This is a genomic window from Amycolatopsis palatopharyngis (assembly GCF_003385185.1).
GTDB classification, from domain to species: Bacteria; Actinomycetota; Actinomycetes; order Mycobacteriales; family Pseudonocardiaceae; genus Amycolatopsis; species Amycolatopsis palatopharyngis.
Genome location: NZ_PQHZ01000017.1, coordinates 1 through 56,985, shown reverse-complemented (window position 1 = coordinate 56,985; position 56,985 = coordinate 1). Strand labels below are relative to the sequence as shown.

Here is a 56,985-nt window from a genome sequence, read left to right as displayed (position 1 = left end):
TACGGAGCTCGTTGACCCTGCCGGGAAAGTTACCTGGAAACGTAACGCGACCATCTGGGGGCATTTACTCGACCAATCGAGGCAGTCCGCGAGTACTCCCCTGCGTTTTCCGGGGCAGTACTTCGATTTCGAATCTCAGCTGAACTACAACTACTACCGCTACTACGACGCCGAAACCGGCCGTTACGCGTCGCCTGACCCATTGGGGTTGGCGCCGACGATGAACCCCCAGTCGTATGTGCCGAATCCCACCGCCTCGACTGACCCATCCGGTCTTTCTCCGTGTCGAAACTTCTACAGTGTGCAGAACCGTGCTGACGCCGACCGTCTCATCAACAATGGTGGTGAACCGTGGCCATCGGGTATCGATGGCAACAACAGGCCTCGATCGGAGATGGGCGAAGGTCTCTACGCTTGGGAGAGTCGTGAGCAAGCGGAGCGATACCTGGATATGATTCGCAGTCGAGAGGGTGCTCCTACGGACCTGGAGATCGTACAACACAGGATCTCTGGTGACGACTTCGACAGTCTGAGATCGGCGGATATGACGACAATGGACGACGACGCGGCAACCGAACTGTGGAATGCGGGTGGAAATCACGATTACGACCATATTCGAAGAATGACAGGAAGGTTCGGCGCGGAGAGTTACTTCAGCAGCGGTGTCTATAATCTGTTTCAGAGTTGGAGGCTGTCGTGACGGGCGAGTCTTTGGTCGGAGAGTTCAAGCTGCAGCGTCAGAAAAACGGTATTGGTTACTTTGGTGCGGTCAAAGTCGAGGTGAGTCGCGCCGCTTCCGAAGAAGATGTAGTCGTCTGGTCAGTACCGAACGACGACCGGACGTCGATCCAGCCGACCATGGATTCCGAATTCGTCGATGCGGCGGTAGCGGGGGTGAAACAGGGGCGGGATATCGTCCGCAACCTGGGCGTTGACGTAAGTGATTACAGAATCGCCATCGTTCATTCCCAGCTCAACCTCACGGATATCGAGGAAACGGCAGTTCGTGCTGCCGGAGCTTTGGCGGTGGCGACCGCGTTCGGAGTCGAAGACAGGGTCGAACTCAGATTCGACGCAGGCTGGCATGTCGCCCCCGTGACCTCGGGTGCCTAGTGCCCGTCGGGAAACCTTTCTTGACGGGGCACCAGATCGTTGTCTCACTCCATCCCGTCACCCAGCGACCACAGCCTCGCGTAATGCCCGCCTGCCGCGAGCAGTTCGTCGTGTGTGCCCTGTTCGATGATCCGGCCGTGGTCAAGCACCACAATCCGGTCCGCGCGGGCGGCGGTGGCGAGGCGGTGTGCCACCACGAACGTCGTCCTGCGATGGGTGAGGCGTTCGGTGGCGCGCAGTACCGCCGACTCCGTCGACGGGTCCAGCGCCGCCGTCGCCTCGTCCAGCAACAGCACGTCCGGGTCCACGAGTTCCGCCCTGGCCAGCGCGACCAGCTGCCGTTGTCCTGCTGACAGCGCCCGGCCGCGTTCGCCGACCTCCTGCCGGAAGCCCGCGGGCAGCGCGGCGATTCCGTCGAGTACGCCTACCGCTCTGGCCGCCGCCTCCACTTCCGCGTCCGTCGCCGACGGCCTGCCGTAGCGGATGTTGTCCGCGACGGTTCCGGAGAACAGGTGGGCTTCCTGGGGCACCACGCCCAGCCTGCCCCGCAACTCCGTGAGGTCGTAGTCACGTACGTCGACCCCGTCGATCCGGACCACCCCGCGCGTCGCGTCGTAGAACCTGGCCGCCAGTTTGACCACAGTGGACTTACCGGCCCCGGTCTCGCCCACCAGGGCGACCGTCGTGCCTTCGGGGACGTGCAGGGTCAGGTCGTGCAGCGCAAGTCGCTCACTTCCCGAGTAGGCGAAATCGACCTGCTCGAAACTCACCTCGCCGCGCAACCGCTCCGGCATCTCCACCGGATTCTCCGCAGCGGGCACGGAGGTCGGCGTGCGTAGCAGATCTCCGATCCGGCGCAGTCCGACCTTCGCCTGCTGGTAGCCGTCGAACACCGTCGACAGTTGCTGGATCGGCGAGAAGAACATGCCCAGGTACAGCAGGAACGCGAGCAGCACCCCGGGGGAGAGTTCACCACGCGCCACGCGATGTGCCCCGGCCACCAGAACCACCGCTTCCGCTACCCCGGAGAGCAGCGCCACGAACGGGAAGTACGTCGCGATGTAGCGCTGTGCCCGAAGCCGCGAACGCCGGTACGCGTCGCTGCGGGACGCGAAGGTCTCCGCCGACCGCTCCTCCCGCGTGTAGGCCTGCGCGACTCGCAACCCGTTGATGTTCTCCTGCATGTCCGCGTTGACCACACTGACCCGCTCGCGGGCCTCCGTGTAGGCCGCCGACGCGAGGCGCCGGAACACAACCGTTGCCACGACCAGAATGGGCAGTACCGCCAGTGCGTACAACGCCAGCGACGCATCGGTGATCAGTAGCGCGCCGCCGATTCCCACGAGCGTCAGCACGCTGACCACGGCTGTGGCCAGCCCGGTCTGCAGGAACGTGGACAACGCGTCCACGTCCGTCGTCATCCGGGTCATGATCTTGCCGGCCAGTTCACGTTCGTAGTAGTCGAGCCCGAGGCGTTGCAGGTGCGCATAGCTGCGCACCCGGAGCAGGTACAGCACCGACTCACCAGCCCGAGCGGTGACGCGTGTCTGTGCCGCGATGACGAACCAGTCCACCGCGATCACGACGGCGCCGACGGCGGCGGCCAGCAGCACCGCGGACTCGACCCCGACCGCGACGCCCTCGTCCACTCCGTACCGGTACAGCGCGGGCACGCTGAGCGTCGCCAGCGCGTTCAGCCCGACCAGCCCCACCACCGCGGCGAGCAGCCAGCGGACCGGCCGCAACAGCCTGCGCAGGCTGAACGCCGGATCCGGGGCGGTGGCGTCGATTCCGTCGAGCCGGGGCGCGTCGACGGCAGGTGGCAGCCGCCGCACACCCTCCAGCAACTCCTCGGTGGGCGGAGTGTTGGCCGCGCGCCCGGCAGCTGCTGCCGGCCTGGCCGTGCCCGGAGCGGGCGGCGCTGCCGCGCTGGACCGGCCCGGATCGCTCGGAGCAGGCAGATCGTGTTCCGCGTGCTCCGGCCACAATCGTGGTGTGACGCCGGATTCGTCGAGCTCGATGGGGCCGATGGGGCACTTCTGGTCCAGCCCGTCGCCGGGCCCCGAGATCAGCTCCCGGAACAGCGCGCAGCGACCTTCCAGTTCCGTGGCCGTGCCGACGTCGACCAGCCGGCCCGCATCGATCACCGCGATCCGGTCGGCCAGCGCCAGAGTGGACCGCCGGTGCGCGATCAGCAATGTCGTGCGGGTCGAGGTGATCTCGCGCAACGTGTTGTGGATGGCCGCCTCGGTCACCGTGTCCACCGCTGAGGTCGCGTCGTCCAGAACGAGCACCCTCGGATCGGTGATCAGCGCCCTGGCCAGGCCGAGGCGCTGCCGCTGCCCGCCGGACAGCGTCAGGCCACGCTCGCCGACCAGCGTGTCGTAGCCCTCGGGAAGTTCCTCGATGAACTCGTGTGCCTCCGCCGCCCTCGCCGCGGCGACGACCTCCTCGTCGCTCGCGTCCGGACGGCCATAGGCGATGTTGTCGCGGACCGAGGTCGAGAAGAGGAACGCCTCCTCGAACACCACCCCGATACTGCTGCGCAGATCGGCCAGCCGGACGTCGCGGACGTCCATGGTGGTTCCGGCCGCTCCGATCCGCACCGAGCCTTCGTGCGGGTCGTAGAACCGCGGCAGCAGCAGCGAGACCGTCGACTTACCCGACCCGGCCGTACCGACCAGCGCGAGCGTCTCACCCGCACGGGCGTGCAGCGAAAGACCGTCCAGCACCGGTTCGGACCGGGTGTAGCCGAAGCGGACTCCGTCGAGACGCACCTCCAGCGGCCCCTCCGGCAGCGGGCGGGCGTCCGCGCCGTCCCGCACCTCCGGCTGCGCATCGATCAGCTCGTACACCCGCTCGGCCCCGGCCCTCGTGAGCTGCGCCTGCACCACGAGGCTGGACAGCATCCTGGCCGGTCCGATCAGCGCCGTGACGTAGGTGGCGAAGGCGAGGAACGTGCCGAGACTGATCTCGCCCCTCAGCGCGAGCAGGCCGCCGACGCCCAGCACGGCGACCTGTCCCGCTGCGGGCAGAGCGGAGGTGGTCGCGGTCGGCACCGCCGACATCCGCGCCGATCGGAGCCGTTCGGCGAACAGCTTGCGTGCCGTCCCGGAGAGGCGTGCGGTCTCCCTGGACTCCTGCCCGAAACCCTTCACCACCCGCACACCGGTGACCGTCTCCTCGACGTGCTGGGCGAGATCGGCCGCTCGTTGCTGGGCCGACCAGGTCGCGGGGAACAGGCGCTTCCGGCTGACCGCGACCACGATGGCCACCGCTGGTGCCACCACCAGTGCGATGAGGGTCAGCGTGGGGGAGAGCAGCAACATCGCCCCGATGGCCAGGACCGCGAAGATCACCGAGCCCACGGAAAGGGGGACCTGCATGAGAATCCCGGTGACCAGTTGCAGGTCGGTGATCGCCCGCGAGGCGATCTGGCCGGTCCGCATCGAGTCCTGCTTGCCACCGTCGAGTCGCGATACCGCGCCGAACACCGAGCGCCGCAGATCGTGCTGCACGTCGAGCGCCAGCCTGCCGCCCAGGTAGCGACGGGCGAACGCACCACCGAACGTGAGTAGCTGGAGCCCGACCAGCGCGGCCGCGAGCCAGCCGAGGTTCCCGGTCCGGCCCGCGACGGCGTCGTCCACCGCGACCTTTACCAGCAGTGGGCTCCCGGCCTGCATCCCCACACCCAGCATCGCCGCGCACAGCGACAGCACCACCAGCGCGGGATGCCGCCAGCACGCCGCCGCGAGCCTGCGGATCCATCCGGCGGACGCGGCCGCGGGCCGCTGATCAGTGGTGCTGGCGGGAGCCTCGTCGCGGGTCGGCGAGGCGGTGGTGCTGGCCTTGGTCACCACGCCAGGCTATGCGCGGTCACTGACAGGACGTCGGAGAGCCGGAAAACGCCACTACCGCATCAGGTGATGTCCCTGCGCTGGTTCGCCGCCCAGCCACCGACGAAGAACAACAGCGTCCAGGCCAGGAAGATCAGCGTGGAAGCCCACCAGGACAGCACTCCCGGCGCTCCGGCCGCGAGTTGCAATCCGTACTGCGTCCAGACGTCCACCGTGCCCGGCAGGTTCAGGGTGTCGATGCCGAAAGCGTCCGCGGCGATACCGCCCACTATGCCGTTTGCCGTGCCGTTGGGCAGGACCCCGCCGAGTACGTCGGTGACGTTCCACAGCGCGAACACCAGGACGTTCTCCACCACCAGGAAGTAGGTGATCAACAGCACCACCGCCAGGGTGACCTTGTTCAGCACCGCACCGAAGCCGATTCCGAACAACATCACCAGCACCGAGACCAGGATCGTGCCGCCCAGGGCGCCGAGCCACTGCTCGCCGCTGGGCAACCCCGGCGGGTCGACCGCGATGAGGGTCGCGATCGCCGCGACGGCGAAGCTGATCAGGCCGTACACGACGCCCCACACCACGTAGGCGATCATTTTCGCGGTGAGCGCGAGGCCCCGGTTCGGTGCGGTCAGGAAAGTCGTCGTGATGGTGCGGTTGTTGTACTCCCCGGCCAGCGCGAACACGCCGAAGATCGCCGGAATCAGGGTGGCGATGTTGACTCCGTGAGCGATCGACAGCAGACCCACGGGAAAGGCGTTCGGGTCGATCCCGAACGAGCTCGCCAGCTCGCCCGCCGTCCCACTGCCGATGTATCCGACGAAGTCGTTGGTGATCCATCCCCAGACGAACGAGAACCCGAAGGACAGGACGACCAGCGGGATCAGCAGGACCCACCAGGTGTTCAGGCTCAGAGTCTTGCGGAACTCGGCCTTGATCAGGTTGCCCATCAGGCGTTTCCTCCCCATCCCTGGTGGCCGGGCTGCCCTGGGGGCTGCTGCCCGGGATGTCCCTGTGGCGGGCCCCATCCCTGCTGCGGTTGCTGTTGTGGCGCCCACCCCGGCGGCGGCCCCTGCTGGGGTGCGGGTCCGCCGGCGTACTGACCGCTGGTGAGCTGGAAGAACATCTTCTCCAGGTCCGCTGTGTCCTCGTGCAGGCCGTAGATCGCGATTCCCGCCCGGAGTGCGATGTCACCGACCTGTCTCGCCGTGCCGCCCAGTACCGCGAGGCCGCCTTCCGGCGTCGGATGCACCTCGCCGGCGCCGTTCTCCTTCAGCGCCGCCGCCAGCGCGGCGGCGTCCGAGGGCAGCACGATCACCCTCGACTGCTGCGAGCTGCGCAGTTGGTCGACACGACCCTGGTACATGGTCTGGCCACGGCTGATGATGACGACCTGGTCGATGGTCTGCTCGACCTCGGCGAGCAGGTGGCTCGACACCAGCACGGTTCGCCCCTGTGCGGCGAAGGAGCGCAGGAACGCGCGCAGCCAGGCGATTCCCTCGGGGTCGAGGCCGTTCGCGGGCTCGTCGAGGACGAGTACCTGTGGGTCGCCCAGCAGGGCGGTCGCCAGCGCCAGCCGCTGGCGCATGCCGAGGGAGAAATCGCCCGCCTTCCGGTGCGCCGCCGACGCGAGGCCGACCAGACCGAGAGTCTCCTCGGCGCGCCGGTCCGGTACGCCGATGGCGGCCGCGTACACCCGCAGGTGGTTGTATGCCGTGCGTTTGGGGTGGAACCCTTCGTTCTCCAGCACGGAGCCGACCACCCGTGCGGGGTTACCGAGGCGGTTGTGCGGCTGCCCGTTGATCGTGGCGCTGCCCGTACTGGGAGTGACCAGGCCGAGCAGCATCCGCAGGGTGGTCGTCTTACCCGCGCCGTTCGGGCCGAGGAAGCCGGTGACCGAGCCGGGCTCCACCGCGAAGCTGAGATCCTGTACCGCCGTCACAGGCCCGAATTGCTTGCTGAGGTTCTGCACCGCGATCCGGCCGCTGCCGTCGTGCATACCGCCCCCTTGTTCGTCGTCGATGGTCGCCGGGGAGCCGTCCGGTCACCCACGGCCGTCCAGGCCGTGTCGCGCGACATCCTGCCGTACCGGTACTCCGAGGCGGTGGGCCCTCCGATGGTTCCCGGCGTGTCGCAAGATTGGCGTGTTACTCCTCACGGACCGGAATTCTCGCGGCGGGCGGGGCTGTTCACCGGCTGATCTGCGCCAGAACCATGGAGGAAACTGTGAGAGTTCCGGCGAGCGTGTCCGCCCCGACACTGCCGGGAGAACGATTCGCACAAGTTTGCCTACCCCGGCGAGCAATCTCCGGAGTTATTACCTAAGCTGGTAGGCGGCGGCCCGCTCCCAGTGACCCCCAGGCTGGTTGAGCGGGCCGCCCCTATTCGCGTACGGCGTGGCCCGCCAGATGATCAGGTAGTCGGCACCGGCCTGCGGTGTGCCCAGTCGGCACGGCGAGCAGGCTCCGCGGCGCCCGGCCGGCGAAGTATCGGACGGCCTCCGGCCATCGCTCCCGCTGGGTGCCGACCAGGACGAACGGCGAGCGAGGATTCGGCCGACGTTCCACATGCGACTCATTGCTCGACCGGCGGGCCGGCCACCCAGCTCAGCTGGTGGCGTCCCCGCGGCGAAGGCGCGGCTGTGGGATGTCCCCAATGTGGCATTGGGGTACTTAGACGTCCCGAATGCCACATTGGGGAACACCCACGAACGGAAAATGCGGTGGGCATCCGGAGACGCCCACCGCATTTTGGCCAAGCGGAGTGGGGTTACAGGTCGACGGGACGGTGCTCCAGGCCGTGGGCGACCGCAACCGGCTCGTTGGTCAGCGCACCGGCGTGGGTGTTGAGGCCCTTCGCGAGGCTCGGGTTCGCCTTCAGCGCCTGCTCCCAGCCGTGCTCCGCCAGCTGGATCGCGTAGGGCAGCGTCACGTTGGTCAGACCGTACGTCGAGGTCCTCGGCACCGCGCCGGGCATGTTCGCCACGCAGTAGAACACCGAGTTGTGCACCTGGTAGGTCGGCTCGTCGTGGGTCGTCGGCCGCGAGTCCGCGAAGCAGCCGCCCTGGTCGATCGAGATGTCCACCAGCACGCTGCCGGGCTTCATCCGGGAAACCAGCTCGTTGGACACCAGTTTCGGCGCCTTCGCGCCAGGAACCAGGACCGCGCCGATGACGAGGTCTGCCTCCAGGACGGCGTTCTCCAGGGAGAAAGCGTTGGACGCGACGGTGCGGATCTGGCCTGCGAAGTCGTGGTCGATCTGCCGGAGCCGGTCCACGTTGGTGTCCAGGATCTCGACATCGGCGCCGAGTCCGAGTGCCACCCGGGCCGCGCTCAGCCCGGCGACCCCGCCGCCGATGACCACGACCCGCGCGGGGTGCACCCCCGGAATGCCGCCGGGCAGCACCCCCCGGCCACCGCTGGGCTTCATCATCGCGAACGCCCCGACCTGCGGCGCGAGCCTGCCAGCCACCTCGGACATCGGCGCCAGCAGCGGCAGAGCGCCGTTGTCGGTCTGCACGGTCTCGTAGGCGATCGCGGTGGTGCCCGCTCCCAGCAGCGCGTCGGTGAGCGCGCGGTCGGCTGCGAGGTGCAGGTAGGTGAACAGCACCTGGTTGTTCCGCAGCAACGGGTACTCGGCCTCGACGGGCTCCTTCACCTTGAGTACCAGTTCACCTTCGGCCCAGGTGTCCTCAGCCGTGGCCAGGACCTTGGCCCCTGCGGCCAGGTACTCCTCGTCGGTGATGGCCGAGCCTGCGCCCGCGTCGGTCTCGACGAAGACCTGGTGGCCGCGCTGGGTCAGCTCGTGCACTCCGGCCGGCGTCAGCGCGACCCGGTATTCGTGCTTCTTGATCTCACGGGGGACGGCGATACGCACGGTTTTCTCCTGGTGGTTGCGACAGTGTCGGTCACCACGGTGAACCACACGGACGGCGGTGTCATCGTGCTGTCAGGACAATCTTGCGCGCCAGCGATGGTTCCCTCAACACAGAGCCCGGTGCGCCGATCCAGCCGAGCCGGAGCCGGTGTCAGGACCAGCGCAACACCACGAGCTGAGTCGTCAGCGCCAGACGCACCTGCGGATCGTCCAGATCCACCCGCACCAGCTCCAGCAGCTTGCGCATTCGATACCGCAGGGTGTTCGGATGAATGCGCAGGGCGTGCGCCGCCGCACGAGGATCTCCGGGGCTGCGCAGCCACTGGTACAGCGTGTCCACGTAGTCGGTGCCGTTCGCCTCGTCGTGGGCGCGGATCGCCGCCAGCGGGCCGAGAGCGGTGAGCCCGCTGTTGCCCGCCGCCGTCGCCGCGCGATGCAGGGCCAGCGCGGTCCACACCTCGTCGAATCCGACCACTCGCTGCGGCACAAGTCCGGCTCTGAGTAGGCCCAGCGCCTCTTCCGCCTCGGCTCGGGAGCGGGCCAGGTCACCGATCGGCGCGGCGGTTCCGGCGGCCACCCGCAGATCGCTGTCTCCGCCCACTGCGTCCAAAGCGGCACGAAGTTCGGTCCACGCTCCTGGCCCGTCCGCATCCGGTACGACGGCATAGAGCAGTCCACCGAGTTCCGTCGCGGGAGGACGCCTTCCGATTCCATGCGAAATGCGCTCCAGCAGCGCCAGCCGGAGCCCTTCCGCGTCCGGGTTGCCGTCACTGCTGGTATCAATGGCCACCACTCGGTGCGGACCTTCCGAAAGGTCCAGTTCGGCGATCGCTGCCCGCGGGCTGGCCGTGCCCTGGAGCACCGCCCTGAGCAGTTCAGCGGTCGCCCTGCGCTGCGCGTCGTCGTGCGCCCGCCTGCGCAACAGATGCAATGCCACCACCGGTGCCGAGTCGGCGAACGCGGCGGCCCGTTCGTCGGACACCGGTCCCTCGACGACCGCCCACATGGATCCGAGTAGCTCGCCGCCCATCCGGATCGGCACGATCAGGCGGGGCAGGGTTCCGTCCTGCTGCGCCGGAACGAAGACGGTCTGCCTGCCCCGCGACAGTTCCCGGAACACTCCTCTGGACCGGAAACGTGCGAGGACGTCGTCCGGAATCCGCCTGCCCATGATCGTCGACACGCGAGCGGGGTCGGTGAGGTCCTGCCGGGCGGAGTACGCCAGCACCCTGGAGTTCGTGTCCTCGATCGTCACGGGTGCGTCCACCACCGACGCCACGGCATCGGCGAGGCGGAACAGGTCCGCCGCACCCGGTTCGCCGCCGTTCTCCAGCGTCTCCGACTCATCCGAGATCGCGTCCAGCACGGTCCGCAGCAGCCACACCAGTTGTGCCCAGGAGGCGGCGGCGCGCACCTCGACCAGCCCGATCCCCGCCGTCTTCGCGGCCCGCCGGACGGCAGACCGTTCGGACAGTGGCGGTTTGACCAGCACGGCGGCGGCGCCCTGGTCTGCGCTGTGCCGGATCAGGGCGATGGCTTCCGCGGTCTCGGACGCAGCCACCGCGAGTACGAGGTCGCCCGCGGACAGGTGACCGGGTGCTCCCGGCTCCGCGATCACGACGTCGGCGACGGCGACGGCGGGGCAGCTGTCCGGGAGATGGACCATATGCAGCAGGGTCGGGCCGACTCGGTCGACCACTGCTCGAACGGAACCCATACGGTCACACGTCCGGAGTGCGTGCGTCGATCTCTTCCGGGGTGAACTGCTCCCGCTTCGTCGTCAGTGCCCACCTATGACCGTGGGGATCGACCACCCGGCCGTAGCGCTCCCCGAAGAACATCTCGGTCACCGGTGCCTCCACCGTCGCGCCCGCGAACACCGCCCGCCGGAGCAGATCATCCGGATCGGCCGTCTCCAGAACCAGCAGCGTCGGTGTTCCGCCCAGCGTCGTCGGCGCCAACGCGTCGAGTCGGGGGATCTCCTCGCTTACCAGTAGACGTGCCTCACCAAGTGCGAGTTCGACGAACAGCACCGTGCCGTCGGGCAGCAGATTGCGAAAGAGTTCGGTGGCACCGAACGCTGTGCGGTAGAAGGTCAGCGCGGAGTCGACGTCCTTCACGAAGACGTGCGGTACGAGGCCGAGTGCACGGCTGGGCCGGGTTGCGCTCATGTTCGTTGCCTCACTCGCTGGCGGGCTGCACATCGCTCGGTGCCGTGCCCGATTCGCTTGCGGTGCCGGTCGCGCGGTGTCTGCTGCCTCACTCGCCGGCGGGCTGCACATCGCTCGGTGCCGTGCCCGGCTTGGTCGCGGTGCCGGTCGCTCATGACGCGTCGGCCCTCCGGAGATCGCCCAGCAAGCCGGCTGCTGCCGCCGCGGAGGTGAGCCGATCGAGCAGTTCCGCCTCGCGCCGCGCCACGTCCCAGCCCAGCCGGGTGAGCCGGTAGTACCTGCGGCGGGCGTCGTGCGGCTCGCCCTCGTGACTTTCCCGTGTCTCCTCGACGAGCCCGTCGGCCGCGAGCCGGGCGAGGGTGCGGTACAGCGTGCCAGGTCCCAGTTGCACCGAGCCATCGGTGACCTCACCGATGAAGCCCATGATCCCGTAACCGTGCGTCCTGCCCCGCGCGAGCGCGAGCAGTACCTGGAACGCCGCCGGGGTCAGCGGTGGGGGATTGCCGTCCGCCATGGAAGGAGCATACACTCCGACTTCGTTGTATCCGTTCTGGATATATCGACACCGGAGGGAGTGACATGCCGATCCGTGGAGTCAGCAAAGTGGTGATCGGAGTTCGGGATCAGGAACGGGCACGGCGGTTCTGGGCGGAGACCGTCGGCTTCGAGGTCACCACCGACATGCCCTACGGCGACGCCGGTCGCTGGATCGAACTGACATCGGCCGACGGGCACACGGTGCTGGTGCTCAGCGCCGACCCAGACGATCAGCCGCGGTTCCCTGTGCGCGACGGTGTGCCGACCGCCAACTTCTTCCTCTACACCGATGACGTGGTCGCCACCCATGCCGAACTGTCGGCGGAGGGGGTCAAATTCCCTTCGCCGCCGACGCGGCAGCCCTGGGGATGGTGGGCGATGTTCGAAGACCCGGAGGGCAACCGCTTCGCACTGCAACAGCGGGAACAGCACCAGCCCGGATGATCAGTCGGACAGCGCTTCGTTGATCCAGTCCGCGACCGGAAGACCGCGTTCGAGGCATTCGACGGACAGCCGGGCCGTCCATCGCAGTGCTTGCAGTACGAGGCTGTCGACCTCCTCGGGTGCGGCGCTGGCCAGTGCGATCTCCACCTGCTCCTGTGCGGCCTCGGTGTTGCCGTGCACCTCGGCAAGCAGTGTGCGGACGGCAGTACGAACAGGCGGGTCGGCCTGATCGATCGAGACTTCTTCGCCTTCCTCGTCGAACACCTGGACCTTCACCGGCGCGTTGCCGCCGTCGCCGAGTGTCGCCACCATCGCGCTGCACTCGCTGAACAGGAGCAGCATCAGTCCGAGTGTCTCTTCGGCGCCACCTGCCTGTGGAGCGTTCGTGGGCGCGATCTGGTCCAGCGCGTCCTCGTCCTGCCCGAGGTGAATGGCGACGAGGGCGCGCTGCGCCTTCTCGACGAGCCCGTGCTCGTCCTCGTTCCTGGGGTGCTGCACGTGCCTATCAAACACCAGGGGGCCGAGAAGTGTGCTGTGGCCGAGCGTGCGCCGGGGCACCACGGTGCTCACCTGGCGGCATGCAGTGCACCCAGCGCGAGATGACCGAGCAGTTCGGCGAGTTCACTGTCAGGCAGGTAGCGGTTGTGCGGTGTCGAATTGATCAAACCGAACACGGCGTGTGCCGAGGAGCGGGCATGGCTCTCGCCCACCTGGGGGACAGCCGCGCGAATCGCGGTGACCCACACCTCCACATAGCGCCGCTGCAGCGCTCGCACCTGGCGACGATCCGCGTCGGTGAGGTTGGCGAGATTGCGTTCCTGCACGGTGATCAGGGCCGGGTGCTGGAGGGCGAAGTCGACGTGGAACCGGACCAGTTCCGCCAGTACCTCCTGCGGGTCGGTCGCCGCGTCGGCGAGTTCGGTGCCGCCGTCCAGCAGGAACTGGCTGATGGAGCTCAGCATCTCGCCGAGCATCGCGTCCTTGCTGCGGAAGTGCCGGTACAGCGCAGGCCCGGAGATGCCGACCGCCGCGCCGATGTCGTCGATCCCGACCCCGTGGAAGCCGTGCCGGGCGAACAATTCGGCGGCCGCGGCCAGAATCTGCTCGCGTCGGCTGGCCTTCTCGCCGTTCACCAGGGGCGTGGGAGTGGGGGACATTCCCGCAGTCTAGTCGGCCCAGTTAGCGAGCACTAACCTTTCCTGCTTCTGTGTGCGGGGTCCTATCCGTCGGGCGGCGTGTACACACCCCTCCGGTACGACTTACCGCGTAATCCATGTGGGTTGCCTGTGGTGTGAGTTCTTCGTGAGTCAGCACGACACCTGCTATGTCTTCTCGTGGTCAATGACTGACGAAAGGATCGGAAACGTGTCTTTCGCGAAGAAGACCACCCTCCCTGCAACCCGATTCCTGACTCTCTTCCTGCTTACCGCTCTGGCGATGCTCGGACTGACGGTCCCCGCGAGCGCCGCTGGACCGAACTATGTCGCGCTTGGTGACTCCTATTCCTCGGGAGTCGGCGCCGGTGACTACGGCAGCTCGGGCGACTGCAGACGCAGCGCCAATTCCTACCCCCGGCTATGGGCGGACTCGCACAGTGTGTCCAGCTTCGACTTCGTCGCCTGCTCGGGCGCGAGGACGGGGGACGTGCTGCGCGATCAGGTCGGTGCGCTCAGTGCGAGTACCACGGTGGCGACGATCTCGATCGGCGGTAACGACGCCGGCTTCGCCGACGTGATGACCGACTGCACCTTCGGGTCCGACCAGACCTGTGTGGACCGGGTCGAGGTCGCCAAGGCGTATGCGCGTGACACCCTGCCCGGCCTGCTCGACAACGTCTACTCGCAGATGCGCGACCGCGCGCCGAACGCGGAGATCATCGTGCTGGGCTATCCGAAGTTCTACAAGCTGAACGGCTCCTGCTCGGTGGGACTCAGTGAGACCAAGCGTGCCGCGATCAACTCGGGTTCCGACACTCTCGCCGAGGTCACGGCCAAGCGTGCCGCCGACGCCGGGTTCACGTTCGTCGACATGCGCGGCCCGTTCACCGGGCACGAGATCTGCTCGGGTGACCGCTGGCTGCACAGCCTCGTCTGGCCGATCATCGAGTCCTACCACCCCACGAAGGCAGGGCAGGCGCTCGGATACCTGCCCGCGCTCAACGCGATCACCGGCTGACGACCTCGCCCTCCGGCGGCACTGGACAGTCAGGTTAGCGGTCGATAACCTCCCCTATAGGGTTAACGCCTGCTAACCTGGCAGTTCATGCATGTTCCATGCTGTGCCGACGACGAGGGAGGCCGTGGGTTGTCACCCGGAGCAACGTCCGACATCCCGGTGCTCACCAGTACCGCGGATCCGCGGGACGAGACGTATACGCGAAGCGCCATCGCGCATGCCGAACTGGTCGAGGACCTGCGTAAACGCTTGTCCGTCGCCCGCGAGGGCGGCTCGGAGAAGGCGCGAAACCGGCATGTGGAACGCGGCAAGCTGCTTCCCAGGGACCGGGTCGACGCGCTGCTCGACCCCGGTTCGCCGTTCCTCGAACTCTCCCCGCTCGCCGCGAACGGCCTGTACGACGACGAGGCGCCATCGGCCGGGATCATCACCGGCATCGGCCGGGTGTCCGGGCGCGAGTGTGTCGTCGTGGCCAACGACGCCACTGTGAAGGGCGGCACGTACTACCCGCTCACTGTGAAGAAGCACCTGCGTGCGCAGGAAGTGGCGCTGCACAACAACCTGCCGTGCATCTACCTGGTGGACTCCGGTGGGGCCTTCCTGCCACGGCAGGACGAGGTCTTTCCCGACCGGGAGCACTTCGGCCGGATCTTCTACAACCAGGCCACCATGTCCGCGAAAGGGATACCGCAGGTCGCCGCGGTACTCGGCTCCTGCACGGCCGGTGGCGCCTACGTGCCAGCGATGAGCGACGAAGCCGTGATCGTGCGCAACCAGGGGACGATCTTCCTCGGCGGGCCACCGCTGGTGAAGGCCGCGACCGGCGAGGTCGTGACCGCGGAGGAACTCGGCGGTGGCGATGTCCACGCCCGCTCGTCCGGTGTGACCGACCATCTCGCGACCGACGACGCCCATGCGCTGCGCATCGTCCGCTCGATCGTCGCGACCCTGGGTCCACGCGCCCCCCGGCCGTGGGATCTCCTGCCTGCCGAGGAGCCGGCCGTCGACCCGGAACAGCTCTACGGCGTCGTGCCAACGGACTCCAGAACGCCGTACGACGTCCGCGAGGTGATCGCCCGGATCACCGACGGCAGCCGGTTCGCGGAGTTCAAGAAGGAGTACGGCGCCACACTGGTCACCGGTTTCGCCAGGATTCACGGCCACCCGGTCGGCATCATCGCCAACAACGGCGTCCTGTTCGCCGAGTCGGCGATGAAGGGTGCGCACTTCATCGAACTGTGCGACAAGCGCTCGATCCCGCTGCTGTTCCTGCAGAACATCAGTGGGTTCATGGTCGGCAGGGACTACGAGGCGGGCGGTATCGCCAAGCACGGAGCAAAGATGGTGACCGCGGTGGCCTGTGCGCGGGTGCCGAAGCTGACAGTCATCATCGGTGGCTCGTTCGGTGCGGGGAACTACTCGATGTGTGGCAGGGCGTACTCGCCCCGGTTCCTCTGGATGTGGCCGAACGCGCGGATCTCGGTGATGGGCGGGGAACAGGCGGCCTCGGTGCTGTCCACCGTGCGGCGCGACGCCATCGAGGCCAGGGGCGAGCAGTGGTCCGCCGAGGCGGAGGACGCCTTCAAGGACCCGATCCGGGAGCAGTACGAGCAGCAGGGCAGCCCCTACTACTCGACGGCCCGGCTCTGGGACGACGGCGTGATCGACCCGGCGGACACTCGCACCGTGGTCGGGCTGGCCCTGTCGGCCGCGGCCAACGCGCCACTGGATCCGGTCTCCTACGGCGTCTTCAGGATGTGAGCGGAATTATGTTCGACACCGTACTGATCGCCAACCGCGGCGAGATCGCCGTACGAGTCATCCGCACCCTGCGCGGCATGGGGATTCGCTCCGTCGCCGTGTACAGCGACGCCGACATCGACGCCGCGCACGTGCACGAGGCCGATACCGCCGTCCACATCGGACCTGCTGACGCCGGTCACAGTTATCTGTCGATCCCGGCGATCCTGAACGCGGTGCGCGAGACCGGTGCGCAGGCTGTGCATCCCGGATACGGGTTCCTCTCGGAGAACGTCGAGTTCGCCAGGGCCTGCGCCGAGGCGGGCGTGGCGTTCATCGGACCGCCGGTCGGGGCCATCGACGCGATGGGCGACAAGATCCGCGCGAAGGCCACCGTGTCCTCCGCGGGCGTCCCGGTCGTCCCGGGCACCACCGGCGGGGATCTCGGTGATACCGACATCGTCGAAGCCGCCGCCCAGGTCGGCTACCCGGTGCTGCTCAAGCCATCGGCGGGTGGCGGCGGCAAGGGGATGCGGCTGGTCGAGTCATCCGAGGGGCTGGCGGACGCGGTGGAGTCCGCGCGCAGGGAGGCCAGGGCGGCCTTCGGTGACGACACCTTGCTGCTGGAGCGCTTCGTCACGACGCCGCGACACATCGAGATCCAGGTACTCGCCGACTCCCACGGCCACGTGATTCATCTCGGTGAACGTGAATGCAGCCTGCAACGGCGCCACCAGAAGATCATCGAGGAGGCGCCCTCGGTGCTGCTCGACGAGGAGACCAGGGCCAGGATGGGCTCCGCGGCCGTGGAAGCGGCACGCGCTGTCGGTTACGTCGGAGCCGGCACCGTCGAGTTCATCGTGTCGTCGAAGGATCCCGGCGAGTTCTTCTTCATGGAGATGAACACCCGGCTGCAGGTCGAGCACCCGGTCACCGAGTTGGTCACCGGCCTCGACCTGGTCGAGTGGCAGGTCCGGGTCGCTGCCGGTGAACGGCTGACGCTGGCCCAGGAGGACGTGCGCCTCGACGGACACGCGGTCGAGGCGCGCGTTTACGCCGAGGAGCCTGCCAGGGGTTTCGTGCCCACCGGGGGTACCGTCCTCGCGATCGCCGAACCGGCAGGCCCTGGCGTCCGGGTCGACTCCTGGATGCGTCCGGGCGCGGTGATCGGATCGCACTACGACCCGATGCTGGCAAAGGTCATCGCATGGGGGCCGGATCGGGCGGCCGCACTGCACCGGCTGGACCGGGCGCTCGCGGACACCGCCGTACTCGGGGTCACCACCAACGTCGCGTTCCTGCGCGCGCTGCTCGCCGACGAGGAGGTACGGGCGGGGCGACTGGACACCGAACTCGTCGACCGCAGGCTGGCGTCGCTGACCGAGAGCACTGTGCCAGCCGACTTCTTCGTCGCGGCCGCACTCGATCGGCTACTCGGCCTGCAACCGACTGGTCCCTTTGTGGACCCGTGGGACGTACCGGACGGTTGGCGCCTCGGTGGGCGAGGCGGGGTGACCTTCCGGCTGCGGGCGGGGGGCGTCGAGGCCGTGGTGCGGGTCGAAGGCACCCCGGCGCGGGCCGTCGTGAGCGTCGACGAAAGTGAGCCGGAGCCGGTGTCCGCCAAGTGGAGTGGCGCGCGGCCCCGTGAGCTCGAGCTGCGCTACCGCGGTGAACTACGGCGGTACCGGCGCGCCGAGGCGGGTGACGGCGACCTGTGGCTCGCCCGCGGTGGGCGTTGTCTCGCCGTCGGCGAGCGGCCGAACCTGCTGGCGACGCACGCCGACTCCGCCGAGGCCGGGCCGGTGACGAGTCCGATGCCGGGCACCGTGCTGGTCGTCAAGGCGGCCGAGGGTGACGTGGTCGCCGCGGGTACCCCCCTGCTGGTGGTCGAGGCGATGAAGATGGAGCACACCATCACCGCACCGGTCGCCGGCGTTGTCAGTGAACTCCGTGTCCAGGTGGGCCAACAGGTCGCACTGGACGAACCGCTTGCCGTGGTAACCCCCGAGGAGCAGACCGAATGATCGACTTCAGGCTGGACAACGAGTACGAGGCGCTGCGCAAGACCGTCCAGGACTTCGCGCAGAACGAGGTGGCCCCGGTCATCGGCGACCTCTACGAGCGCGAGGAGTTCCCGTACGCCCTGGTGGCGAAGATGGGCGAGATGGGCCTGTTCGGCCTTCCGTTCGCCGAGGAGTTCGGTGGGATGGGCGGCGACTACTTCGCGCTGTGCCTCGCGCTGGAGGAACTCGCCAGGGTGGACTCGTCCGTCGCCATCACTCTGGAGGCCGGGGTCTCGCTCGGCGCCATGCCGATCTACCGGTTCGGTACCGAGGAGCAGAAGCGCCGGTGGCTTCCCGCGTTGTGCTCGGGCGAGGCGCTCGGCGCGTTCGGCCTGACCGAGCCCGGCGGCGGTTCCGACGCGGGTGCCACCCGTACGAACGCGAAGCTGGCGGACCGCGAGTGGGTGATCAACGGCAGCAAGTCGTTCATCACGAACTCCGGTACCGACATCACCCAGTTGGTCACCGTCACCGCGGTGACGGGTGCGAAGCCGGATGGCCGCAAGGAGATCTCGGCGATAATTCTTCCTTCCGGTACCGAGGGTTTCGCCGTGGCACCCAAGTACTCGAAGGTCGGCTGGAATGCCTCCGACACCCACGAGCTGTCGTTCTCGGACTGCCGTGTCCCGGAGGAGAACCTGCTTGGCGAGCGCGGGCGAGGATACGCCCAGTTCCTGTCCATTTTGGATGAAGGCAGGGTCGCCATCGCCGCGTTGAGCGTCGGCCTCGCACAGGGCTGCGTGGACGAGTGCCTGCGGTATGTCGGCGAGCGAGAGGCGTTCGGTCACAAGATCGGGGCCTACCAGGCGATCCAGTTCAAGATCGCCGACATGGAGATGCGCACGCATACGGCAAGGTTGGCGTACTACGCCGCCGCCTCGAAGATGCTACGTGGTGAGCCGTTCAAGAAGGAGGCGGCGATCGCCAAGCTCACGGCCTCCAACGCGGCCATGGACAACTCCCGCGAGGCCACCCAGATCTTCGGTGGCTATGGCTTCATGAACGAGTTCCCGGTCGGGCGTTTCTACCGTGACGCGAAGATCCTCGAGATCGGTGAGGGCACCAGCGAGGTCCAGCGCATGCTCGTCGCAAGGGAACTCGGTCTCCGGTAGCGAGAGTCCCGTTCGCGCCCGCGGTGGTCGCCCGGGTTTGTTCCCCAATGTGGCATTGGGGAACTTCAACGTCCCTAATGCCACATTGGGGAACTCCAAAACCCGCGCCGGCGTCACCGGGTGGCGGCCACGATCTGCGTGACCCCGGCATAGTTCTCGGTGATCTCGGAGAAGCCGAGCGACCGTAGTTTTGCCGCGACCTCGCCGCGGTCGAACATCTGTTGCCCACTCGCGGTGCCGATCACGGTCTCCGCCAGGCGCGCCGGTTGCCAGCCGCGCCTTGCGCTGGTGAGCAGCGCAAGGCGCCCGCCGGGGACGATCGTGGCGGCGAACGACTCGAGTGCCGCGTCGGGATCGGCGAACATATGCAGCGCGGCGAAGCAGCACAACGCGTCCACACTCGCCGGTGCGAGCGGCAGCGACACGGCGTCGGCGCGCAGGTAGGCGACGGTGTCCGGCTGCGGCTCGGCGGCGACCGCCCTGGCGAGCATCTGGCGAGCTCCGTCCAGGCCGACCGCCAGTCCGCCGGGCGCGACGGCACGGCCGAAGGCTCTGGTGAACCGTCCGGTCCCGCACGCGACATCGAGCACGGTGTGACCGGGGCGCAGGCGTAGAAGCTCCAGCGCCATGGTGAGTTCACCGTCCATACTGGGCCCGAACGGCCCCTTGGCGATTCTGCCCAGCGCGGGCCGCCAGTACCGTTCGTAGATCATCGGCACGGCGGTTGTCCGCATGAGCCGCTGCGCGAGTCCGGTGGGTGGGCCCGCCTGGTCAGCGCCGCCGAGCAGGTCCACAACCGGATCGTCGTGACCGTCCGGCCCCGCTGGCGGTTCGGTGAGCAACTCGAGAAGCCGGGACCGCGCCTTTGCGTTGATCGTCACCGTCTGCTCCCACACTTTCAGTCGCCGGGCGTGTCGAAGGCCACACGCTATCGCCTTCGCCGCTTGCGTGGTTGTCCCCGTCGTCCCTTTCCGTCCGTGGTGATCACGGCGGGCAGCCGCGGCCACTGCAGACCGCGTTCCCGTGCCAGCAGGCGGGCGATATCCGACCAGGCGCGGGCGGGAACAGCGCGCGCGTGGACCGAAGGATCGACCGCGCAGGCAGAGAACGCCGCGCGCGTGCGACGTCCGCCGACCGCGCCCGCGAGCGCCTTGTGTGCCGGCACGTCGCCTGCCGAGTAGGCGGTGTTCAGCAGCGTCCACAGCACGGTCTCGACGTGCGGGGTCATCCCGGGAATCCGGCGAATGGACAGGTGCGCCGAGTCCACGGTGGGTTCCGGCCGGAATGCGGCAGCCGGGACACGGGTGGTCAGCGCCATCTCGAAACGTGCCGCCCACCACGCGGCTTCCCGATCACGCGGAGTTCCTGCGGTGAGCCGCCGGGCGAAGCCCCACTCGACGACGAGCGCGGCCCGGTGCAGGCTCGTGCGCTGTGGTGTCAGGAGGCGGCGCAACAGTGCGGTGGAGATGGCATAGGGAATGCTCGACACCACGGAGAACGTCCGGCGTGGCAACGGAACGGTTCGGGCGTCGGCGGGTACGACAAGCACGTTCTCCCGGCGAGCGAGCCGTTTTCGCAGCTGTCGTACGAACTCGGGGTCGCGCTCGACCGCGATCACCCTGGCCCCGGTACCCGCGAGTCGCGCGGTGACGGCGCCCTGTCCGGCGCCGAGATCCAGCACCACGTCGCGGGGACCGATATCGCAGTCCCGGATCAATCGGTCGATAACCGGTTCGTCCGCGAGGAAGTGGACGCCTGAAGGATTGGGCTGTGCGTTGTTGTGCCCGGATCTGGGCATGGCTGAGCTCCACGTCATGTACGAGGTGAGCGCACGAAAGGCGTGCGAGGGCGTCATGACGCAGCGACCATGGCCACGATCCGGAGGAGAACGCGCCGTTGCCGCTGATGGGCTACGGCGGGTCAGGGACGAGCTCTTGTGCTTCGGGCGAGCGGGAGATGTCCGCTATGGACAGGACAGCTCCACGCGCTTCCTGCACAGAGGTAAGAAAGCTCGGTTCAACGAGGTTCCGCGATCGCTGCGTTCAGGCGGTACGCAAACGCGCGAACACGGCGCAGAAGGCGAACATGGCTCCCATGCGGCGCAACCTAGCACTACCCGCGAACCGATGTCACCTCGAATATTCACCACTGTTCCGTTCGATCCCTCACCGGGCGCGAACGGTCCCCTCGTGCAAGCAACCTGGTGAAAACCCTGGTTTCGCTGCTTAACGTCGGAGTTGTCGCCGCTTCAACGAACAACTACACCGAGGGGGAGCAACTATGACTCCGACGCCGGCATCGATCACGACCTTGTGCCCGCCGCACGTCACCGATCTGGACGTTCGTGGTCCACTCGACCTCGCCGCCGTGCCGGCTTGCGTCCGGGAGTTCATCCCGACTTCCCGGCCGGAGGCACGTGCCGCGCGGGCGATCCTGCCAATGGCGTTCACCGTGGAGGGCGAATGGCAGACGGCGGGAGTTCTGGTCCGTCCCGTGGCCAAACGCACCATCCGGATCGAGACCGAAGCTCCGCCCACCGTCGTGGCTGCGGCGACCGCGCAGGCTCGCAGGATTCTGTCGCTGGACACCGATGCCCGGGGATTCGCCGCTATCGGCCGAAGAGACCCGGTGGTCGGGCAACTGCAGTCCTGGTTCAGAGGGGTGCGGCCGGTGCTGTTCCACTCACCGTACGAAGCGGCCTGCTGGGCGATCATCGGTAACCGGATAGGCAGCAGGCAGGCCACTTCGATCATGCGGCATATCGCGGGGGAGCACGGTCGCCGCGTCGTCGTCGGTGACACCGTCCTGTCGTCCTTTCCCGCGCCGGCGGAACTGCACGCCCTCAGTGGTTCGCTCCGGCTACCGGAACGAAAGGTCTCTCGACTGCGGGCCGTCGCGGAAATCGCTCACGACGGTGAACTGACCGCCTCGATGTTGCTGGCGATGGAAGCAGAGGACGCCTTGCGGTCTCTGCGCAGGCTTCCCGGGATCGGGCCGTTCTCGGCCGAGCTGATACTCACCCGGGGTGCCGGCCACCCGGACGTCTTTCCGCGAGGGGAACACGGTGTGCTCGAGGAGATGGCCCTCGCGTACGGCGCGGATCCTGATGACGTCTCCTCGCTGGAGCGGATCGCCGAGTCCTGGCAGCCATTCCGCAGTTGGGCTGCGCTGCTGTTCCGGTTGTCGAGGGAGCAGCGCGCGCCGGGGGAGCGAGCCGGGCCACGCCCGGTCAAGGCCGTGGACCGGGGCTCACGCGGGCCACAGGAGGCGTTGTGGTGAGCTGATCGGGTGGAACTGAACGAGGGCATCGGATTCTGGCGGATCTTCGAAACACAGCCGCCGCCACCGGAGGCTGTGGTGTTGATCACCGGAGCCGCGGCACTCGTGCTGGTTCTGTCCCGGACCCCGTGGCGGCTCGCGCGCAACGTCGTCACGATCGTGCACGAGGCAGGGCACGCTCTCGTCGCGGTGCTGGTCGGACGCCGGCTTCGCGGCATCCGGCTGCATTCGGACACCTCGGGTGTGACGGTCTCGCGGGGGAAGCCGAGCGGACCGGGCATGGTGCTCACCACCCTCGCCGGATATCCCGCGCCCGCGTTGCTCGGGTTGGCGTTCGCCGCGCTCCTGTCCGGTGACCGGATGGCCGCCGTGCTGGCCATTGTGGCCGTGCTCCTGCTGGGTGTTCTCGTGATGGTGCGTAATGCCTACGGCGTGTTCGCGGTGGTGGCCTCGGCCGTGGTGCTCGCAGCGGTCGCTCTCCTTGCGCCTTCGGAGGTGCAGGCCGCCTTCGTCTATCTGATGACCTGGTTCCTGGTGCTCGGTGGGATGCGGCCCGTGTTCGAGCTGCAGCGGAAACGGCGCAGGGGTGCCGCGCGGGACTCCGATGCCGACCAACTGGCCAGGCTCACCGGCCTGCCCGCCGCGTTGTGGCTGTTGGTCCTCGGCGTGATCGCGCTGAGCTGCCTCGTGCTCGGCGGAGCGCTGCTGCTCGAACCCGCTCTCCGCTGAGGTCAGGCCGGTGCGGCACACTGGTGCCCTGGTGACAGGCTCGACGGAAGGCACAGTGGTGACGGACGAGGTGGCCAAGACGGTCGAAGAGTGTGCGCGCGCGGCGAAGCAGGCGGCACCGTCTCTCGCGGCGGCGAGTGATGCGGCCATCGACACCGCTCTGGGCGCCATGGCCGACCGGATGCTGACGGCCAGGGACTCGGTGCTCGAGGCCAACCGGGCGGATCTGGAGAAGGCCCGCGCCGACGGGATGAGCGCGGGGCTGCTGGACCGGCTCACCATCACCGAGGACCGGCTCGTCGGCATGGCCGAGCAGCTGCGACTGCTTGCTGCCGCGCCACACCAGGAGCGCAGTGTGCCGATCTCCACCCTGGACGGTGGACTCCGGCTGGTGGAGCGCAGGCGCCCCGTCGGGGTGATCGGCGCGAACTACGAGGCCAGGCCGAACGTCACGGTCGACGTCGCCTCGCAGCTGGTCAAGTCCCGCAACGGTGGTGTGCTGCGCACCGGGTCGGCCGCCCTGGGATCGGCGCAGCGGCTGCTCGACGAGGTGATCGCGCCCGCACTGAGCGCGGGCGGCATCGCCCCCGAGGTCGTTCAGTTGGTTCCCCGGGCCGAGCGGGAGGCTGCCGCCGCGCTGGTCAGCCTGCCCGGCCTGGTTCCGCTGGTGATCCTGCGCGGCAGCGGCGACAGCACGCGCGCACTCGCGACCGAGGCCGCGACTCACGGGGTGCGCACACTGGCCCATGCCGACGGTGGTGGCGTGTTGTTCGTGGACGAGGCGGCCGACGCCGAATCGGTGCGCGAACTCGTCGCGGGCAGCCTGGACCGCCTCGGTGTTTGCAACCGGCTGAATCTGCTGTTGATCCACACCGCGGTCTACGAGGAGCTGTGGCCGACGATCTCCAGCGCGCTCGAGGAGCGCTCGGTGCGTCCGTCCCTGCCGCCGCATGAGCACGCCATCGGCTACGAGTGGGCGCTCGACTCGGACCGCGAGGCGACCGTGACCGTCGCGCGGGTGGCTGATCTGACCGAGGCGGTCACCATCGCCAACGAGCAGACGTCGGGGCTCGCAGCGGGGATCGCCACAGAGGACGCGGCGACGGCGGAGGCCTTCTTCGACGCCTACCAGGGCACCGGCGTCTTCTGGAACGCACCGACCCGGCTGCTCGACGGGTTCAAGCTGATGGGTGTCCCAGAAACCGGCATCAACCTGGACCGGGTCCCCGGCCCGCGTGGCCCGGTGACCTACACCGACCTCTACGTCCGCCAGTACGCGGTGCTGCCCGCCGGACGGTGACCGCCCGGCGAGCAGCGTCGCAGTCGCTATGCCTGCCCGCTGAACACGGCCTTGTCGCCACCGAAGTTCGGCTGCAGCGCGAGCTGCATCTCGCCGGGCTGCTCGCCGACGGAGTACGCGGCTTCGTAGGTGAAGGTCTTTCCGGGCATCACCGTCGCCGCTTCCATTCCGCCGTCGCCGCATTCGCCGTTCGAGTCGAAGATCGCTTCGGCGGTTGAGCCGTTGAACTGCGCGTCTCCGCCCACACTGAGCATCATCGCATCGAACGCTTCCTCCGTGCCGTTGACCACGGTGACGGTAAATTTCACCGCACGCACGACGTCTTGCGGCATCGCGTACTCGCTCGGCGTGCAAGCTGTGGGTGCGGAGATTTCCACGGCCAATCCGTTGTCCCATGTGTAGCGCTTGCCCCAAGTCAGCGCTCCGGCAGAGGCTTGTTGCTGCTCTGCCTCAGGCTCACTGGACGCGTCACTGACTTTCCCTTGGTTCGTCTCACCGTTCAGAATGCCGTCCAACTCCTCGACAGCTTGCTGTTGAACCACGACAGTGATCGCGATTCCAGCGACGCACAGGGCTGTACCGATGATGGCCAGAACGCGCTTCGACCCGAAGATCGCGATGATGCCGAGCACCGCGCCGACGCCCGCCACGATTGCCGTCAGGTTGTTGAGGATCAGGACGGGCGAGCCCACCACTCCGACGATGCCGAGAATTAAGGAAGTCCACGCGAGCGCGCCGAACTTCGCGGGCTTCGGCTGCCGCTCAGGTGCCGAGGGCGGAGGAGCGTAGGGGGCCTGACTCATTAATTGTCCTTTCAACTGATTACGACAGTTGAAAGTCGGACTTGTCTGGCCCGGCGTTAGCGTCTGGTGGTGCGGCTGTTCGTTTTGTGTCCCGGCCGCGTCCCGATGGTGATGGAGCGAGCGCGGTCAGCGGCGCTTTCGGCGTCCTCTGGTGCGGGGCCCGGGTTCGTCGCTCGGGGCGGCGCTGTCGCCCTCGGCTCGCTCCTCGTCCCGGGGCTCCGGCTTCGCCTTGGATTTCTCCGAAGTCTGTGGTGTGAGCCCGAGTAGTTCCGCCGCGAGCTGCTGCCCGCTCTCGAACCGGCCAGCGGAGCCGGGCTGTTGCTTCGCCCGGCGCAGGGCCGAGGGCCGGAGCCGGGCATAGCCACGGACCGACACCGGCCGTCGCATGCGCAGCTCGAAAGCGGGTTCGTCAGCGAGCTGGCTTGCCGTCTCCTTGTCCACCAGGATCGTGTCCGGCCGGGCCAGGGAGGTCAGCCGGGCGGCGAGATTCACCACCGAGCCGTAGACGTCCCCGAAACGGTTCAGCACGCGCCCGGTGGCCAGTCCGGCCCGTACCGCAGGCAGGCCCTCGTCCGCTCGCGTCCGCTCCGTGAGGGTCAGCGCGATCTCGGCGCCGTCGAAGGGGGAGTCGGCGACGAAGAGCACCTCGTCGCCGATCATCTTGACCACGCGTCCACGGTGCTCGGCGATCACCTCGCTCGCGATCGCCTCGAAACGTTCCAGCACCTCGTTCAGCTCGGACTCGTCGATTCGCCGGGTCAGGCGCGTGTAGCCGACCATGTCCACGAATCCGACGGCTTCGGTGCGGGCCTGCAGATCCTCGTCCGGGCTGGCCAGCGCCCGGCCCGCGTAGGCCGCGAGGTGCCTGCGCCAGACGTAGCTCTGAACTTTCTCCAGCTCGGGCAGCAACTGGTCGACCAGCCGGGCGATCTGCCGCTCGTTCCGGCCGAGCTCCTGGTTCTCGGTGATCAGCGTCCACAGCAGGTGGACCTGCCACTCCGCCAGCCGCGAGAGGTGCTGACCCAGTGCCCTGGTAACCGAGGTCTCCAGGGTGGGGTCCACGAGACCGGCCTGAACCAGGCCATCCGCGATGCGCACCGCTTCGGCGTCGGCATCGGTGAACACGACCTCGTCGTCGTTCACCGTGGCGAACCCCAGAGCCCGCCACAGCCTGCGCGTGCGCTCCTCGGGGACTCCGGTCTTCGCGGCCACCTGCAAACGCGTGTACTTGCGCCGGCCGCCGAGCAGGATCCGTTCCAGCCGTTGCTGCAGTTCACCGATAGCAAGGGAGTCGACGGGACGAGTGCTTCTGGGCGCACCCCCCGGCCGGTCGTGCGATCCCTGCTCCTCGGTCACGGCTCAGGTGGTGTGCACGATGAGGACATCCACGCCGGACTTGCGGGCAACCTCCGACGGCACCGAGCCGAGAATGCGCCCGGCGAGAGTGTTGAGCCCTCGGTTGCCGACCACCAGCAGGTCGGCCGAACGCTCGGAAACGGTCTTGCGCAGTGCTTCGACGGGCTCGCCGACCACCGGAATGGTCTCCACCTTGGTGGCTCCGGCCCTTGCCGCCCTGTCCCTGGCGCTGATCAGCGTGTCCTCGGCAGGAGCGGAGCCGACAACCTGGTATGCCTCGTCACCGAGAACGTCCTGGGCCTTCTCCACGTCGTGCTTGCTGGCGGGGTAGTAGGCGCAGACGATGACCAGTTGCGCGCCGGAGTCGGCGGCCACTCCGGCCGCTCGGTCGACTGCGGCAAAAGACGATTTCGAACCGTCGGTACCCACCACCACGGTCTGATAGGCGGCCATCGAAGTCCTCCACGAAAGGTCGGCGTACTCGGCAGTAGGTCGAGCAACAGTCGGTGTAGACGCAGACCATAGCGGCCCCGGCTGCCAAGCGCAGCCCTGACCTACTCGCGAGTTGGTTTCGATGCGGACTGGTTGTTTCCCCCGTGCGCCTGCACCTTGCTCGCACCGGTCGCCGGAGCGGGCTTCGGAGTCGGCGACGGCGTTGTCTGCACAGTCGGGTAGTCGTCGTCCGGCAATGCCTGCGCCGCGGCGTTGGTCAACGCCGTGTCCGCCTCGGCGAGCATCGCGCGTGCCCCGCGGACCTGCTCGGCGATCGTCGCGCGCAGCGAACGCAAAGCCTGCACCCGCTCCGCCGCATGCGCGATCCGCCGGTTCGCCTGGTCGGTCGCCTCGCGAACCCGCCTTCGCGCCTCGTCGGAAGCCTCGGCCACCCTCGCGTTGGCCTCGCTGATCGAGTTCTGCTTGCGCTGGTTCGCGTCCGCGACGGACTCGCGCTGCCGCCGATCGATATCGGCCTTGGCCGCGGCCTCCTCCTCGGCGACCTTCGTCCTGATGCCCGCGGCCTCCTCGGTGGCTTCCCGGACCCGCCGTTCGGCCTCGGCCTTGCTGGCGGCCTCCTGCTCGGCCAGCACCCGCATGGCTTCCGTGCGGCGCCCGGCCATGGCGATCTCGAAGTCGTCCTCGACCTGAGTACGGCGCTGCTCGGCTTCGGAGTCCAGCCGGTCCCGTTCGGCGGCGGCCTCCGACGTGATGGTGGCCGCCTCCGCGCGGGCGGTTTCGAGCACCGACCGGTGCTCTGCCTCCATCTCCTTACGCCGCTCGGCCAGCTCGGTGAGCAGTTCCTCGTACCTGGCGCGCATCGCGCTCGCGTCGCTCTCGGCCTTGGCCCGGATGTGCCCGGCCTCCGCCTCGGCCCTCGCCCTGGTGTCGGCCGCCTCGTCCTGCGCCAGCCGCAGCATTCGCTGCAACCGTTCGGACAGGCCCTCGAGTGTCGTCGGCGGCTGCGCCAGTCGCTCCACCTGACCGCGCAGGTCGTCGATCTCGCCGCGGGCGATCTCCAGCTGCCTGGCCAGATCGCCCGCCTGCGAGATCGCGGCATCGCGGTCCGAGGTGAGCATCTTCAGGTCGGCGTCCAGCCGCTCCAAATGCTCGTCCACCTGTACCCGGTCGTAGCCGCGCTTCTCAAGATCGAAGCCGGCCCCCAGCGGTACGAGCTCCCGTTCATCGCCAAGGCTCATGGCCCCACCCTATCGGCAGGTGTCCTGAGGTGGCCGGGCAACGCCAGGGCGTGGCGCGGTGCGGCTACGCACCGCGGAACGCGTTGATCGCGTCGAGGTGTCGTTCCCGCAGCTCGTGGTCGCGAACGCCGAGCCCCTCCTCCGGAGCGAGGCAGAGCACGCCGACCTTGCCCTGGTGGGCGTTGCGGTGCACGTCCAGCGCCGCCTGCCCCGTCTCCTCCAGCGGATACACCTTCGACAGCGTCGGGTGGATCAGCCCCTTCTCGATCAGCCGGTTGGCCTCCCAGGACTCCCGGTAGTTCGCGAAATGCGAGCCGATGATCCGCTTCAGGTTCATCCACAGGTAGCGGTTGTCGAACTGGTGCAGGTAGCCGGAGGTGGAGGCACAGGTGACGATCGTGCCGCCCTTACGGGCCGCGTAGACCGAGGCGCCGAAGGTCTCCCGGCCCGGGTGCTCGAACACGATGTCCGGGTCCTCACCGCCGGTCAGCTCCCGGATCTTCGCGCCGAAGCGCTGCCATTCCTTCGGGTCCTGGGTGTGCTCGTCCTTCCAGAACTTGTAGCCCTCGGCGTTGCGGTCGATCACCAGCTCCGCGCCCATTCGGCGGCAGATCTCGGCCTTCTCCGGGCTGGACACCACACACACCGGGATGGCTCCGCCGTTGAGTGCGAACTGGGTCGCATACGAACCGAGACCACCGGAAGCGCCCCAGATGAGCACCACGTCACCCTGCTTCATGTCGGCGCCGTTGCGCGACACCAGCTGCCGGTAGGCGGTGGAGTTGACCAGCCCGGGCGCGGCTGCCTCCTCCCAGGTGAGGTGCTTCGGCTTCGGCATGAGCTGATTTGCCTTGACCAGAGCCACCTGCGCGAGGCCACCGAAGTTCGTCTCGAAACCCCAGATCCGCTGCTCGGTGTCGAGCATCGTGTCGTTGTGCCCGTCGGGGCCCTCGAGCTCGACGTTGAGGCAGTGCGCGACCACTTCCTGACCGGGCTCCCAGCGGTGCACGCCGGGACCGGTGCGCAGAACCACGCCGGACAGGTCCGAGCCCACCACGTGATACGGCAGGTCGTGGCGCTTGGTCAGCGGCGAGATCCGGCCGTAGCGCTGCAGGAACTTGAACGTCGACAGTGGCTCGAAGATCGAGGTCCACACCGTGTTGTAGTTGATCGCCGAGGCCATCACCGCGACCAGCGCCTCGCCCGGCCCCAGCTCCGGCACCGGCACCTCGTCCAGATGCAGGGACTTGCGCGGGTCCTTGTCCCTGCTGTCCAGGCCGGCGAACATCTCGGACTCGTCGGCGTGCACCGTGATGCCCCGGTAGCTCTCCGGCATCGTCAGTGAGGAGATCGCGGACAAGTTGTCAGTGAGGACAGCGTCGGTGATCTCACTGAGCGCGTTCTGCGACATCGGGGCCTCCGGTGAAGTGGTTGCGGTCTCGCCGAGATGAAACTACTGGCGGGTAACGAGACGGCACAACTGTACGAGAGCAGGCGCACGTCGGCATTTCCCGAGCTACGCGAAAGTGTGACCGAACTCTTGACCGGCTGGCCAACCAAGGAGCAAAATCGCAGGTGAAGCCGTGAGTTGCTAGCGGAGTTCGATGGACTTTTCGGAGGTGATCAGGATGCGCGAAACTTCGGCACGTCCCTGGACGAGGCCGCACGACTGGGCGGAAGTAGTCCTGGGCGTCGTGGCGGTGCTGTCACCGCTGTGGCTGGAAACGAGTACGGCGGCCATGTGGACGCTGATCGTGATGGGCGGTCTGGTCGCGCTGGACGGGCTCGCGTCGCTGGCGATGCCCGGCATGGTCTATGGCGAGGCCATCCAGATCGTTCTCGGCGCCCTGCTCGTACTATCGCCGTGGGTGATCGGCTACACCGAACTCTCGGGTGCGGCCTGGATGTCGTGGGTCATCGGTGCCCTGACCATCGTGGTCGGCGCCGCGGCACTGCCCGTTGCCAACGCCGCGCACACGCGCATGGCGGGACAGCACTGACAGAGTCGCTGCCAGCCGGGCGTGATTGGTCGCGGAGTGGCCGAACGTGCCTGCGAAGTCCACATTCGAGACAGCCGACGGCACGAAACGGCCGCGGGCCCACGACGGCGTAGATGCCGGCGTGGGCCCGACTGCGTGAAAGGACGACGAGTGGCGCGAGTACGGCCTGCCGACGAGTCGGCGCGGGAGCGAATCCTCGTCGCCGCGGAGGAACTCTTCGCCGCGAGCGGTTTCGAAGCGACCCCCACCTCCCGGATCGCTGAGCGGGCCGGCGTGCCCAAGGGGTTGGTGCACTACTACTTCCGGCGCAAGGCGGACCTGCTGACCGCGCTGGTGGAGCGGCTACCGGATGAGCGGATCGAGACCGCGAAGGTGGTCGTTCCCGGTGATATCGCGCAGAGTCTGCGCAGGCTGGTCGCTGAACTCGATCGGCGCCTTTCCTCCTCGATGATGCTCTCGCATCTGTTGTGGCGAGAGGCGGACACCCACACCGGCGTCCGCGACGCGCTACAGGACCGGTACCAGCAGCTGGTGTCCCAGGTGCGAGCCGTCATCCTGGCCGCGGGTATGGGCGGCCTCGCGGTCGCCGACATCGACAGCGCGTCGGGATTGCTGGCGCTCGCCGTCAGTTACCGGCATTCCGTGGCGCGCCACTCGGCGGACGAGGGACCCGACGAGATGGAACGCGAACTCGAGTTCATCGCCAGTGCCCTCACAGCGCGTGCGGGCGTGCGCCAAGCCGACTAGTGAGCCGGACCCGGCTCGACGAGTTCGACCAGAACCCCGCCAGCGTCCTTCGGATGCACGAAGTTCACCCTGCTGCCCGCCGTGCCGCGTTTGGCCTCCGGGTAGAGCAGTCGTAGCCCCTTCGCCCGTAATGCCTCGGCCGCGGCGTCCACATCGGTGACCCGGTAGGCCAGTTGCTGCAGGCCGGGTCCCTTGGTGTCGAGGAACTTCCCGATGGTGGAGTCCGGGCGCAGCGGTGCGAGCAGTTGCACGGCGGGTCCCTTCTCATCCCCCGGGGCATGCAACATGGCTTCCCGCACGCCCTGCTCCTCGTTGACCTCGGTGTGCGTGGCCTGCAGCCCGAAGTTGTCCGCGTAGAAGGAGATCGCGGTGTCGAGGTCGGCGACGGCGATGCCGACGTGATCGATTGTGGTGACGAACGGCTTCAGCGCGTCTTTCATGGGAGGGAGGATATGTGCTGAACCGCCGTCTCCGCCGTGCGTCGGCTCACAGGACGGTGTCCGCCGGCGGGTGCGTACCCCGGGTGCCGCAGCGGGCGAGTATTGAATCGGACACAGTGAGCGATTCAGCAACTGACCCGAACCGGTATCGTTTTTCAGGTTGGTCCTGCGACGAGGCTTGGAGGCTGCCGTGTCCGGTTCTGTGATCCTGGGTGCTGCCCGTACCCCGATCGGTCGATTGCTCGGCTCCCTGAAGGACTTCTCCGGGGCCCAGCTCGGTGGCTTTGCCATCAAGGCGGCACTGGAACGGGCGGGAGTCTCCCCGGACGCGGTGCAGTACACGATCATGGGGCAGGTCCTCACCGCGGGCGCGGGCCAGATCCCGGCACGTCAGGCCGCCGTCGCCGCGGGCATCCCGATGGACGTCCCCGCGCTGACCATCAACAAGGTTTGCCTCTCCGGCCTCGACGCCATCGCGCTCGCCGACCAGCTCATCCGTGCCGGGGAGTTCGACCTCGTGGTCGCCGGTGGGCAGGAGTCGATGACCCAGGCCCCGCACCTGCTGCCCAAGTCGCGCTCCGGGTTCAAATACGGCGACACCACTCTCGTCGACCATATGGCCCACGATGGCCTGTTCTGTGCGTTCGACCAGGTCGCGATGGGCGCCTCCACGGAGAAGCACAACGCGCGCTACGAACTGACCAGGGCCGAGCAGGACGAGTTCTCCGCGCGGTCGCACCAGCGGGCGGCGGCGGCCATCGAAGCCGGTCACTTCGCCGACGAGATCGTCGACGTGGAGATCCCGCAGCGCAAGAAGGATCCGATCGTGTTCTCCACCGACGAGGGTGTGCGCGCGGACACCACGGCGGACGGGCTCGGCAAGCTGCGTCCGGCGTTCGCCGCCGACGGCACGATCACCGCCGGTTCCGCCTCGCAGATCTCCGACGGTGCCGCGGCCGTGGTGGTCGCCAGTAAGGAGAAGGCCGAGGAACTCGGCATCGCCCCGCTGGCCGAGATCGGCGCGCACGGCGTGGTGGCCGGTCCCGACGCGAGCCTGCACGAGCAGCCGGCGAACGCCATCAAGGCCGCGCTGGCGAAGGCGAAACTGGATGTGGGTGCACTGGACCTCGTCGAGATCAACGAGGCCTTCGCCGCCGTGGGTCTCGTCTCCACCAGGCAGCTGGGTATCGATCCGGAGAAGGTCAACGTCAACGGCGGTGCGATCGCCCTCGGCCACCCGATCGGTGCCTCCGGTGCCCGGCTGGCCGTGCACCTCGCCTACGAGCTGCGCAGGCGTGGCGGGGGCGTCGGTGCCGCGGCGCTCTGCGGTGGCGGCGGTCAGGGTGACGCGCTGCTGATCACCGTGCCGAAGGGCTGACCGGATGGCGGTCGCGGTTGACGTCGCCGACCTGGTGGAGCGGGCGCGCGACGGTCAGCAGCGGGCCGTCGCGCGGTTGATCTCGCTGGTCGAGGACGCACATCCGCAGTTGCGTGAGGTGGCGGCCGCACTGACGCCGCATACCGGCAACGCCCAGGTCGTCGGGCTGACCGGACCTCCTGGAGTCGGTAAGTCGACATCGACCTCGATGCTGATCTCGGCGCTGCGTGCCGAGGGCAAACGGGTTGGAGTGCTGGCGATCGACCCGTCCTCACCGTTCTCCGGGGGCGCCCTGCTCGGGGATCGGATCCGGATGACCGAGCATGCCGTGGACCCGGGGGTCTTCATCCGCTCGATGGCCACGCGCGGTCATCTCGGCGGACTCGCCTGGGCCACCCCGCAGGCGCTGCGGGTCCTCGACGCGGCCGGGTTCGACGTCGTGCTCGTCGAGACAGTCGGTGTAGGACAGTCCGAAGTGGACGTGGTACGCCTCGCCGACACGACTGTGGTGCTGCTGGCGCCAGGTATGGGCGACGGGATACAGGCCGCCAAGGCAGGCGTACTGGAGATCGCCGATGTGTTCGTGGTGAACAAGGCCGACCGGGACGGCGCCGACACCACGGTGCGTGAGCTGAAGCAGATGATCTCGTTGGCGCGCAGGGAAGTACGCGGCCATTCCTGGCGCCAGCCGATCGTGCGCACCGTCGCGGCCAAGGGTGAGGGCGGCGGCCAGGTGATCGAGGCGCTGGCCGAGCACCACCGCTGGCTGGAGGCCAACGGCGAGCTGCGCAGGCGACGAGCGGCCCGAGCCGCGGGCGAGGTTGAGGCCATCGCGATGCAGTCCCTGCGTGCCGAGTTGGTGGACCTGCGGGGCGGGCAGCGGCTCGCGGAACTGGCCGAGGGAGTGGTCGATCGCCGGGTGGACCCGTTCGCGGCCGCCGGCCAACTGATCGAGAGCCTGCGTTCCTGACCGCCCGCCCCGTCTCAAAAACCCCGCACTTTCCCGGGAAAGCGCGATACCCCGCGTGTGCAGCTACCGCGCTTTCCCGGGAAAGTGCGATATCTGGCCCAGGCCGACGTCGGCCAGGGTGGCCAGCAGGGCGTCGACCGCCGACGAGAACCCATGTTCGGCGGGTGCTGCGTAACCCACGATGATCCCCTGCGGGTGCGGGCCCTCGCTCATCCGGTGGCTGCCGAGCACGTGCAGGTCCAGCCGCCGCCGTGCCGCCGCGGCCAGGACTTCGTCCTCCGTGGGACCGGAGCGAGGCAGCATCAGCACGAGGTGCAGCCCAGCCGAGATGCCGAGGGGACACAGGCCGCCGGGCAGAGCGTCGAGCAGCCGATCCCTCCGGTTGCGATAGGCGAGCCTGCGGCGGCGGACATGCCGGTCGTAGTCGCCGGAGTCCAGCAGATCGGCGAAGATCAGCTGCTCCAGGCCGGGCGTGCGCCAGCCGGAGGCCAGCAAGGCCGCGCGCACCGGCTCCACCAGTGACCTCGGCAGCACCAGCCAGGACAGCCGCAGTGCGGGCGCGAGCGTCTTGCTCGCGGTGCCCGCGTAGATCACCCGCTCCGGTGCCAGCGCCTGGATCGCGCCGATCGGCTGGCGGTCGAACCGGAACTCCCCGTCATAGTCGTCCTCCACCACGAATGCGCCCGAGGTATCCGCCCACCGGGCGAGTGCGGCCCGGCGGGCTGCCGCCAGGGTGACTCCCAGCGGATACTGGTGTGCCGGGGTCACCACCGCGACAGGGCTGTCCAGTTCGGCGACCTGGACGCCTTCGTCGTCAACCGGCACGCCGACCACAGAGACTCCCGCCGACGCCGCGACATCGCGGAAATAGGGCAGTGATGGGTCCTCGAAGGCGATCTCCGAGATACCGAGTCCCCGCAGTGCCGTCGCCAGCAGGTGAACCGCGTGCGCGTGGCCACCGAAGACGACGATGCGGTCCGGATCCGCGAGCACCCCACGGCTGCGAGCGAGGTAACGGGCGAGGGCGGCGCGCAGTTCCGGAACACCAAGCTCCTGGGTGTACCCGAACGAACTGGACGAGGCCTCCCGCAGCACTCTCCTGGTGGCCGATGTCCACAATGTTCTCGGAAAGGAAGACACGTCCGGGCGTCCGGGAAGCAGGCTCCAGCGTGGCGCCGACGGGCCGGTGCCGTGCGGGGGAGGCGAGCTGGGCGGAGTGCCCACGGTGGCCACCCTGGTCGGCGCACCCTGCTGGATGTGCAGATAGCCCTCGGCCGCGAGGTCCGCGTACAGCCTGGTGATCGTGCCCCTTGCCACGCCGAGGTCGAGCGCCAGCGTCCTGGTGGACGGCAGCACTGATCCCGGTGGGAGCCGGCCCGCGCGCAGGGCCGCCCGCAGGGCCTGTGCCAGTCCTTCCCGGCCGGAGCCCGGACTCCAGTCCAGATGGAGATCGGTGGAACTGGACCACGAAACCTGCATGAAACTGGACCATACCTGTAAGCCAGTCGTCGGTACCGTGAAGTCGTGACCAAGCGAATTCAGATCACCTCCGCCCTCCCCGAGGCGTACAAGTCCGTGGCGTCCCTGCACAAACTCGTCCAGCAGGCCGCAGCCGACGCCGGTCTCGCGCCTGCACTGCTCGAGCTGATCAGGATCAGGGCATCCCAGCTGAACGGCTGTTCCTACTGCGTCGACGTGCACAGCCGGGACGCACTGAAACTGGGCGAGTCGCAGCGCAGGCTTCTCGTACTGTCCGTGTGGCGCGAGAGCGGGCTGTTCACCGAGGCCGAACGAGTCGCACTGGCGCTGACCGAGGAGGTGACCAGGCTGTCGGAGTCGAGGGATCTGCCGGACGCGCTTTACGAGGAGGCGACGCAGGTGTTCAGCGAAGAGCAGTACGTCGCGGTGATGTGGACGATCGGCATCATCAACATGCTGAACCGGTTCGGCGTGTCCAGTCACAAGCCCCTGTCCGAGCAGGTTTCGTGACCGCCGCAGAGCTGCGGGACCTACATGTTCCCGGCAAGCCGCTCGTTCTGCCGAACGCCTGGGACGCCGACAGCGCGCGCCTCCTTGTCGAGGCCGGGTTTCCCGTGGTGGCGACCAGTTCCGCGGCGGTCGCCGCCGTGCTCGGCCACGATGACGGCGAGCAGGCACCCGTTGACGAGATGTTCGCCGCGGCTGCCCGGATCGCCCGCGTTGTCGACGTTCCCGTGACCGTCGACGCCGAGGCCGGATACGGCTTGGCTCCCGCCGAACTGGTGGCACGGCTGGGAGAGGCCAGCGCTGTCGGCTGCAACCTGGAGGACAGCGATCTCCGTGCGGGCGGACTTCGCGGCGCAACGGAGCAGGCGGACTTCCTCGCGGCGGTGCGGCAAGCCGCCGGTGACGCGTTGGTGATCAACGCCAGGATCGACTGCTTCCTCGATACACGAGGCGGTGCCGAGGAGGCGGCCGTGTTGCCGGACGCGATCGAAAGGGCGCGGCGGTATCTCGACGCCGGGGTGGACTGCGTCTATCCGATCCACGTCACCTCGGAGCCGGTGCTGCGCTCGTTCACCGAGGCCATCGCTCCGGCAGCGGTCAACGCCACATACCTGCCCTCCGGGCCGGCCCTGGCTGGGCTGGCGAGCTGCGGGGTGTCCCGGATCTCGCTCGGCGCCGGACTCTGGCGCGCCGGTCGGGCGTGGCTGATCGGGACACTGCGTGAGCTGGCGGCGGGCACCGCGCCGTACTGATCGTCGCGGTACGCCAGGTCAGCACTGTTGGTTGTAGAAGTACCGCTCGTTCTCGTCCATGTTGTCCTGCGAGGAGTCGTTGTGTGTCATGGCTTCGGCCGCTTCTCCGGTGCGGGCGGGCGGCACCGGATCGCGGTCAGCCCGCCCGTCAGTTCGAGTTCACCTGCCCCGTGGGGGATGACGAGCGTGTCTCCCTTGGCGACCGCGATCTCCCCGCCGTGTTCCCAGCGCAGGAATCCTGTTCCGTCGAGCAGGACGAGCACCGCGAAGGAGGGGTGCAGCGTGACGACAGGATCGGGACACAGCCGGTCGGCCCGGAAGAAACCTGCCGATCCCGGCGCGAGCAGGTCCACAGTGGATCCCCGATCGGCACCGGTGCGGCGGACGATCGAAGCCAGTCGTTCCGTGTCCCAGCCCGTGGTGTCCAGCGCCCGCAACGCGGTGTCGAAACCGAGTCCGAGATGGCCCTTCTCCGGCGACGCGAGGAAGTCCCGCCATTCCAGGGTCAGGGAGAAATCCGTCGGCTGCTGCAGCTCCACGACGAACACTCCGGCACCGATGGCGTGTGGCAGACCGGCCGGGATGTAAACGGTGTCACCAGGTTCCACCCGCAGGGCGTTCAGTGCGTCGAGCATCGCGGGCGCGTTCTGCTCCCGCACCCATTCGCCCACCACGTTCGCGTTCGTCGTCTCCCGGAAACCGGCGTGGACGGTCGGTGATTCGCCAGAGGTGCCGACCACGATCCACGCCTCGGACTTGCCGAAGTGCGAGTCGAAGTTCCGAGCGGCGAACGAGTCCGACGGATGGAAGTGCACAGGCAACCGTTGCCCGGCGTCGAGCAGCTTCACGAGCAGTCCGGTCGAGTGAGCGAACTCGGATACGTGTGCGGCCCCGAGCCAGCCCTGAGGGTCGTCGTGGACGGCGTCACGCAGCCATCGCCCGTCCGGCAGCCTGCTGAGGCCGGTGTGTTCCTTGCCGAACATCGTTGTCGTCGACGCGACCCAGTCCTCGGGGCCGAACTCGCCGTGGCTGCCGCCCGCGCCGCGCAGGGCGGCTATCGCTTCGCCACCGCGGTAGAACTGCGGCGGCTGGTTCGCCGGAAGCCTGATCGGGTCGAGGCGCTGGTTCATTCCGGGGGCACCTCGCCGGAACCGCGGGGTACGAGTCGCACGGGAAGCACGACCTTTCTCGGCGTCGACTGGTCTCCGTGCACGCGCGCGAAGAGCAGTTCTGCCGCCGCCTCGCCGAGTGCGCTCACGTTGTGGGCGATGACGGTGACCGGTGGATCGAGAAGATCGGCCAGTTCGAAGTCGTCGAAGCCGACCACCGCGGGACGCGTGTCCGTGTGCGCCAGCGCGCGCAGCAGGTGCACGGTGACTCGGTTGTTGCCCGCGACCACCGCCGTGGCCGCACCGGGGCCTTGGAGCAGGTGACGAACGGCTGCGCCGACGTTCTCCTCACTGGGCGTCTGCATGACCACAAATCGCTCGTCATAAGGGATTCCGGCCCGAGCGCAGCCTTCACGGAAGCCCTTGAGCCGCTCGCCCGCGGTGAAGATGTCCGGGCTGTCGGCGAGGAAGGCGATTCGCCGGTGGCCGTGGTTCGCGAGGTGAGTGACCGCTTCGACGGTTCCGCCGATGTTGTCGACCAGCACCGTGTCGGCCACGATGTCGCCCGCGGGCCGGTCCAGGAACACCACCGGTGTGCCGGCGCGCATCTCGGGCACGAGGTATCCGTGCTGCATTCCGGCGGGCACGATCAGCATCCCGTCGACCCTGCGGGCGCAGAACTCCAGCGCCAGTTCGCGCTCGCGGTCCCGGTTCTCGTCCGAGGAGCCGGTCAGGACCTGCCTGCCGTAGGAGGTCGCCACCCGCTCCACAGCCCGGCTCAGTTCGGAGTAGAACGGGTTGCCGACGTCTTCGACGATCAGTCCCAGCGTTCCGGAGCTGGAGCCCCTGCGCAGGTTTCGCGCCCCGAGGTTGCGCCGGAACCCGAGTTGTTCGATGGCGGCGATCACGCGGTCCGCGGTCTCCGGATGGACGGCCGGCTCGTCGTTGACCACACGGGACACCGTCTTGATGCTCACCCCGGCCAGCCGGGCGACATCGCTCATGGTGGCTCGGCGGGATCCGCCCCGCCCAGGCGACGACAACGTTGTCATAATGGCGTAGAGTGCACACCACGATCGAGTGAAATGTCAATGGACGCCGGGCGCATTGCGGTGGAATCGAAGCCATTCCGTTACGAAGATGCCCGCACGGCGCGAGTTGCGACAAGGTTGTCAGTCGCTCATTGGCGCCTTCGTACCGCCGCGAGTAGCGCGCTTCCCGTTCCGAGCAGGATCAGCCCGGCGAACGCGGGAGCCTGCGCATCGAATCCGGTTCGCGCCAGCGTCGGTTCGCTCTCCGGAGCGAACGCCGGAACGTCGGTGACGCCGAGTTGGCTTGAGTCGGAGGTCGTGCTGGCTGGGGTTGGCGGCTCGGCCTGCGGCGGTGTCGCTGCCGGAGGGATTTGTGGCGGGGATTCCGGTCCAGGCCCGGGCGGTGTGGCCGGGGTCGTCGGCGGGGGAGTGCCGGGATCGCTCGTGCAGGAGGTGTGTGCGGGATTGCCTCTGCCGACCCCGCTGTTGGCGTCGCACTCGTAGCCGCGGTTGGTGTCGGAACCACCGGGCAACTGGCCGGGCGGGTTCTTGTTGTCGGCCTTGCCGACGCATCCGGCACACGGCTTGCCGGTGGCCTTCCCGTTCCCGTTGCCGTTGGCCGAGGCGGAACCGTCCCGGGTGGAGTCGTACGGACCGTGGTTGTTGGCGCCGTTGCCGGAGAAGTCAGCGTTGGACGGTGGCTGGGGGCTGTCGGTGGCGGAGCCGGACTGCTTCTGCTTCGCCTGTGCCGCCTTGCCGGACTGAACCTGACCGGATCGATCGGGCCCGTTGCCCTTCCCGTTTCCTCCCTGCTCGGCGACCGCCGCCCCGGCGCCGAAGGCAACCGTGAGTACCGCGGCGCCGAGAATGCCCAATACTCCACGGGTCGCTGCCTGCATCGCGATTCTCCGATCCGTTAGTCCGTTCGGACTATTCTCTTAGGCTAATCGGCCTGCTGTGATCGGCGTTACATATCCGCCCCGATGTGCTGGTGAGGGCCGTCACGCTGCACACTGGAACCGCAACGTCCGACAGTGTGGTTGACGTCGATGGCGCCCTGCTGGGGCAGTCATGGGCGGATCACGTGGTCGGGCGATTTTTGTGCGCGAGTATGAGGAGGATGTGTGTCCACCAAGGCCGCAGTTCTGTTCCGGGTCGTCGCCGTCGCCGAGGCCTTCTCCTGGGCGGGACTGCTGATCGGGATGTTCTTCAAGTACGTCCTGGAGCAGGGTGACGGCGGTGTGCCCGTGCTCGGCATGGTGCACGGCATCGTCTTCATGCTCTACGTCGTCGTGACCCTCGCCGTGTTCAAGCCGCTGGCCTGGGGGCCGAAGACGGTGGTGCTCGCACTGCTGTCGAGTGTCCCGCCGCTGTTCACCTGGGCATTCGAGAAGTGGGCGCTGCGCGCGGGCAAGCTCGACGGACCCCAGCGGAACGTGCACGGTGGCACCGGCCTCTTCGTGTCGAAGTCCGCGGAGCCGGCCGGCGCCTGAGCCCGCCACACCACCTCGCACTTTCCCGGGAAAGTGCGAGGGGTTTTATTCGCTGAAGTCGCCGGTGGCCTTGCGGATCCGGGTCAGCAGGTCGGTCAGCTGAGCTGTCTGCTTCGACGTGAGACCCCGCATGCCGAAATCGATCTCCGTCACGGCCGCCGTCGCCGCTTCCCTGCGCGTCCGGCCGTCGTCGGTGATCTCGACCAGCGTCGTGCGCCGGTCCGTCGGATGCGGAACGCGCTTGACCAGACCGTCCTTCTCCAGCCGGTCGACGATGTTGGTGACGCTCGTTGGGTGCAACTGCAGGCGTTCACCCATCACTCGCATCGGCAGGCTCGCGCTTCGGGCGAACGTGAGCAGGACCAGTGCCTCGTAGCGGGCGAACGTCAGCCCGTGGGGCTTCAGCGCGTTGTCCACTGCGGACTGGATGATCTGCTGGACGCGCATCAGCCCGGTTACCGCGGCCATGGTGTCGGAGGGGCCGATACGGTCCTCCCACAGCTGTGCCGCGCGGGCGATCGGGTCGAACGGCAGCGGACGGTTCATGGGGGTCGAAGTTACCAGCGGGTACCGCTGAGCTGGGCAAGGGCGTCGATTCTGGCGTCCCAGCGCCCCCCACAGGCCTCGCACTTTCCCGGGAAAGTGCGGTTGGGGGTAGTTGGCGACGGCGTTGATCTTGCTTGGGGGTACTTGCAGGCGCACCATCCCTGGGGCCGGGGTGCGCTCGCTGAACCGCTGCTACCGTCTCGTCCGTGGCGGCGCGTGTCCCTTCCCTGGTGCCCGGCGTCTTCGACGGCCAGGTACTGCGGGTCCTGCAGCCACGGTGGGCCAAGGCGCGGGGCTACCTGTTGCTGGCACTGGCCGGTTGCCCGTCGCTCATCGCGCTGTCGAGCGCGCTGATGGTGACGATGGCGGGTGCCCACGAGTTCGCCTGGTGGTTGGTGCTGCCCCTGCTCGGTTCGGCGCTGCCCGCTGTGGTGCTGGCCGTACGGCTGTCCGCATTGACACGCGAACCGCACCTCTGGCTCAAGGCGGCGTTTCTCACCATGGCCTGCCAGCAGCTGCTCGGTGGGATCCCGGCGGTCGGCATGGCCGTCAGCGCGGGTTCGGCAGGCGCCTCCACGGTCGCCACGGTTGCCTTCCTCGCGCAGTGGGGCCTGCTGGTTCTCGGCTGCGTGTTCGCCTACCTGGCGAGTAGAGCGCTGCTCCTGCCCGTCTGTCCCGAACTCGCCGCGACGCCGTTCACCGTGGCCTTCCGAGCCCGGCTGCCGATCACCGGCGACGGGCTGCTCTCCGGCTCCGCCCGAGTCGTCCGGGACCGGGTCGAGTGGTCCACCCGGCGGCACCGGGGTCGTGGCGGGCCGACCGCGGCGGGACAGCTCACCTTCGACCGTATCCGCGCTGTCCGGATAGCCGAACTACCGCCCGCGACACCGCGAATCCCCTGGCTGCGGCTGTCCGACGGGTCCACGATGTACACCTCACCTGGGCCGGCGGTGATCCTGGCGACCGACCTGGGGGAGTGGATGTTCCCCATCACCGACGCCGGTCTGTTCGCGGACCTGCTGAATCGGCGAATTGCGGCATGGCGAGGCGGGGTCGGTCGCTAGGGTGACCCTCAAACGCGGCGCGCACCCGGAGGGACCAGCGGTAATGGCCAGTTCGAATCCCCTTGAGGCAGGCGAGAAGCTCGAGCAGTGGGCCGAAGGCCTGCAACGGAAGGCCCAGCGCTACAACCAGCTGCACGAGCGGCTCAACTCCACCAGCGTCACGGAGACCTCCAAAGGTGGCGAGGTGACCATCACCGTCGACGCCAACGGGGTGCCTACCGCACTGAACCTCGGGGAACGGACGCGTGGCATGGACCCGCCCGCGGTGGCGGCCCAGGTACTGGCGACGATGCGGCGGGCGCAGGCAAAGCTGCGCGACCAGGTCACCGGCCTCGTACACGAGACCGTGGGTGACGACGCGCCGGGCAACAACCTCATCGGTCAGTACGCCGAACGCTTTCCGGATCAGCAGGAGGCGGGGGCCGACGAGGGGCCGACCGAGATGGCGATCGGCGAACTCGAGGATGAACAGCGCGAGCCCCGGCACCCGGAACAACAGCAGCCGGAGCAGTCGCAACAGGAACCGCAGCGCCCCGCGCAGCGTCCACGTTCTGACGATGACGACGACTGGGGCGGCCAGTCGATCCTGCGCCGAGGGGAGTTCTGACCGGTGAGCGAGGGATACGAGGTCGAACCGGAACGGGTCCGGGCACACGCGGAAACGGTTCGCGACTATCAGGACAGGGCGGCGAAGGCCGCGGCGGCGGGTAGTCACCTGAGCGGTCTGGACGACGCGTACGGCGTGCTCTGCCAGCCGTTCGGCTCGATGCTCAAGCAACCCCAGGCCCGGGGAACGGAAACGCTGACCAAGACCGCTGATGTCACCGGGAACCTCGCGGAGGGCCTCACCGCGGCCGCCGAGGCCTACGAGCAGCTCGAGGAACGGATCGCGGACCTGATGGTGCAGCTGGCGCGCTCGGTCACCGAAGCCGGCGCCGGCGTGCCGAAGGTGGACGCCTGATGACCACAGCCGGAACCGAAGAGCCGCTGGTCGATCCGAACACCGACCCCGACAACTACTACGCCGAGGACCGCCAGGACGGCGACCCGTTCGCGAACATGGGTGCGCCGGACGCTGAGTCCGGCACCGGCTTCATGACCGGGGTCACCGCCTTCGAGGCAGGCTGGGCGATCGCCGACGGTATCGACAGCGGCGACTGGAAGGTCGCGGTCAGCGGCCTCATCGCGGGCGGCCTCGACGTCGCGGGCGCGGTCACCGACCCGATCGGTTACGTCGCGGGTCAGGTGATCTCCTGGATGCTCGAGCACATCGAGCCCGCACGCGAAGCCCTCAACGAACTCGCGGGCAATCCCGACATGGTCAAGGCGTACGCCCAGTCCTGGACCAACATCGAGGAGGAGATGACCGCCGTCGGGTCGGAGCTGCGGTCCGAGGCGCCGCGCGGGACCGTCACCTGGCAGGGCGATGCGGGCGACGCGTACCGCAAGAAGGCCGAGGCGCTGTCGGGGCTCTACGGCGGCACCGCCGGTGTGGCGCATGGCATCGCCACGCTCACGATGAGCATGGCCGAGGTCGTCAACGGTGTACGGACGGCCGTGCGTGACCTGATAGCGAGCATCGCGGGTTCGTTGGTCAGCTGGACCATCGAGCTACTGGCCTCGCTCGGGACCGCGACGCCGCTGGTGGTGGCGCAGGCGACCTCCGCGATCGCGCGGGTGGTGACCAAGGTGGGCCTGCTGCTCAAGTCCCTCGGGAAGGCGCTGTTCAGCGCGCTGGATCTGCTCGTGGTGCTGCGGGACCTGCTGGACGGCTTCATCCGGGCGCTGAACGCGCTGGAAGAGGGAAAGCAGACGGCCCCCGCCGGAGCGGGTGGGGGTTCGTGGTGAAGGGCAACAGAAGCTGATCGGAGGAATCGCCCGTGATCGTCGCATTCAGCGTCAGCCCGTCCGGCGGGGAACCGGACGGCGGTGTCAGTGAGGCCGTGTCGAGGGCGGTAAGCGTGGTCCGCGAGTCCGGGCTGCCCAACTCGACCAACGCTATGTTCACCAACGTCGAGGGCTCGTGGGACGAGGTGATGGACGTCGTGAAGCGGGCGGTGGAGGCCGCAGGCGAGGGTGCGTCCAGGGTCGGGCTGGTGCTCAAGGCCGACATCCGTCCCGGCTATGACGAGGGACAACTCGAGGCCAAGGTCGAACGTGTCGAGAAACACCTCGGCTGACCGTCGGAGGATTACCCACGGGGTCGGTGAGTGAGGTCCGGGCACGGGGCACGCCGGCAGTGAACAATCCGACTCTCGAACAGCACACGGATATGTTCGACCTGCGGTGAAGCCTCGGCCGAGTCATGCCAGGATGGAGTCGTGACACACCCACGCGGATCAGCACAGTCAGCAGCCATGTCCGCCGCGCTGTCCGGCGCGGTCGATCTGTCCGGTCTCAAGGCACGCGCGGAGGCGGCCCAGCAGCAACCGGCGGGTGCGCCTGCCGGAACCGCTGCCACCCCGGCCGCCGGTGGGGCCGCGGTGATCGATGTCAGTGAGGCAACGTTCCAGGCCGAGGTCGTCGATCGGTCGATGCACACCCTCGTCGTCGTCGACCTGTGGGCGGAGTGGTGCGGGCCGTGCAAGCAACTCAGCCCGTTGCTGGAGAAGCTCGCGGCTGAGGCGAATGGTGCCTGGGTTCTCGCGAAGATCGACGTCGACGCGAACCCGCGCATCTCGCAGTTGTTCGGGGTCCAGTCGATCCCGACGGTTGTCGCGATCGCGGGTGGGCAGCCGGTGCACGCCTTCTCCGGCGCGCAGCCCGAACCGCAGATCCGGCAATGGCTCGACTCCCTGCTCGACGAACTGCGCGACAAGCTGCCCGGCATCAGTGCCGCTGAGCAGGCGGGCGCGGCTGACGTGGAGGAGGAGCAGGAGGACCCGCGGTTCACCGAGGCGGAGGACGCGCTGGAGCGCGGGGACTACGCCGCCGCCGAGGCGGCCTACGAGCGGATCCTCGACGCCGAACCGGTCAATGAGCAGGCCAAGGCAGCCCTCGTGCAGGTCAGGTTCGCGGCCCGGGCGAGCAAGGCGGACCCGTCGGCCGTTTCCCGTGCCGAGGCCGCCCCGGAGGATCTGGACGCCCAGCTCGCGGCAGCCGACGTCGAGGTCGCGCAGCAGCGGGTCGAGGACGCGTTCGCGCGCCTGGTCGCCGCGGTGCGCCGGACGTCGGGTGAGGACCGTAACCGCGTACGCGAGCACCTGGTCGGCCTCTTCGACCTGTTCGATCCGGCCGATGAACGTGTCCTGAAGGCCCGCAGGGACCTGGCCAGCGCACTGTTCTGACAGGGGTGTCAAGCAGCAGAACTGGACGGTTGCTAGGAGTCAGCGACCTCGATCGCGGCCCCGAGTTCTCCGGCCGGCTCCCGATGACACGAACTCAGCCGTAGTTCGTGCTGCAGGGAACGGATCCCTCCAGGTAGCCGGTGCGCAGGGCCGCGACCCTGGCGAACCCGCTGGCGACGGGGATGCCGTTGACATCCGCGGCGATGAGGCTCTTCGGCTGCAGCAACTCGGCGATCGCCTCGTCGAGGTCGCCGGGTGAGAGCCGGAGATTGTTGCCATCGGTGTTCGTCGCGCCGGCCCAGGCCCCGACCAGGCAGGCGGTGCGCAGGCCCGCGTTCGCGTTGTCCAGCTCCGCGCCGACACCGTGCTGGATGCCCTGTGTATAGCGGGAGGCGATCTCGGCGAAGGCGGCGAAGTCGCCGATGCCGGTCGTCTCCCTGCCGCGGAACTCCGCCTCGCGGTCCACCGGTTGTCCGAGCTCGGCCAGTGCGGCGAGGTCGATGCTCACCGTATTGGTGTCCACGCAGTACGACGCCGGTGGCGTGCTCGGCCCGTTCGGGCAGCTGCCACCGTCGTCGGCGATCCGCGGTGCCAGCACACCCGCTTCCGAGAACGCCTGATCCAGGCTCTGCTGCAGATGACCGATCGCCTTCGCGTCGATCCGGGTGTCGCCCTCGCCCTTGTCCCCGGAGTGGAACGGTTGTTCGGTGATCCGCGAGTCCACCTCAGCCTGGTCGATCTTCGCGCAGGCCGCGGGGCCGTCCTCGAAGCCGAGCTGGAAGGCGAACGTCCGGTCGAACGCGGTTCCGTGCGCGCCCGGATCCCGTGCCGACTGCCCTGCCTGGTCCCGGATGAAGAACATCGACGCGAGGACCTGGTTGAGTCCTTCGGAGGTGGACACGGTGAAGTACTGGCTACGGTCTTCGGCCATCCAGCGGAAGTAGCCGCCGGTGAAACAGTCCGCCTGTTGTTCCTTCACGATCGTGGTGGTGGACTTGTCGATTCCCGCCTTGGCCCCGAGCCGGTACTGGATGGCGTGGCCGTACTCGTGACCGAGCACCGTCACGATGGCCATCGGTCCGAAGCGTTCCCGCAGCAGTGGCAGCAACTGTCCCCTGTCCCAGGCCACCAGGTCCTCGGGCGGACAGTAGAAAGCGTTCATCATCGCGTCCCGGGTGGAGGCTCCGCATACGTCGATGGCCTTGCCACTGGGATCGTAGGACAGCAGCGACTTGACCGGCTCGAACTGCTGCCCGAAAACCGAGGGCAGGTGTTCGGACCAGTAGGCGCTGACGTCCGCGATCGCGGCGGTCGCGATCGTGTCCTCTTCGGACTCCGTCACGCCCCGCACCTCGATACCGGGATCCGGGGCGGTCGGTTTGAGGCCACTCTCGAAATGCGTGACCGGCAGCCCGGCCACATCTCCTACGGTGCGCGGCTGCCCTGCCGTCTTCTCGGTGCCACAGGCGGCCGTGCCGCCGAGCGCCGCGACGGCCAGTATCGCGACCAGGGCCGCTCGTCCGCCGTGTCGCCGTCGAAAGCCCATGCTCGCCCGTTCCCCGTCCTCTGTGCACCAACCCCGGCCGGGGGAACCTTACCCAGGGGCCGCCCGTGTCGTCCCGGGATCAGGTCAGACCGCAGTCGGCCGCTCCCGCCGTCACGCCTCCCCGAAACGCCTCGACGCGTTCGTAGCCGGAGCCGAGCGCGCCACCGGCCACGTCCCTGGCCGGGTACTCGTAGCCGAGCAGCACCTGCACGGCTTCGTCGAGGTCGCCCGGCGACACCGTGAAATCCCGCTCCGGCCGCAGCAGGGAACCGGTGTAGGCCCCGGTGAGGCACAGCACGGCACGCTGGGCCCGCGCTCCCTCGAGCGGTCGCCCTGCCGCGTGCAGTGCGGCCAACGCGTACCTGGAGGCCAGCAGAGTTCCGGTGCCGTAGTCCCCGATCGCGGTGTGCAGCTCGTTCACCCTGCCATCCGGCCATACCCGCACCGACCGCTCCCGCGGGCAGTAGGCGGCGGCGCCTTGCGCGCCACCGGAACAGGCGGGTGCGCTGTCGACGGTTTCCAGCGGGGGCGGCTTCCACTGGTGGCCCGCTTGCTCGACGACGCCGGTGAAGTATGGGCCGAGGTCCGCGGACATCGCGCGCACGAGATCCGGCAACGGCAGGTTCCCGCCCCGTTCCAGGTCGGCCGCGCTGGTGAACTCCCGCTGGGTGAATTCACGGTTTCGTGCCGTCATCGTCGAGCAGGGCCGCGCCCCTTCGGCGTAGCCGTCCTGGAACGCCGAAACGCGGTCGAAGGCGTCGCCGTGGGCGCCCTGTTCGTGGTTACTCGTCCCCACCGGATCCCGGAAGGTGATCAGCGCGCGCAGGGCCGGGTCGAGGTCGCGTGCCGTGAGCCGGAGGTGGGTGGCCTTGCCGTCGACGACCCAGCGCAGGAAGGCGCCGGCGTAGCAGTCCGCCATGGCCTCGGTGACGATCGTCGGGTACAGCCCGTCCCCTTCTGCCCTGCCACCGGTAACGCCTGCCCGCGCCTGCACGGCGTGCCCGGTCTCGTGCGCCAGCACCAGCATCACCGCGCCGGCGCCGTAGCGTTCGACCAGTACCGGTAGCAGGGCCGACCTGTCCCACACGATGACGTCCTCGCTGGAGCAGTAGTAGGCGTTGCCCGCGATATTCGCCGCGTCGCCCGTGCATGGCGGAGACGCGGCGCGGGAATCGGCGGTGTCGGACGAATGGAAGCCGCCTTCCAGTTCGCGCCACGGATCACCGAAGACCTCGGGATACCGCTGTCGCCAGAAGTCCTGCACGTCGGTGAGCACGGTCGCGGCCAGCCGGTCGATCTCGCCCCCGTCGGTGCCCTGGACGAAGCCGGGGTCCACAAGGGAGGTTGTACTCCGTTCGATCGTGTCCGCGACGATCGTCGAGCTGGGGTGCGCCGTGCCCACTGTCGTACATCCCGTGCCGAGCAGGGCAAACAGGGCGAGTATCGGTACCAGCCTGTCTGCCGCGCGGTGAGTCACGTCCCCATTCTGCGCGAGCCCCCGTCCGGCGCCACCTGGCCGGGGTGCCCGCTCGGTGCGGCACCGGCCGCGGCGGGTTGCCCGGCGGGCTAGGGTCGCGACCATGAGAGCAGTCCGCCGGTTCACCGTGCACCCCAGCCTGCCGGAGCCGTTGTCGGGACTGGGCGAATTGGCCACGAACCTTCGCTGGACGTGGCACCCGCCGACCCGGGACCTGTTCGCCTCCATCGACGACGACCTGTTCCGCAGCCTCAAGGACCCGTTGCGGATGCTGACTACCGTCGACCCGGCGCGGCTCGAGGAACTCGCGGGTGATGCGGACTTCCTGCATCGAACCAGGGCCGCGACCGAGGATCTGCAGCGCTATCTGACCGAACCACGCTGGTACCAGCGTGGTTCGGCGGATAACGGCGACGGCAGCAGATTGCCCGCGGCGATCGCCTACTTCTCGATGGAGTTCGGGGTCACCGAGGCATTGCCGAACTACTCCGGCGGCCTGGGTGTACTCGCCGCGGACCACCTGAAGGCGGCTTCGGACCTCGGTGCCCCGTTGATCGGTGTCGGCCCGCTCTACCGCGCCGGTTACTTCCGGCAGGCGCTTTCGCTGGACGGGTGGCAGGTCGAGCACTACCCGGTGATCGATCCCAGCGGGCTGCCGCTGGAACTGCTCACCGAACCAACCGGCGAGCCCGTGCTGGTGTGCGTGGAGATGCCGGGCGGTCGCGATCTGCGGGCGCAGATCTGGATGGCGAGGGTCGGCCGGATCCCACTGCTGCTACTCGACACCGACGTCGATGCCAATGACGAGGACCTGCGCCGAGTCACCGACCGGCTCTACGGCGGGGACGCCGATCACCGCATCCGGCAGGAGATCCTGGCGGGTATCGGCGGGGTCCGGGCAGTCCGGCGCTACTGCGAACTGACCGGGCACCCGCAGCCGGAGGTCTTTCACACCAACGAGGGCCACGCCGGTTTCCTCGGCCTCGAGCGGGCCCGCGAGATCCTGGGTAGCGAATCCCTCGAGTTCGAGGAGGCGTTGTCCGCGGTTCGGGCGGGCACCGTGTTCACCACGCATACGCCGGTGCCCGCCGGTATCGATCGCTTCCCGGTCGACCTCGTGCAGCACTACTTCGGGGACGGCAGGTTGCTGCCCGGGATCGAGGTCCGGCGGGTGCTCGCGCTCGGCGCCGAGGACAACCCCGGGATGTTCAACATGGCGCATATGGGGTTGCGGCTCGCGCAGCGTGCGAACGGGGTCTCGGCCTTGCACGGCCGCGTATCGCGGCGGATGTTCGCCCGGTTGTGGACGGGCTTCGACGAGGACGAGGTACCGATCTCGTCGGTCACCAACGGAGTGCACGGCCCGACCTGGGTTGCGCGGGAGATGACGGCACTACTGGGCGGGAACGACGAGGAATGGGGGCACGACGGCGATTCCGGCTCGTCGAATGCGGTTACCGACGAGCAGTTGTGGGACCTGCGCCGGGATCTGCGCGGCAAGCTGGTGGCCGAGGTGCGCAGGCGCCTGCGAGTCTCGTGGCTACAGCGGGGCGCCTCGGCCCTGGAGCTGGGCTGGACCGACTCCGTGTTCGATCCGGACGTGCTCACCGTCGGCTTCGCGCGGCGGGTGCCGACGTACAAGCGGCTCACGTTGATGCTGCGCGACCCCGACCGGCTACGCGCCCTGCTACTCGACGAGCAGCGCCCGATCCAGGTCGTCGTCGCGGGCAAGTCGCACCCCGCTGACGAGGGTGGCAAGGCGTTGATCCAGCAGATCGTCCGGTTCGTCGACGATCCCGCCGTCCGCCACCGGATCGTGTTCCTGCCCGACTACGACATGTCGATGGCGCGCTATCTCTACCGCGGCTGCGACGTCTGGCTCAACAACCCGACCCGGCCGCTGGAGGCATGCGGAACTTCGGGGATGAAGTCGGCGCTCAACGGCGGGCTGAACCTCTCCATCCGTGATGGCTGGTGGGACGAGTGCTACGACGGCAGCAACGGCTGGGCGATCCCTACGGCGGACGGAGTCACCGACCCGCTGCGGCGGGACGACCTGGAAGCGGCCGCGCTGTACGAGCTACTTGGCCAGCAGATCGCGCCGCTGTTCTACGACAGGGACGCGGGTGGGGTGCCCGGCGGCTGGTTGTCGATGGTGTGGCACACCCTGCGCACGCTGGGCCCCAGGGTGCAGGCGTCGCGGATGGTGCGGGAATACGTCGAGTCCTACTACCGCCCCGCCGCGACCATGGCGGCCGCCGCGACGGGCGGTGGCTACAACGGCGCACGCTCGCTCGCCGGCTATCGGGTGCGGCTCGGGATGTCCTGGGGACGGGTGCGGATTCTCGACACCGAACTCCAGGTGGATTCCGCGGAGAACCACCAGGACAACTCGGACCACTCGGCGCTGGTCGTCGGGAACCGGATCAGGGTGCGCGCGAGTGTCGACCTCGCCGGTCTCGATCCGTCCGACGTACACGTCCAGGCGGTCGTGGGCAAGGTCGGGGACACCGACGACCTGCTGCAACCGGTCACCGTGCCGATGGTTAACACCGGGATCGGCGAGTTCGGCACCACCCTTCGCCTGCCGCACGCCGGTGCCCTCGGCTACACCGTGCGGGTGCTGCCCCGCCACGACCTGCTGGCCAGTCCGGCCGAACTCGGCAAGGTCATCCTGCCCTGATCGACACGTCCGAAACTTAGTGCCGATGGTCACACCCATAGAAAGTAGAATCTTGTACTATCTACGCTAGTAGCGGCGCGGGCCCACGGCTCGCGGCACTACCGCCGAAGATCGGTAACCGCCTCCCCCCTCGGTTGCCGTCTTCGTGTCGATGCCGGGTAGGGCCTGACCCCCAGGGGCCCTACCCGGCGCTCGGCAACAGCGGGCAGGCGAGCACGCTCACCGCACTCAGCAGTACGAACGCGGCGATCGCCGGCAGGGCAACCGCGAGTACGGCCATGAAGCCCGCGACCACGCGACGGAGTGCGCGCGGCCCTGCGGCGGTCCGGCCGAGATTGCGCAACCGAACCGCGATGTCTCCGCTCGCCATCGCGAGCGCGCCAGGGGGACTGGGCTGTGCGGTCAGCGCGAGCAATGCGGAGCGTACGGCGTCGAGCCCGCACTCCTGTACCGCTGCACGGTCGGCGGCCAGTTCGACCTGCAGGCGGAGAACGCCGGGGGCGTGCCGCATCAGCGGTATGAACCCCAGTGCCTTCGCGATCGTGTCGGCGACCGCGACCAGTTGGTGATGGTGTCCGCGCAGATGGGCGCGTTCATGGGCGAGGACTGCCCGTAGTTGCTCGGGGGACAACCGGTCGACGAGGCTTCGGGTCGCCACGATCAGCCTGTCGCGCCCGCCGAGGCTGTAGGCCATCGGTCGCTCGTGGTCGATCCAGAGCGTCGGGATCGTGCCGTTGCTCGCCGGTCGCAGGATGCGCAGAGCCGTCAGGTGAGGACGGCGCATCGCGTCCTGGCGCCGGGCGGTCCTTGCCGCGGACGCCGCGATGCGGACCAGCACGGTCGCCGCGACGGCGAGGCTGAGCGCCGCGACCGCGGGATCGAGCTCGGGCAGGTTGGTGTGGCCCACCGTGGACACACAGTGGTGCAGCACATGGGTGATCGCGCCTGCTGGACCGTGTCCGGGCAGTACCAGCAGCAGGACACCGGCCAGCGCGCTCACCGTGATGCCTGCCATCGCGGCTGGCCAGCAGACGATGGCGGTCGTCGGGCCGAGCCCGCCGATAACACGAGGTCCCCACCAGCCCACCACGACGGCTCCGAGTAGCAGAGCGGTCGCGAGGATCATCGTGCCTCCGGTCTCCCGTGCAACGCCCTGCGCAGGACTTCCGACTCCTGCGGGGAGACGGATCTGGCGAAGTGCAGCAGGACCGACTCGGGATCGCCGGTCGAATCGAGGACCGCACGCAGGGCGAGTGCCGCGGCCTCTTCGCGGCTACTGGCGGCGCGGTAGGAGTAGGCACGCCCGTCCAGCTCGCGGACCACCAGTTCCTTGCGGTGCAGGTTGTCCAGAACGGTCAGGACGGTGGTGTAGGCGAGGGTGCGCCGCCGGTTCAGCTCGTCGAGTACCTGCCGGACCCGCAGCGGCTCGGTCGCGGCCCACAGTACGTCCATCACCGAAGCTTCCAGCTTGCCAAGTCGCACCGTGGTCACCTCCTCGCGAGGTCTCAGGTTACTGCCTCCTGTGGTCCGAGAACGCATGTCGCGGGAAAGCACTTGGCAAGTACCCCCTAGGGGTATATGGTTCTCCGCGAGGCCCCGAGGGGGCGACGGAATCGGGAGAAGGGTGCACACCGTGTCTGTGCAGCATCATCACGAGCACCACCACCACGCGGCGGCGGAGCATGCCGAGCACGGTCACGCCGAGCACGGGACGCACAGTGCCACCTGGGGCAGTGCCGCTTCCGCGACCTTGCACTGCCTCACCGGATGTGCCATCGGTGAGGTGCTCGGCATGGTCATCGGCACCTGGCTCGGGCTGCACCCGGTAGCCACCATCGCGCTGGCGGTCGGGCTCGCGTTCATCTTCGGCTACGCGCTGAGCATGCGTGGAGTGCTCCGGGCGGGTGTCGGGTTCAAGCAGGCTCTCAAGGTGGCGCTCGCCGCGGACACGATCTCCATCACCGTGATGGAGATCGTCGACAACGGCGTGATGGTGGTCGTCCCCGGCGCGATGTCCGCCGGACTGGCCAGTGTGTTGTTCTGGGCGGCGCTGGCGTTCGCGTTCCTCGTCGCGTTCATCGTGACCGTGCCGGTCAACAAGTGGCTGATCGGAAGGGGACGTGGGCACGCCATCGCCCACGCCTACCACCACTGACCGGCGGCCCAGGGCGGGCGCTCGTCTCGGAGCCTGTGGCGACCCGGGTCGCCACAGGCTCCGACGTACGGGGCCCTCTCGGCTGCTGGCGGCGGGTGGAGGTGGGTCGTCGTCAGCCCTGTCGCCCGTGTCGGTGACAATGGGGGCCGTGAGCGAGCCGACCCAGCACAGTGAACTTGCTGATCTTGACGACCTCGTGGTGCGGATGGCCGGCGTCGGCGTGCGACGCGGGGGCAACACACTGCTCGCCGACCTCGACTGGTCGGTGGAACTCGACGAACGCTGGGTGGTGCTCGGGCCCAACGGCGCGGGTAAGACCACCCTGCTCCGGCTCGCGGCCGCCGAGCTGCACCCGACCTCGGGCACGGTGCACGTTCTCGGCGAGCGGCTCGGGCGGGTGGACGTATTCGAGCTGCGACCGCGGATCGGTTTCACCTCAGCGGCGCTGGCGAACCGGGTCCCCGGTGACGAGATCGTGCGGGACGTCGTGGTGAGTGCGGGCTACGCCGTGCTCGGGCGCTGGCGCGAGGCTTACGACTCGCTCGACACCGAACGCGCGGAGGAACTGCTGACCGCGCTCGGGATCAAGCACCTGGCGACACGGTCCTTCGGCACCCTGTCCGAGGGGGAGCGCAAGCGCACGCTGATCGCCAGATCGCTGATGACCGATCCGGAGATGCTGCTGCTCGACGAGCCCGCCGCAGGACTCGACCTCGGTGGCAGGGAGGACCTCGTGTCCCGGCTGTCCACGTTCGCGATGGACCCGGACGCGCCTGCCATGGTGCTGGTGACCCACCACGTGGAGGAGATCCCGCCCGGTTTCACCCACGCATTGCTGCTCGGGGACGGTCGGACCGTGGCCTCCGGACTCATCGACGATGTGCTGACCAGCGAGAACCTCTCCACTACCTTTGGGCAGGACCTGTTGTTGCAGCGCTCGGGTGATCGCTTCTTCGCCCGGCGCCGGTAACCTGCATTTACCGACCGGTAGCCTGCACGGATACCCGAGCTGTGAGGGTTGTTCACATGCATGACTGCACGTCGGCGGCGAATGACCCGGCTTTTTGAGTAAGACATGAGGAGGATGGGCGTGGGCGAGTTCGTACGTCTCGAGGTCGAGGCCGGTGTGGGCACGATCCGGTTGGAGCGTCCGCCGGTCAACGCCCTGAACGACCAGGTACAACGGGAGCTGGCCGCGGTCGCGCGGGAGGCGACCGAGCGCGACGACGTGCGCGCGGTGATCCTGTACGGCGGCGAGAAGACCTTCGCGGGGGGCGCTGACATCAAGGAGATGGCCGCACGCTCCTACGTCGAGATGTCGTCGTTCGGCGCGGACCTCTCCAACTCCCTGACGGCACTGGCCGAGATCCCGAAGCCCACGGTCGCGGCGATCACCGGATACGCGCTCGGTGGCGGGCTCGAGCTCGCACTCACCGCCGACCGCAGGGTCGCGGGCGACAACGTCAAGGTCGGGCAGCCGGAGATCCAGCTCGGCATCATCCCCGGCGCGGGTGGCACGCAGCGGCTGGCCAGGCTGATCGGGCCGAGCAAGGCGAAGGACCTCGTCTACACCGGACGGTTCGTCAAGGCCGAGGAGGCGCTCGCCATCGGCCTGGTCGACGAGGTCGTGGCCCCGGACGACGTGTACACCGCCGCGCACAAATGGGCCGCGCAGTTCGCGAAGGGCCCCGCCGTGGCGCTCAAGGCGGCGAAGGCCGCGATCGACGGTGGGCTCGACATGGACCTGCGAAACGGCCTCAAGCTCGAGACGAACCTGTTCGTCGCGCTGTGGGCCACAGAGGACCAGGGGGTCGGCATGCAGTCGTTCATCGAGAACGGGCCCGGCAAGGCCACCTTCGAGGGCAGGTGAGCCGGGCATGACTGATGTGACGGACCCGGCTCCCAACCCACACGCGACGGCGGAGCAGGTGCAGGCGGCCTACGCCGATCCCAAGCTGGCCAACGTGCTCTATCACGACTGGGAGGCGGGCACGTACGACGAGAAGTGGTCGATCTCCTACGACGAACGCTGCATCACGTACGCGACGGATGTCTTCACCGCGGTCGCGGGAGAGCAGGACCAGCCCTATCCCACCGCGATGGAACTCGGCAGCGGAACCGGCTTCTTTCTGCTCAACCTGATGCAGGGTGGGTTGATCAAGCGTGGGTCCGTCACCGACCTCTCGCCCGGAATGGTCCAGGTGGCCCTGCGCAACGCGGAGAAGCTCGGCCTCGACGTGGACGGCAGGGTCGCCGACGCCGAGCGCATCCCGTACCCGGACGACAGTTTCGACCTGGTCATCGGGCACGCTGTGTTGCACCACATCCCGGATGTGCAGGCCGCGGTGCGGGAGGTCCTGCGGGTACTCAAGCCGGGCGGGCGCTTCGTGTTCTGCGGTGAGCCGACCAAGATCGGTGACACCTACGCCCGCAAGCTCGGCCAGCTCACCTGGTGGCTCACCACGAAGGTGACGAAGTTGCCCGCGTTGAGCGCATGGCGCAGGCCGCAGGAAGAGCTGGACGAGTCTTCCAGGGCCGCGGCCCTGGAAGCCGTGGTCGACCTGCACACCTTCGACCCGGCCGAACTGGAACGCACCGCGCTCGGCGCGGGAGCGATCGATGTCCGTGCGGTCACCGAGGAGTTCGCGGCGGCCCTTGTCGGCTGGCCGATCCGCACGTTCGAGGCCGCGGTGCCGCAGGAGAAGCTCACCTTGCGGTGGCGGCTCTTCGCGTACATGGTGTGGCTACGGCTGTCCGCTGTGGACAAGAAGCTGCTGGCGAAGGTGTTGCCGAAGAAGTTGTTCTACAACGTCATGATCACCGGTGTGAAGCCGCCAGCGGCGACGGAACTGTAACCATTGGCCTACGCCTTCTCCCCGGAGGACATCGTCTTCCTGAGATCGCGCACCGGCGAGGCCGCACTGGCCGCGTGCGCGGGCCTGCCGCTGACCGCTGACACTCGGATCGCCGATGTCGCGGCCGCGCGCGAGATCTGCGGGGCGGACCGTGCGGCCGCCGTGCTGGAAACGGTGATGCTGCGCCGGAAGGCGGAGGCCAAACTGTCCGGCGCGGGCGAATGGCTGTTCACCGGTGACGCTTTGCAACAGGCGAGCGCTTCCGCGGTCGCGGCGCATCGCGCTCGCCGGCTCGCCGGCCGGGACGTGCACGACGTCACCTGCTCGATCGGTGCCGACCTCGTGGAGTTGGCGGGCGTCGCGAACCGCTGTATCGGGTCCGATTTGGACCCGATACGACTGTCGATGGCCCGGCACAACTGTGCGGAGGCCGGGGTGGCACCGTCGCTGGCGCGGGCGAACGCTCTGCACCCGACGTCGCGGGACACGGTGATCGTCGCGGATCCAGCCCGCCGCGACTCCGCGGGCAGGCGTACCTGGCGGCCCGGTGATTTCACTCCACCGCTGGACGAACTAGCCGACGCCTACCCTGGCCGGGACCTGGTGGTGAAATGCGCGCCGGGCATCGACCCGGCGGTCGCGCCATGGGCCGGAGAGGTGGAGTTGGTGTCGCTCGACGGCCAGGTGCGCGAAGCCTGTCTGTACGGGGGCGGCCTGGCCACCGTGGCCAGGAGGGCGAGCGTCCTGCGATCGGACGGAACACAGTGGACGGTGACCGACCGGGAGCCGGATTCGATCGGCGTCGGCGAGCCGGGTGAGTGGATCGTCGACCCCGACGGAGCTGTGGTGCGGGCAGGACTGGTTCGGCATTACGGGGCGCGGTACGGTCTGTGGCAGCTCGACGAGCGGATCGCCTATCTCACCGGTGACGCGCCGCCGCCCGGGGTTCGCGCCTTCCGGGTGCTCGATGACGGTCCGTACAACGAGAAGAGTCTTCGGGCCACCCTGCGGCGGTTCGACGTCGGCAGGCTGGAGATTCTCGTCCGCGGACTCGACATCGACCCGAACGCGTTGCGCAGGCGCCTGAAGCCGAGCGGCCGCTCGGAGGCGAGCGTCGTGCTCACCCGCATAGGCCGCTCCCCCCGCGCCTTCCTCTGCCAAGCCGATCGCATCCCAATCTAAGACCCTCCCCACCCCCCCCCTCCCCACCCCCACCCCCACCCCCC

At 68.4% G+C, this 56,985-nt stretch carries 55 protein-coding genes (1 of these 55 only partly in view); 29 read left to right on the top strand and 26 right to left on the bottom strand.

Annotated features, from left to right (window positions below):
* Positions 1-700, top strand: the final stretch of a protein-coding gene (locus D0C15_RS34130) for a DUF6531 domain-containing protein (protein WP_162830089.1). It extends 3,884 nt beyond the left edge of the window; the window shows 700 of its 4,584 coding nt (coding positions 3,885-4,584); its start codon lies off the left edge, out of view; the stop codon is at positions 698-700.
* Positions 697-1,113 (top strand): hypothetical protein, encoded by a 417-nt coding sequence (locus D0C15_RS15345; protein WP_116045710.1) that lies wholly within the window; start codon positions 697-699, stop codon positions 1,111-1,113. The genes D0C15_RS34130 and D0C15_RS15345 overlap by 4 nt, the downstream gene beginning before the upstream one ends.
* 44 nt (positions 1,114-1,157) lie before the next feature.
* Here the strand turns inward: D0C15_RS15345 and D0C15_RS15340 are convergent, their stop codons facing one another.
* The 7 genes from D0C15_RS15340 to D0C15_RS15310 form a co-directional block, all read right to left on the bottom strand.
* The gene (locus tag D0C15_RS15340; protein WP_245975840.1) at positions 1,158-4,877 is read right to left on the bottom strand and encodes an ABC transporter ATP-binding protein; all 3,720 of its coding nucleotides are present in this window, start codon (positions 4,875-4,877) and stop codon (positions 1,158-1,160) included.
* 155 nt (positions 4,878-5,032) lie between these two features.
* Positions 5,033-5,914, bottom strand: a complete 882-nt coding sequence (locus D0C15_RS15335) for an ABC transporter permease (RefSeq protein WP_116045708.1) — start codon at positions 5,912-5,914, stop codon at positions 5,033-5,035.
* On the bottom strand, positions 5,914-6,963 hold the full coding sequence (locus D0C15_RS15330; protein WP_116045706.1) for an ABC transporter ATP-binding protein: 1,050 nt from the start codon (positions 6,961-6,963) through the stop codon (positions 5,914-5,916). The genes D0C15_RS15335 and D0C15_RS15330 overlap by 1 nt, the downstream gene beginning before the upstream one ends.
* 770 nt (positions 6,964-7,733) lie before the next feature.
* The gene (gene ald / locus D0C15_RS15325; protein ID WP_116045704.1) at positions 7,734-8,840 is read right to left on the bottom strand and encodes an alanine dehydrogenase; all 1,107 of its coding nucleotides are present in this window, start codon (positions 8,838-8,840) and stop codon (positions 7,734-7,736) included.
* Between the two features lie 151 nt (positions 8,841-8,991).
* A complete protein-coding gene (locus tag D0C15_RS15320; RefSeq protein ID WP_116045702.1) occupies positions 8,992-10,557 on the bottom strand; it encodes a PucR family transcriptional regulator in 1,566 nt (521 codons plus the stop codon).
* A gap of 4 nt (positions 10,558-10,561) precedes the next feature.
* Positions 10,562-11,011, bottom strand: coding sequence for a VOC family protein (locus D0C15_RS15315; RefSeq protein WP_116045700.1), 450 nt, complete (start codon positions 11,009-11,011; stop codon positions 10,562-10,564).
* Positions 11,012-11,162: 151 nt separating this feature from the next.
* The gene (locus D0C15_RS15310) at positions 11,163-11,525 is read right to left on the bottom strand and encodes a PadR family transcriptional regulator (protein ID WP_116045698.1); all 363 of its coding nucleotides are present in this window, start codon (positions 11,523-11,525) and stop codon (positions 11,163-11,165) included.
* A gap of 65 nt (positions 11,526-11,590) precedes the next feature.
* Here D0C15_RS15310 and D0C15_RS15305 point away from each other — a divergent pair, with 65 nt between their 5' ends.
* The gene (locus D0C15_RS15305) at positions 11,591-11,992 is read left to right on the top strand and encodes a VOC family protein (RefSeq protein ID WP_116045696.1); all 402 of its coding nucleotides are present in this window, start codon (positions 11,591-11,593) and stop codon (positions 11,990-11,992) included.
* Here the strand turns inward: D0C15_RS15305 and D0C15_RS15300 are convergent, their stop codons facing one another.
* Both D0C15_RS15300 and D0C15_RS15295 read right to left on the bottom strand, forming a co-directional pair.
* Positions 11,993-12,490: a hypothetical protein gene (locus D0C15_RS15300; protein WP_116045828.1), complete on the bottom strand. Its 498-nt coding sequence runs from the start codon at positions 12,488-12,490 to the stop codon at positions 11,993-11,995.
* A 68-nt stretch (positions 12,491-12,558) separates the two neighbouring features.
* The gene (locus D0C15_RS15295; protein ID WP_116045693.1) at positions 12,559-13,149 is read right to left on the bottom strand and encodes an SACE_7040 family transcriptional regulator; all 591 of its coding nucleotides are present in this window, start codon (positions 13,147-13,149) and stop codon (positions 12,559-12,561) included.
* Positions 13,150-13,429: 280 nt separating this feature from the next.
* Between D0C15_RS15295 and D0C15_RS15290 the strand changes: the two genes are divergently transcribed.
* From D0C15_RS15290 to D0C15_RS15275, 4 genes are all read left to right on the top strand, one after another.
* On the top strand, positions 13,430-14,167 hold the full coding sequence (locus tag D0C15_RS15290) for an SGNH/GDSL hydrolase family protein (protein ID WP_211323205.1): 738 nt from the start codon (positions 13,430-13,432) through the stop codon (positions 14,165-14,167).
* A 129-nt stretch (positions 14,168-14,296) separates the two neighbouring features.
* A complete protein-coding gene (locus tag D0C15_RS15285) occupies positions 14,297-15,928 on the top strand; it encodes a carboxyl transferase domain-containing protein (RefSeq protein WP_116045688.1) in 1,632 nt (543 codons plus the stop codon).
* Positions 15,929-15,936: 8 nt separating this feature from the next.
* Positions 15,937-17,931 carry an acetyl-CoA carboxylase biotin carboxylase subunit gene (locus D0C15_RS15280; protein WP_116045686.1) on the top strand — a complete coding sequence of 665 codons (1,995 nt, stop codon included), beginning with the start codon at positions 15,937-15,939 and terminating at the stop codon, positions 17,929-17,931.
* Positions 17,928-19,082, top strand: coding sequence for an acyl-CoA dehydrogenase family protein (locus D0C15_RS15275; RefSeq protein ID WP_116045684.1), 1,155 nt, complete (start codon positions 17,928-17,930; stop codon positions 19,080-19,082). Before D0C15_RS15280 ends, D0C15_RS15275 begins: the two co-directional genes overlap by 4 nt.
* 113 nt (positions 19,083-19,195) lie before the next feature.
* Here D0C15_RS15275 and D0C15_RS15270 read toward each other — a convergent pair whose 3' ends face one another.
* Positions 19,196-19,963, bottom strand: coding sequence for a class I SAM-dependent methyltransferase (locus D0C15_RS15270; protein WP_245975823.1), 768 nt, complete (start codon positions 19,961-19,963; stop codon positions 19,196-19,198).
* Positions 19,964-20,010: 47 nt separating this feature from the next.
* Positions 20,011-20,880 carry a ribosomal RNA small subunit methyltransferase A gene (locus tag D0C15_RS15265; RefSeq protein ID WP_116045682.1) on the bottom strand — a complete coding sequence of 290 codons (870 nt, stop codon included), beginning with the start codon at positions 20,878-20,880 and terminating at the stop codon, positions 20,011-20,013.
* Positions 20,881-21,362: 482 nt separating this feature from the next.
* Here D0C15_RS15265 and D0C15_RS15260 point away from each other — a divergent pair, with 482 nt between their 5' ends.
* The 3 genes from D0C15_RS15260 to D0C15_RS15250 all read left to right on the top strand — a co-directional run bounded on the left by D0C15_RS15260 (position 21,363) and on the right by D0C15_RS15250 (position 24,390).
* Positions 21,363-22,361 (top strand): DNA-3-methyladenine glycosylase family protein, encoded by a 999-nt coding sequence (locus D0C15_RS15260; protein ID WP_116045680.1) that lies wholly within the window; start codon positions 21,363-21,365, stop codon positions 22,359-22,361.
* Between the two features lie 75 nt (positions 22,362-22,436).
* Positions 22,437-23,090, top strand: coding sequence for a M50 family metallopeptidase (locus D0C15_RS15255; RefSeq protein WP_245975836.1), 654 nt, complete (start codon positions 22,437-22,439; stop codon positions 23,088-23,090).
* Positions 23,091-23,148: 58 nt separating this feature from the next.
* Positions 23,149-24,390 (top strand): aldehyde dehydrogenase family protein, encoded by a 1,242-nt coding sequence (locus tag D0C15_RS15250; protein ID WP_116045824.1) that lies wholly within the window; start codon positions 23,149-23,151, stop codon positions 24,388-24,390.
* A 26-nt stretch (positions 24,391-24,416) separates the two neighbouring features.
* On the opposite strand, the gene D0C15_RS15245 is transcribed toward D0C15_RS15250, so the two are convergent.
* The 5 genes from D0C15_RS15245 to ccrA all read right to left on the bottom strand — a co-directional run bounded on the left by D0C15_RS15245 (position 24,417) and on the right by ccrA (position 29,651).
* Positions 24,417-25,082, bottom strand: coding sequence for a hypothetical protein (locus D0C15_RS15245; protein WP_162830088.1), 666 nt, complete (start codon positions 25,080-25,082; stop codon positions 24,417-24,419).
* A 237-nt stretch (positions 25,083-25,319) separates the two neighbouring features.
* Positions 25,320-26,474, bottom strand: a complete 1,155-nt coding sequence (locus tag D0C15_RS15240) for an adenylate/guanylate cyclase domain-containing protein (RefSeq protein ID WP_211323204.1) — start codon at positions 26,472-26,474, stop codon at positions 25,320-25,322.
* 78 nt (positions 26,475-26,552) lie between these two features.
* A complete protein-coding gene (locus tag D0C15_RS15235) occupies positions 26,553-27,002 on the bottom strand; it encodes a universal stress protein (RefSeq protein WP_116045672.1) in 450 nt (149 codons plus the stop codon).
* A gap of 101 nt (positions 27,003-27,103) precedes the next feature.
* A complete protein-coding gene (locus D0C15_RS15230; RefSeq protein WP_245975818.1) occupies positions 27,104-28,240 on the bottom strand; it encodes a coiled-coil domain-containing protein in 1,137 nt (378 codons plus the stop codon).
* A gap of 64 nt (positions 28,241-28,304) precedes the next feature.
* The gene (gene ccrA / locus D0C15_RS15225; RefSeq protein ID WP_116045669.1) at positions 28,305-29,651 is read right to left on the bottom strand and encodes a crotonyl-CoA carboxylase/reductase; all 1,347 of its coding nucleotides are present in this window, start codon (positions 29,649-29,651) and stop codon (positions 28,305-28,307) included.
* Positions 29,652-29,868: 217 nt separating this feature from the next.
* Between ccrA and D0C15_RS15220 the strand changes: the two genes are divergently transcribed.
* Both D0C15_RS15220 and D0C15_RS15215 read left to right on the top strand, forming a co-directional pair.
* Positions 29,869-30,240: an SPW repeat protein gene (locus D0C15_RS15220; RefSeq protein WP_116045820.1), complete on the top strand. Its 372-nt coding sequence runs from the start codon at positions 29,869-29,871 to the stop codon at positions 30,238-30,240.
* A gap of 150 nt (positions 30,241-30,390) precedes the next feature.
* Positions 30,391-30,987 carry a TetR/AcrR family transcriptional regulator gene (locus tag D0C15_RS15215; RefSeq protein WP_116045667.1) on the top strand — a complete coding sequence of 199 codons (597 nt, stop codon included), beginning with the start codon at positions 30,391-30,393 and terminating at the stop codon, positions 30,985-30,987.
* Here the strand turns inward: D0C15_RS15215 and mce are convergent.
* On the bottom strand, positions 30,984-31,427 hold the full coding sequence (gene mce, locus D0C15_RS15210) for a methylmalonyl-CoA epimerase (RefSeq protein WP_116045664.1): 444 nt from the start codon (positions 31,425-31,427) through the stop codon (positions 30,984-30,986). The two genes, D0C15_RS15215 and mce, sit on opposite strands and share 4 nt — an antisense overlap.
* A gap of 190 nt (positions 31,428-31,617) precedes the next feature.
* Between mce and D0C15_RS15205 the strand changes: the two genes are divergently transcribed.
* Positions 31,618-32,805: an acetyl-CoA C-acetyltransferase gene (locus D0C15_RS15205; RefSeq protein WP_116045661.1), complete on the top strand. Its 1,188-nt coding sequence runs from the start codon at positions 31,618-31,620 to the stop codon at positions 32,803-32,805.
* A 4-nt stretch (positions 32,806-32,809) separates the two neighbouring features.
* A complete protein-coding gene (gene meaB, locus D0C15_RS15200) occupies positions 32,810-33,775 on the top strand; it encodes a methylmalonyl Co-A mutase-associated GTPase MeaB (protein ID WP_116045658.1) in 966 nt (321 codons plus the stop codon).
* 63 nt (positions 33,776-33,838) lie between these two features.
* Here the strand turns inward: meaB and pdxR are convergent, their stop codons facing one another.
* Positions 33,839-35,254 (bottom strand): MocR-like pyridoxine biosynthesis transcription factor PdxR, encoded by a 1,416-nt coding sequence (pdxR, locus tag D0C15_RS15195; protein ID WP_116045656.1) that lies wholly within the window; start codon positions 35,252-35,254, stop codon positions 33,839-33,841.
* 45 nt (positions 35,255-35,299) lie between these two features.
* On the opposite strand from pdxR, the gene D0C15_RS15190 reads away from it, so the two are divergent.
* Together D0C15_RS15190 and D0C15_RS15185 are read left to right on the top strand one after the other, a co-directional pair.
* On the top strand, positions 35,300-35,764 hold the full coding sequence (locus tag D0C15_RS15190; protein ID WP_116045654.1) for a carboxymuconolactone decarboxylase family protein: 465 nt from the start codon (positions 35,300-35,302) through the stop codon (positions 35,762-35,764).
* On the top strand, positions 35,761-36,513 hold the full coding sequence (locus D0C15_RS15185) for an isocitrate lyase/PEP mutase family protein (protein WP_116045652.1): 753 nt from the start codon (positions 35,761-35,763) through the stop codon (positions 36,511-36,513). Before D0C15_RS15190 ends, D0C15_RS15185 begins: the two co-directional genes overlap by 4 nt.
* Positions 36,514-36,599: 86 nt before the next feature.
* On the opposite strand, the gene D0C15_RS15180 is transcribed toward D0C15_RS15185, so the two are convergent.
* From D0C15_RS15180 to D0C15_RS15170, 3 genes are all read right to left on the bottom strand, one after another.
* Positions 36,600-37,643 (bottom strand): class I mannose-6-phosphate isomerase, encoded by a 1,044-nt coding sequence (locus D0C15_RS15180; RefSeq protein ID WP_116045650.1) that lies wholly within the window; start codon positions 37,641-37,643, stop codon positions 36,600-36,602.
* The gene (locus D0C15_RS15175; protein WP_116045648.1) at positions 37,640-38,626 is read right to left on the bottom strand and encodes a LacI family DNA-binding transcriptional regulator; all 987 of its coding nucleotides are present in this window, start codon (positions 38,624-38,626) and stop codon (positions 37,640-37,642) included. Before D0C15_RS15175 ends, D0C15_RS15180 begins: the two co-directional genes overlap by 4 nt.
* Before the next feature lie 176 nt (positions 38,627-38,802).
* Entirely contained in the window at positions 38,803-39,552 is a 750-nt protein-coding gene (locus D0C15_RS15170) for a hypothetical protein (RefSeq protein ID WP_116045646.1), read from the bottom strand.
* A gap of 225 nt (positions 39,553-39,777) precedes the next feature.
* On the opposite strand from D0C15_RS15170, the gene D0C15_RS15165 reads away from it, so the two are divergent.
* Positions 39,778-40,146: a DUF3817 domain-containing protein gene (locus D0C15_RS15165; protein WP_116045644.1), complete on the top strand. Its 369-nt coding sequence runs from the start codon at positions 39,778-39,780 to the stop codon at positions 40,144-40,146.
* 45 nt (positions 40,147-40,191) lie between these two features.
* Here the strand turns inward: D0C15_RS15165 and D0C15_RS15160 are convergent, their stop codons facing one another.
* Positions 40,192-40,692 (bottom strand): MarR family winged helix-turn-helix transcriptional regulator, encoded by a 501-nt coding sequence (locus D0C15_RS15160; RefSeq protein WP_116045641.1) that lies wholly within the window; start codon positions 40,690-40,692, stop codon positions 40,192-40,194.
* A gap of 206 nt (positions 40,693-40,898) precedes the next feature.
* Here D0C15_RS15160 and D0C15_RS15155 point away from each other — a divergent pair, with 206 nt between their 5' ends.
* The 6 genes from D0C15_RS15155 (at position 40,899) to D0C15_RS15130 (ending at position 45,043) form a co-directional block, all read left to right on the top strand.
* Entirely contained in the window at positions 40,899-41,756 is an 858-nt protein-coding gene (locus D0C15_RS15155) for a hypothetical protein (RefSeq protein ID WP_116045639.1), read from the top strand.
* A 43-nt stretch (positions 41,757-41,799) separates the two neighbouring features.
* Complete coding sequence (locus D0C15_RS15150; protein ID WP_116045636.1) at positions 41,800-42,363, top strand: YbaB/EbfC family nucleoid-associated protein; 564 nt, start codon at positions 41,800-41,802, stop codon at positions 42,361-42,363.
* 3 nt (positions 42,364-42,366) lie between these two features.
* A complete protein-coding gene (locus tag D0C15_RS15145) occupies positions 42,367-42,717 on the top strand; it encodes a type VII secretion target (RefSeq protein WP_116045634.1) in 351 nt (116 codons plus the stop codon).
* A complete protein-coding gene (locus tag D0C15_RS15140) occupies positions 42,717-43,604 on the top strand; it encodes a WXG100 family type VII secretion target (RefSeq protein ID WP_116045632.1) in 888 nt (295 codons plus the stop codon). Before D0C15_RS15145 ends, D0C15_RS15140 begins: the two co-directional genes overlap by 1 nt.
* A gap of 32 nt (positions 43,605-43,636) precedes the next feature.
* Positions 43,637-43,936: a thiamine-binding protein gene (locus D0C15_RS15135; RefSeq protein ID WP_116045630.1), complete on the top strand. Its 300-nt coding sequence runs from the start codon at positions 43,637-43,639 to the stop codon at positions 43,934-43,936.
* A gap of 177 nt (positions 43,937-44,113) precedes the next feature.
* Positions 44,114-45,043: a tetratricopeptide repeat protein gene (locus D0C15_RS15130; protein WP_211323203.1), complete on the top strand. Its 930-nt coding sequence runs from the start codon at positions 44,114-44,116 to the stop codon at positions 45,041-45,043.
* 94 nt (positions 45,044-45,137) lie between these two features.
* Here the strand turns inward: D0C15_RS15130 and D0C15_RS15125 are convergent, their stop codons facing one another.
* Positions 45,138-46,589, bottom strand: coding sequence for a neutral zinc metallopeptidase (locus tag D0C15_RS15125; RefSeq protein ID WP_116045626.1), 1,452 nt, complete (start codon positions 46,587-46,589; stop codon positions 45,138-45,140).
* 79 nt (positions 46,590-46,668) lie between these two features.
* On the bottom strand, positions 46,669-48,066 hold the full coding sequence (locus D0C15_RS15120) for a neutral zinc metallopeptidase (protein ID WP_245975817.1): 1,398 nt from the start codon (positions 48,064-48,066) through the stop codon (positions 46,669-46,671).
* 103 nt (positions 48,067-48,169) lie between these two features.
* Here D0C15_RS15120 and glgP point away from each other — a divergent pair, with 103 nt between their 5' ends.
* Complete coding sequence (glgP, locus tag D0C15_RS15115) at positions 48,170-50,749, top strand: alpha-glucan family phosphorylase (protein ID WP_116045818.1); 2,580 nt, start codon at positions 48,170-48,172, stop codon at positions 50,747-50,749.
* 181 nt (positions 50,750-50,930) lie between these two features.
* Here the strand turns inward: glgP and D0C15_RS15110 are convergent, their stop codons facing one another.
* Both D0C15_RS15110 and D0C15_RS15105 read right to left on the bottom strand, forming a co-directional pair.
* Positions 50,931-51,875, bottom strand: a complete 945-nt coding sequence (locus tag D0C15_RS15110) for a M56 family metallopeptidase (RefSeq protein ID WP_116045621.1) — start codon at positions 51,873-51,875, stop codon at positions 50,931-50,933.
* A complete protein-coding gene (locus tag D0C15_RS15105; protein ID WP_281270706.1) occupies positions 51,872-52,231 on the bottom strand; it encodes a BlaI/MecI/CopY family transcriptional regulator in 360 nt (119 codons plus the stop codon). Before D0C15_RS15105 ends, D0C15_RS15110 begins: the two co-directional genes overlap by 4 nt.
* A gap of 157 nt (positions 52,232-52,388) precedes the next feature.
* Here D0C15_RS15105 and D0C15_RS15100 point away from each other — a divergent pair, with 157 nt between their 5' ends.
* From D0C15_RS15100 to D0C15_RS15080, 5 genes are all read left to right on the top strand, one after another.
* Complete coding sequence (locus D0C15_RS15100; RefSeq protein ID WP_245975832.1) at positions 52,389-52,904, top strand: DUF4396 domain-containing protein; 516 nt, start codon at positions 52,389-52,391, stop codon at positions 52,902-52,904.
* A 139-nt stretch (positions 52,905-53,043) separates the two neighbouring features.
* Complete coding sequence (locus tag D0C15_RS15095; RefSeq protein ID WP_162830093.1) at positions 53,044-53,874, top strand: ABC transporter ATP-binding protein; 831 nt, start codon at positions 53,044-53,046, stop codon at positions 53,872-53,874.
* Positions 53,875-53,994: 120 nt separating this feature from the next.
* Positions 53,995-54,774, top strand: coding sequence for an enoyl-CoA hydratase/isomerase family protein (locus D0C15_RS15090; RefSeq protein ID WP_116045813.1), 780 nt, complete (start codon positions 53,995-53,997; stop codon positions 54,772-54,774).
* Positions 54,775-54,781: 7 nt separating this feature from the next.
* Positions 54,782-55,759 (top strand): class I SAM-dependent methyltransferase, encoded by a 978-nt coding sequence (locus tag D0C15_RS15085; protein WP_116045614.1) that lies wholly within the window; start codon positions 54,782-54,784, stop codon positions 55,757-55,759.
* 3 nt (positions 55,760-55,762) lie between these two features.
* Positions 55,763-56,941, top strand: coding sequence for a class I SAM-dependent methyltransferase (locus D0C15_RS15080; protein WP_116045612.1), 1,179 nt, complete (start codon positions 55,763-55,765; stop codon positions 56,939-56,941).
* Positions 56,942-56,985 lie beyond the last annotated feature (44 nt).

Coding starts and splice junctions, on each gene's coding strand:
- D0C15_RS15220 (WP_116045820.1), top strand. CDS start 29,869: ATGCGCGAAACTTCGGCACGTCCCTGGACGAGGCCGCACGACTGGGCG.
- mce (WP_116045664.1), bottom strand. CDS start 31,427: ATGAAAGACGCGCTGAAGCCGTTCGTCACCACAATCGATCACGTCGGC.
- D0C15_RS15175 (WP_116045648.1), bottom strand. CDS start 38,626: ATGAGCGATGTCGCCCGGCTGGCCGGGGTGAGCATCAAGACGGTGTCC.
- ccrA (WP_116045669.1), bottom strand. CDS start 29,651: ATGTCGCAGAACGCGCTCAGTGAGATCACCGACGCTGTCCTCACTGAC.
- D0C15_RS15320 (WP_116045702.1), bottom strand. CDS start 10,557: ATGGGTTCCGTTCGAGCAGTGGTCGACCGAGTCGGCCCGACCCTGCTG.
- D0C15_RS15235 (WP_116045672.1), bottom strand. CDS start 27,002: ATGGCCGCCTATCAGACCGTGGTGGTGGGTACCGACGGTTCGAAATCG.
- D0C15_RS15330 (WP_116045706.1), bottom strand. CDS start 6,963: ATGCACGACGGCAGCGGCCGGATCGCGGTGCAGAACCTCAGCAAGCAA.
- meaB (WP_116045658.1), top strand. CDS start 32,810: ATGGCGGTCGCGGTTGACGTCGCCGACCTGGTGGAGCGGGCGCGCGAC.
- D0C15_RS15125 (WP_116045626.1), bottom strand. CDS start 46,589: ATGGGCTTTCGACGGCGACACGGCGGACGAGCGGCCCTGGTCGCGATA.
- D0C15_RS15095 (WP_162830093.1), top strand. CDS start 53,044: ATGGGGGCCGTGAGCGAGCCGACCCAGCACAGTGAACTTGCTGATCTT.
- D0C15_RS15230 (WP_245975818.1), bottom strand. CDS start 28,240: ATGAGCCTTGGCGATGAACGGGAGCTCGTACCGCTGGGGGCCGGCTTC.
- D0C15_RS15260 (WP_116045680.1), top strand. CDS start 21,363: ATGACTCCGACGCCGGCATCGATCACGACCTTGTGCCCGCCGCACGTC.
- D0C15_RS15310 (WP_116045698.1), bottom strand. CDS start 11,525: ATGGCGGACGGCAATCCCCCACCGCTGACCCCGGCGGCGTTCCAGGTA.
- D0C15_RS15305 (WP_116045696.1), top strand. CDS start 11,591: ATGCCGATCCGTGGAGTCAGCAAAGTGGTGATCGGAGTTCGGGATCAG.
- D0C15_RS15150 (WP_116045636.1), top strand. CDS start 41,800: ATGGCCAGTTCGAATCCCCTTGAGGCAGGCGAGAAGCTCGAGCAGTGG.
- glgP (WP_116045818.1), top strand. CDS start 48,170: ATGAGAGCAGTCCGCCGGTTCACCGTGCACCCCAGCCTGCCGGAGCCG.
- D0C15_RS15275 (WP_116045684.1), top strand. CDS start 17,928: ATGATCGACTTCAGGCTGGACAACGAGTACGAGGCGCTGCGCAAGACC.
- D0C15_RS15315 (WP_116045700.1), bottom strand. CDS start 11,011: ATGAGCGCAACCCGGCCCAGCCGTGCACTCGGCCTCGTACCGCACGTC.
- D0C15_RS15180 (WP_116045650.1), bottom strand. CDS start 37,643: ATGAACCAGCGCCTCGACCCGATCAGGCTTCCGGCGAACCAGCCGCCG.
- D0C15_RS15290 (WP_211323205.1), top strand. CDS start 13,430: ATGCTCGGACTGACGGTCCCCGCGAGCGCCGCTGGACCGAACTATGTC.
- D0C15_RS15295 (WP_116045693.1), bottom strand. CDS start 13,149: ATGTCCCCCACTCCCACGCCCCTGGTGAACGGCGAGAAGGCCAGCCGA.
- D0C15_RS15170 (WP_116045646.1), bottom strand. CDS start 39,552: ATGCAGGCAGCGACCCGTGGAGTATTGGGCATTCTCGGCGCCGCGGTA.
- D0C15_RS15280 (WP_116045686.1), top strand. CDS start 15,937: ATGTTCGACACCGTACTGATCGCCAACCGCGGCGAGATCGCCGTACGA.
- D0C15_RS15160 (WP_116045641.1), bottom strand. CDS start 40,692: ATGAACCGTCCGCTGCCGTTCGACCCGATCGCCCGCGCGGCACAGCTG.
- D0C15_RS15085 (WP_116045614.1), top strand. CDS start 54,782: ATGACTGATGTGACGGACCCGGCTCCCAACCCACACGCGACGGCGGAG.
- D0C15_RS15335 (WP_116045708.1), bottom strand. CDS start 5,914: ATGGGCAACCTGATCAAGGCCGAGTTCCGCAAGACTCTGAGCCTGAAC.
- D0C15_RS15265 (WP_116045682.1), bottom strand. CDS start 20,880: ATGCCCAGATCCGGGCACAACAACGCACAGCCCAATCCTTCAGGCGTC.
- pdxR (WP_116045656.1), bottom strand. CDS start 35,254: ATGCAGGTTTCGTGGTCCAGTTCCACCGATCTCCATCTGGACTGGAGT.
- D0C15_RS15130 (WP_211323203.1), top strand. CDS start 44,114: ATGTCCGCCGCGCTGTCCGGCGCGGTCGATCTGTCCGGTCTCAAGGCA.
- D0C15_RS15140 (WP_116045632.1), top strand. CDS start 42,717: ATGACCACAGCCGGAACCGAAGAGCCGCTGGTCGATCCGAACACCGAC.
- D0C15_RS15110 (WP_116045621.1), bottom strand. CDS start 51,875: ATGATCCTCGCGACCGCTCTGCTACTCGGAGCCGTCGTGGTGGGCTGG.